Below are 54,691 nucleotides of genomic sequence, written 5' to 3'. Positions count from 1 at the left end.
CGGTGGTCATCTGTCCGCGACGAACAGTCTGGCCAGCCGCGCTCCGGCGGTTGCCGCCGCGGCGTCGTCCTCGATGTGCTCCACGCGCGAGTTCCTGAAGATGATGTAGGTGACACCGGAGGGGGCCCCGCCGCCGCGCGGGTCGGCCCGGATGCCGAGGCGCCGGGCGGTGGCGTAGGAGGCCTCACCGATGAGGTCGCTCGGACCCGTGTCGCCGACCACGGCGTACTGCACCCGGCCCCGGTAGACGACGGCGGCGATGGAGCCGCCGCGTACACCGTCCTTGCGGGGGTTCCAGATACGGCTCGGGGCCGGTACGACGATGTAGGGCAGGGTCTCGGCGTTCAGATGGCGGCCGTCGGACTGCTCGTAGGCGGTCGCGTCGGCGAACTGCGGGTCGGTACGGCGGTTGCAGCGGGCGGTGGACTGGCCGTCGCAGTCGACGTCCAGGTCGGCCTTCCAGTAGACGGCACCCCGGGTGCCGCAGACGGGGACGCTCGCGGGGCTGTCGGTGTCGGTGCGGTACCGGCCCCGGGAGATCTGGTGACACTCCCCCAGCCGGGCCAGCAGATCGGTGGCGGCCACGGCGCCCCCACCACGGGCCATGGACCGTTCCCCGGGTGGGAGCGCGACCGCCGGGACGGGCAGCGCGGCCGGGGCGAGCAGGGTGGCGCCGGCGACGGCCAGCGTCAAGGACGGGACACGCACGATGAGGGACCCTCTCGACGGGGACGGGCGGACATCCAGCACACTGTGGTGCCGGTACACGGCTCCGGCAGTCCGGGCCACTCCGAAGCGGCCGGATGGAGCACGCTTATGACACCCCGTGAGGGACAACTCCACCGACCGGCCCAATCGACGGCGACAACAGGGGCCGGGGATCCAGCCCGAAGCCGGTCCGGAGCCCCGGCCACCCGCGCCGGCGCGGGTTCGGCGACGACAGCGTGTCCGCGCCACAGGCATGAACTTCCCTTCCCTCGCGGGAAGTTCAGCCGTAAGAACTATCAGCATACGTAACGCTCACAGCGGCCACCACCGCGGCCCTCTTGCCACCCCGCGCCCGCCGCGCCATATTGGTCCGGACCTTTACGTGACGCCGACGCCGTCCCCGGGGAGGCAGAGCCGTGCGACGCGTTCCCTGGCCGCTCGGCCCGGTGTGCGGGGCCCTGCTGCTGGTCGCGGCCTGTGGCTGGAACCGGGCCGCCGACGGCGACGAGGGCCGGGCACCGGGCCCTCCGACCGGGGTCACCGCGCGGGCGGGCAGCGCCACGAGCGTGCACGTCATGTGGAACGCGGTACCGGACGGGCCCGGCATCCGTGCCTACGAGGTATATCGCGGCACCACAATGGTGGAGGAAGTGCCGGGTACGCAGCACATGGTGGACGTCACCAGGCTCAGGCCGTCCACCCTGTATGCCTTCACCGTGCGGGCCCGGGACAGCGCGGGCCGGCTCGGCCCGCCGAGCCCGGCGGTGCGGACACGCACACCCGCCAGGGCCGCGGCGGACCGTTCGGCGCCGACCCGGCCGTCGGGACCCGCCGGGCGGATCGTCGGCAGCCGCGCGGTCCAGCTGTCCTGGGGCGCCTCCCGGGACGACCGGGGTGTGGTGTCGTACGACGTGTACCAGAGCGGGACGAAGATCCACAGCGTCGGCGGGGACCAGACCGCGACCGTGGTGACCGGACTGCGCCCCGGCACCGGCTACGTGTTCACGGTGCGGGCCCGCGACGCCGCCGACAACCTCTCCCCCGCGAGCGCCCCGGTCCGCCTCACCACCCCGGGCACCGACGACGGCCGGAACACCGCTCCCACCGGCTTCACCATGACGACCCACCGGGCCGGCGGCGCGTACTACCTCGACCTGTCCTGGGACCCGCCACGCGTGGACGGGGTGATCACCGAGTACCAGATCCGGCTCGACGGCGCCTCGGCCACCTCGCTGGTGTGGGGCGGCACACCCCCGCGCGGACGGGCCGGCTACAGCTTCTACGTCGGCCGGAGCGCGGGCGAGGAGCACCGGGTACGGCTGCGGGCACGGCTGCCGGACGGCACCTGGGGCGGCTGGTCGGCGCAGCGGACGGTGACCACGGGCGGCTGACGGGCGCATCCCCACGGCGTGTCGCCTTGCGCCGGACGGAGGAAACCGTCACCTGGCCGGGTGTCTCCGGGGTGCGGGCGGGCCCGTGGCCGCGTTGGCTGCTGCCGAGGCGCACGGACGCTTCCCGACCCCGGCGGCGCATGGGACGTACCGCCAACCGTGCCGCCGGAGGCCAGCCCATGCACACCTCGCGACTCCTCGTCCGCTCCGGTCTGTTCCTGGCGGCCGCAGCGGCACTCCCGACCGCCCTCGCCGGCCCGTCCGCCGCGGCTTCGGGCATCTCCGTCAGCACCACCGGGTCCACCGTCTCGGTGGTCACCAGCGCCTGCACCCAGATCAACGGCAGCTGGGGCACCGCGGCCCTGCTCGGCAGCCGGCAGGCGAACTTCGCCCAGGGCCGGCAGGTGGCCCTGTCGGGTACGACCATCAGCCAGTCCGCGGCCTGGTCGGGAGTGAGCCCGGGGACGTACACCGTGGTCGTGGTCTGCTCCAGCGGCAGCACGGCGGGCGCCCAGTCGGTGATCGTCTCGGCGCCCTCGGCGCCGACGATCTCGTCGACGTCCACGCCGGCGCCCTCCCGGGGTGTGATGGGCGGCGCGGGCGGCGCCACCCGGGACTACGGCTCCCTGACGCTGGGCCTCGGCGGAGCCCTGGTAGGCGCCGGAATGATCGCCACGGGCTGGTACCTGCGCCGGCGTTCGCGGCCGTACCGGCTCTGAGCGGGGCTCAGTCGGCGTCGGGCAGTTCGGCGAACTCCGCCAGGGCGTGGGTGAGCCACTGGGTCCAGAAGGTCTCCAGGTCGATCCCGGCCCGCAGCACGAGGTGGCGCAGCCGGTCCTCGGGGGCGTCGCGGTCCGGCGGGAAGTCGCGCTCCTCGATCTTCCGGTACGTGGCCAACTGCCGCCGGTGCAGCTCCAGATGGCGGCGCAGATCCGCCTCCAGACCGGCCGTGCCGACCACCGCCGCGGCCCTCAGCCGCAGCAGGAGCACGTCCCGCTGGGGCCTCGGGTCCTGGGCGGTGCCGGTCCAGCGGGCCAGTTCGGCGCGACCCGCGGGCAGGACCTCGTAGTTCTTCTTCTGCCCGCGGGCCGGCTGCTCGGCCGGCAGCGCGCGGATGAACCCCTCGGCCTCCAGCCTCCCCAGCTCGCGGTAGATCTGCTGGTGCGTCGCGGACCAGAAGTAACCGATCGACTTGTCGAACCGGCGGGTCAGCTCCAGTCCCGACGACGGCTTTTCCAGCAGGGCGGTGAGGATCGCGTGCGGGAGTGACATGGGCTCATCCTAGGGACGTGCTCGGGGCGCCCTACAGGGCCGCGGCGAGCTCCGTGCCCTGCTTGACGGCCCGCTTGGCGTCCAGCTCGGCCGCGACGTCCGCGCCACCGATCAGATGGACGCTGCGCCCGGCGGCGGACAGCTCCTCGTACAGGTCGCGACGCGGCTCCTGGCCGGTGCACAGGACGACCGTGTCGACCTCCAGGACCGTGCTCTCGCCGCCGACGGTGATGTGCAGGCCCGCGTCGTCGATCCGGTCGTAGCGCACGCCCGGGACCATGGTCACGCCGCGGTGCTTCAGCTCGGTGCGGTGGATCCAGCCGGTGGTCTTGCCGAGGCCGGCGCCGACCTTGGTGGTCTTGCGCTGCAGCAGGTGGACCTGGCGGGGCGGGGCCGGCCGCTGGGGGGCCGCGAGGCCGCCCGGCGTCCGGTACTCCATGTCGACGCCCCAGTTCCGGAAGTAGGTCCCGGGGTCCTCGCTCGCCTTGTCGCCGCCGTCGGTGAGGTACTCGGCGACGTCGAAGCCGATGCCGCCCGCCCCGAGGATCGCGACGCGGTCGCCGACGGGAGCGCCGTCCCGGAGCACCTCCAGGTAGCCGAGGACACGGGGGTGGTCGACGCCGGGGATGTCCGGGGTGCGCGGGGTGACGCCGGTGGCGACGACGACCTCGTCGTAGCCGGCCACGGTCTCGGCGGTGACCCAGGTGTCGAGGCGTACGTCGACCCCGTGGGCGTCGAGCTGGTGGCGGAAGTAGCGCAGCGTCTCGTCGAACTCCTGCTTGCCGGGGACCTTGCGGGCGACGTTGAGCTGGCCGCCGATCTCGCTCGCGGCGTCGAACAGGGTGACCGCGTGACCGCGTTCGGCGGCGGAGACGGCGCAGGCGAGTCCGGCCGGGCCGGCGCCGACGACGGCGACGCGCTTCTTCAGCCGGGTCGGGGCGAGCACCAGCTCGGTCTCGTGGCAGGCGCGCGGGTTGACCAGGCAGGAGGTGATCTTCCCGCTGAAGGTGTGGTCGAGGCAGGCCTGGTTGCAGCCGATGCAGGTGTTGATGGCCTCCGGTGTGCCCGCGGCGGCCTTGGCGACGAAGTCGGGGTCGGCGAGCAGCGGGCGGGCCATCGACACCATGTCCGCGTAGCCGCCGGCCAGCAACTCCTCGGCGACGTCGGGGGTGTTGATGCGGTTGGTGGTCACCAGGGGCACGGACACCTCGCCCATCAGCTTCTTGGTGACCCAGGTGTAGGCGCCGCGCGGCACGGAGGTGGCGATGGTCGGGATGCGGGCCTCGTGCCAGCCGATGCCGGTGTTGATGATCGTCGCCCCGGCGGCCTCGACCGCCTTGCCGAGGGTGATCACCTCGTCCAGGGAGGAGCCGCCGGGGACCAGGTCCAGCATGGACAGGCGGTAGACGACGATGAAGTCCTCGCCGACGGCCTCGCGCACCCGCTTGACGATCTCGACGGGGAAGCGCATCCGGTTCTCGTAGGAACCGCCCCAGCGGTCGGTGCGCTGATTGGTCCGCCCGGCGATGAACTCGTTGATGAGGTAGCCCTCGGAGCCCATGATCTCCACGCCGTCGTAGCCGGCCTGCCGGGCCAGACGGGCGGCGCGGGCGTAGTCGTCGATGGTCCGCTCGACGTCGGCGTCGGTCAGTTCGCGCGGCACGAACGGGCTGATCGGCGCCTGCAGGGGGCTCGGCGCGACGAGGTCCTGGTGGTAGGCGTACCGGCCGAAGTGCAGGATCTGCAGCGCGATCCGGCCGCCCTCGCGGTGCACGGCCTCGGTGACGACCCTGTGCTGCTCGGCCTCCGCCTCGGTGGTGAGCTGGGCGCCGCCCTCGTACGGCCGGCCCTCCTCGTTGGGTGCGATGCCGCCGGTGACGATGAGGCCGACACCGCCGCGGGCGCGGGCCGCGTAGAACGCCGCCATCCGCTCGAAGCCGCGCTCGGCCTCCTCCAGGCCGACGTGCATGGAGCCCATGAGCACGCGGTTGGGCAGTGTGGTGAAGCCGAGGTCGAGCGGGGTCGTCAAGTGCGGGTAACGGCTCATCGGGCCCTCCGTGCGCGGTGTCGTCGCCTCTTGTTGTAGAGGACGGCCGAGCCTTTATGCAACTAGTTGCACAAGGGGGCCGACGTGACACCAGCCACTCTGTACCTACTAGTATGTACACACCGGGAAGCACATCCCCGCCCCGAAAGGACGCTCCGCCATGCCCTTCGTCCGGATCGACGCACTCGGCACCGACCCCGCCCGGCTCGACGCGCTCGGCCAGGCCGTCCACGACGCTCTGGTGGAGACGCTCGGCGTCCCGCCCGAGGACCGCTTCCAGGTGCTGACCGGCCACGACGGCGTCACCAGCACGCTGCGCTACGACGACCACCTGGGCGTGCGCAAGGACAGCTCGGTGGTGTTCGTCGCGATCACCATGCGCTCGGGACGGCCCCCGGAGCTGAAGCGCGCGCTGTACCGGAGGATCGCCGGGCTGGTGCACGAGCGCACCGGAACCGAGCAGCGCAACGTCGTCGTCACCGTCACCGAGAACACGTGCGCCGACTGGTCCTTCGGCGACGGCGAGGCGCAGTACGCCCCGGCCGGCGCGGAGCCGGACGGGGCGCTGCGGTAGCGGGGAGGAAGGTCAGCGGCTCTGCAGCCGCAGATGCAGATCCCTCTCCTGGTCACCGGAGGCCGTGCAGGTCTCCTCGACGGTGAACATGGCGTCCAGCGTGTGCCGGAACCGGTCCACGGCCCAGTAGCCGCCCTGGACGTCCGCCTGGACGGACGCGCCGAGGTGGACCGGCTCGCAGCCCTGGCCACGGGCGTCCGCGACGTCGTAGGTGCCGAGCCACACCATCGGCCGGACCTCGTGGAGCTGCTGAGGGATCTCGTCCGCGCCCCGGTCGGACGCGAAGCAGGAGCTCAGCGCGTCGAAGACGAGGCGGGCGTCCTCCTTGTCACCGCTGATCTCCACCGTGACGGTTTCCGGATGCGACCGCTCCGTGTGTGCCATTGATCGCTCCTTTCGTGGCCGCGCTGCGGTGGAACGGGGTACCCCGCCGAACCGCGTCCATCCTCAGGAAAGCACCACCGGCCGGTCCGCACACCCCAGGCGGGCTCAGCCGCGGGAGAACCTGTACGTCTTGCTGTCCGTCAGCACACAGAAGCCCGGCGAGACGACGATGACGCGCAGGATGCCGGTGCGGCGGTCGTAGTCGACGCCCTCCGCCTCGAAGGTGCCCGAGCAGAAGCTGCGCAGCGGCAGCTGGCGCAGGGCGGTCACATGGCCGACGACGTCCGAAGAGCCGCTGGGCGGGGCCGACAGGTCGATCTGGAGCAGCGGTTTGGTGAGGCCGAAGAGGCTGCCGTCCGGGTCGTCGGAGGAGCACAGCAGGGTGGTGGGGGCGGAGAAGTCGCAGCCCTGGACGTCGCGGACGGCGTGGTCCAGGTGGACCGTCGAGGCCTGCGGGAGGTTCGCGGAGGGCGAGGTGGCCGGGTTGACGCCGGGCGCCGGGAAGACCAGCAGGCGGTTCATCGTGCCCCACTCGCCCGAGAGCATCCACTGGCCGTCGGGCGAGATCGCGTCCCAGGAGTTGTTCAGGGCCTCGCCGGGGCTCAGCGTGTGGACGTACTCCGACCAGGTGCCGTCGGGCGCTTGGACGCGGTACATCTTCGAGTTGCCGGAGTCCTGCTGATAGGGCTCGATGTAGTAGCCGTTGTACGAGGCGTCCGGGTCGCCGACGTGGTTCCAGCCGCGGCTGGAGACGCTGAACGGGATCGTCCCGATGCCCGTGTACCGGTTGGGGCTGTTCGCCGGGATCTCGACGGAGGTCAGCCCCTGGCTCTCGGTGAGCGGGTCGGCGCGGTCGGAACCGGTCTCGGTCCAGGTGTCGGCCGCGGCGGCGGGTCCGGGTGCGGCGAGCGACACGACGACGGCGGTGGCGAAGGTGACGAGTCCGGCGAGAACTGCGTGACAACGTTGCCGGGCGGACGCGGGCATGGCCGACTCCTCGGACGGGGGCGGGGCGGTGGGCGGGAGACACTCGGACGGCGGACAGTCTGGCGTGGCGCGGTGGTCATGTACAGGCCAATGGAGCAACATGAGCGTGAACTCTCCCGGCCCGCCGCACCGGCGTGCACGATGTCCGGGAGAGCGGTCGCGCCCCCGCGTGGCGGCTTCGTCGAACGTGCACCGCTGGGGTGAGTAATGGTGGAGGTAGCCGGCGAAGGCGTCGGGGAGTCGGGTGTGAGTGCGGTGGAACCAGGGGAGTCGGCACGGGGGACGACGTGCCGTGCCAACGGGCGAAGGCGGTGCATGGCGTGAGTGCAGCCGAGGCTCCGGTGACGGAGGGCGGCGAGCCGGTGCGCGGGCCGATGCGGCCCGGCGGTCTGCTCGACGTCCTGGGCGTGGCCTCGGTGGTGCTGGACACCACCGGGCGGATCGTGCTGTGGAGCCCGCAGGCGGAGGAGCTGTTCGGGTACAGCGCCGGCGAGGCCCTCGGCCAGTACGCCGCCCGGCTCATGGTCCACGAACGGCATCTGGAGCTCGTCGGCAAGCTCTTCGCCGATGTGATGCGCACCGGGCAGAGCTGGGCCGGCGGCTTCCCGATCCGACACAAGGACGGCAGCACCCGTCTGGTGGAGTTCCGCAACATGCGGCTGCTGGACGACCGCGGTGACGTCTACGCGCTCGGACTCGCCGCCGACCAGTCGACCGTACGGCGGCTGGAGCAGGACGTGGCGCTGTCCGAGCGGATGGTGAAGCAGTCACCGATCGGCTACGCCGTCCTGGACACCCAGCTGCGGTTCGTCTCGGTCAACCCGGCCCTGGAGAAGATCAACGGGGTGCCGGCCGACGAGCACGTGGGCCGGACGCTGCCCGAAGTGCTCCCCATGCTGAACTCCGAGCCCGTGGAGACCGACGCCCGGCAGGTGCTGGAGACCGGCGTGCCCGTGATCGACAACACCGTGATCGGCCGTACCCCCGCCGACCCGGACCAGGACCACACCTGGGCGCACTCGCTGTACCGGCTCGAGGACGCGATGGGCAACGTGCTCGGTGTCGCGGTCTCGGTGGTCGACATCACCGAGCAGCACCGGGCCTCGCTGGCGGCGGAGGCGGCCCGGCGCCGGCTCGCGGTCGTCGCCGACGCCTCCGCCCGGATCGGTACGACGCTGGAGCTGGACCGCACCGCCTGTGAGCTGGCCGACGTCGCCGTGCCGGAGCTGGCCGACGTGGCCGCCGTGGACCTGCTGGACGCGGTGGTCGAGGGCCGGCGCAGCACGCTCGGCCCGTCGCAGGCGGCGGTGATCCGGGCCCTGGCGGTGCGCCCGCAGGACGACTCGGACGCCGTACGGGCCGCCGACCCGCCCGGCCGGATCGCCCGGTACGCACCCGACCGCCTGGTCACCGAGTGCGTACGCTCGGGCGAGGCGGTGCTGGTACCGCACGTGAAGGACGACGACCTGCCGCGCATCGCCCGCTCCGCCGAGGCCGCCGAACTGCTGGGCCGGGCGGGACTGCACTCGTATCTCGCGGTGCCCCTGATCGCGCGGGGCGAGGTGCTCGGCGCCCTCGACCTCAAACGCACCCGCAATCCGGCGCCCTTCGACGAGGACGACGTACTGCTCGCCCGGGAGCTGGCCGCCCGCGCGGCCGTGCAGATCGACAACGCGCGCTGGTACCAGAGCGCCCGCAACACCGCCCTGACCCTGCAGCAGAGCCTGCTGCCCGGTCATCCGCCGGTCATGACCGGCCTGGAAGTGGCCTCCCGCTACCAGCCCGCCGGGGCCACCAGCGAGGTCGGCGGCGACTGGTTCGACGTCATCCCGCTGGAGGGCGGCAAGACCGCGCTCGTGGTGGGCGATGTGATGGGCAGCGGGATCAGCGCGGCCGCGACCATGGGCCGGCTGCGCACGGCGACCACCACGCTGGCCGCCCTCGGCCTCGACCCGGCACTGCTGCTGGAACACCTGGACAAGACGACGTCGGCCCTGGACCACTCCATCGCGACCTGCGTGTACGCCGTGCACGATCCGCATCTGCGGCAGTGCCGGATCGCCAACGCCGGCCATCTGCCACCGGCCCGGGTCCGCCCGGGCCGGCCGCCGGAACTCCTGGAACTGCCCACCGGGGTGCCACTGGGTGTCGGCGGCGTCGAGTTCTCCACCGTGACGGTCGACTTCGAGCCGGGTGACGAGCTGGTGTTCTACACCGACGGACTGGTGGAGACCCGCTGCCACTCCCTGGACGAACGCCTGGACTTCCTGCTGTCCCTGCTCGACGACCCCGCCCGCCCGCTGGAGGAGACCTGCGACCTCCTCCTGCGCACCCTGCACCACCCCGACAACCACGACGACGTCGCCCTGCTGATCGCCCGGGCGCAGGAACTGCCCTGACGGGTTACGGCAGTACGCCGATCACCACGTGCGCGGACAGCTCCTCCGACACCGCCAGACGGGTCGTCAGACCCGCGCCGGTCAGGGCCCGGACGGCCGCCGGTGCCTGGCGTTCACTGGTCTCGGTCAGCAGACAGCCCCCCGGCGCGAGCCACTCGGGCGCCCCGGCGGCCACCCGGCGCAGCACGTCCAGGCCGTCCGCACCGCCGTCCAGGGCGACGCGCGGTTCGTGGTCGCGGGCCTCCGGCGGCAGCAGGGACAGTTCGGCGGTGGGGACATAGGGCACGTTGGCGGTGAGGATGCCGACGCGGCCGCGCAGTGCGGCGGGCAGGGCGCCGTAGAGGTCGCCGGTGTGGACCCGGGCGCCGAAGGCGGCGAGGTTGCGGCGGGCACACCGTACGGCGGCGGGGTCGATGTCGGCGGCATGCACCTCGGCATCGTCCAGGGCGGCGGCGAGGGCCGCGCCGAGCGCGCCCGAACCGCAGCACAGGTCCACGACGAGGCTCGCGTTCGGCGCCTGGGCCAGCGCCTGGCCGACCAGGAACTCGGTACGGCGGCGGGGGACGAACACCCCCGGTTCCAGGGTGATGCGCAGCCCGCGGAACTCGGCCCAGCCGAGGACCTGTTCCAGCGGGAGTCCGGCGACGCGCCGGTCCACCATCGAGGACAGTTCGTCCGCGGTGCCGGCGGCGGCGAGGATCAACTCCGCCTCGTCCTCGGCGAAGACGCACCCGGCGGCCCGCAGCGCGGAGACGACGGCGGTGAGAGAACGGGACGATGACGAGGACGAAGATGACGAGGACGAAGATGTCGAACGCGACGAAGGGGGCATGGAGGCGACGGGCCTTTCGGGAGCGCGAGAACGTCAGGGCGCTCCCGCGGTCACCGCTGCCGGTGCACCGCGTCGTCCTGAGGAGAGAGCACCCCGGCTGACACAGCGGTGATGGGTCCCACCTCCTCGCGACCGGGGCCGCGACCGCCGCGACCGGACGGCCACCATACCCCAACGGGCGCGCCCCGGTTCGGGCGGGAAAACGCATGGCGCGGCGGCGGGCGGGGTGGCTACGCTCGCGGCGATGACGACTCACGCCTCTCAGAGATCGGGGGTCCCGTCCGCGCAAGGTGAGCGCTGATGCTCCCTTCCACCGCGTACGGGGATTCCCGGCTTTCGTTGTGGCTGCGCGTACGCAGGTACGCCGTGCCACCGTCCATGATCGAGCTCGCCACCGGCCGCCGTGTCGCCGGGGACTGGGCGGGTGCCTGCGCCGCCGCCCGCATCGACGTCGACCTCGATCTGCGTTCCCTCGCCCGGTCCCACGGCCGGGAGATGGCGGCCCGGTTGCGCGCCGACCTCCGCCATCTCGCGCCCGACCTGCTGCGCTGGCACATGCCGAGGGTCGCACCCGACGGGCTGCTGCGCCCGGGCCTGACCCTCACCCTGGCCCGGTACGCGCGCCCCGGCCGGGCCGGCCCGCTGCACCTCGTGGCCCGTACGCCGCCGTCCTGGGCGGACGCCGGCCAGCGGATCAGCCTCGCGGTGTGGGACCCGTCGCGGGCGGAGACCGGCGGCCATCCGCATCCGCGCCCGAGCCGGCGCTACCGGCTCGACCTGCACCGCCACCTGTGGGACGCCCGCAGGGCAGCGGAGCTGCGCGACCGCGCGGGGGCCGACGGGACCATGCCGCCCGAGGACGCTCCGCTCGGGCTCGTACCACCCGTCCCCGGCTGTGCCGTCGGCCGGTGGGCGGCCGAGGCCGCCCTCCTGCTGGCCGCCGAGGACCGCTCCACCGGCGCCTTCGTGGTACGGCTCGGCGGCCGGCGCCGGCTGGCGCTGGAGCTGGTGGCGGATGCGGGCGGCGACTCGGGAACGGCTGTTCACTCAACTCCGGCCGCCGACAGCTGCGGTGGGGCTGGCTGGGCCTCTCCGCGGGCGGCCCGGAGCGGTGACGGGCCTGGCTGGGGCGGCCTTCCGGGCGCCTTGAGCGGTGGACCGCGCCGGGCCGACCTTTCGGACGCTCCGAGCGGGGTGCCTGGCCGGGGCAATCCCCCAGGCACCTCGAGCGGTCACCTCGACCAGGGCAATCACCCAGGCGCCTCGGGCAGTGACCTCGACCGGGACAATCCCCCAGGCACCTCGAGCAACGGGTCCCGGTGCATGACTCCCCCAGGGGACTTGGGTGGCGGCCCCGGTCCGGCTGCCGAGCGCCGGTGTCACGGAAGCCCGGATGCGGGCGCGCACGGTGCCGCGCACGGGCTGCGGGTCGTCACACAGCCTCCGCCGGGTGGGTTCTCCACGCTGCCCGTGCTGCCCGACGCGGCCACCTGGACACTGCCCGACCTGGAACTGCTCCGCGCCGGCCTGCTCGAACCGGGCCAGCTGCACCCGCTGGTCGCCGCCGCGCTGGCCCCCGGGCTGGAGCCGGCCGAACCGGTGCGTGACGACGATCCGGCCGCGGGAGCGCGGCTCGTGGAGTGCCGGGGAGCCACGCACCGCATCGGCCTGGTCGACGGCGTGCTCGCACCGCTCGATCACGACCCGGCCGAGATCCGGCGCGAGGAGTTGCTGGCCGCGCTGGGCGGCCCGCCGCTGCCCTGTCTGCGGGCCGTCGACGAGGCGCACCGGCGCCCGGACTGTCTGGCCGGGGTCCGGGACCGGCTGGACCACGGTGACACCGCCGGCGCCCTGGCGGTGGTCGAGGGCCTGCTGGGCCCCGGCGCGGTGCTGCGCGACGGTCCGCTGCGCGACGAACTGGCGGTGGCCGCCGAGCGGCGCATCAACTACGGCCTGTACCGGGCCGGTCTGATGGGCTCCGGCCGCACCTCCAGCACACGGCGCTCCCGTACCGACCGAGGACGGCGCCCCACCCGGCGCCAGGACCGCACCGTCACCTTCTTCTGAACTTCCTTCCTCCCCCTTCGACTCACACCCATGGTGATGCCTTCATGCCTTCTCACGTATCCGCAGACAAGCCCGGTACTGCCCAACTTGCTGTCGCCGCCTCGCTGTTGACCCTCCTACGGGACAGCACCACCGAACCCCGCGCCGACACCCAGCTGGAGGCGCTGACGCTGGCCGTGACCGCCGACCTCCCGGTGCTGCTGTGGGGGGAACCCGGCATCGGCAAGACGGCCGCGCTGACCCAGCTCGCCACCGCCCTGGACCTGCCGTTGACCACCGTGATCGCGAGCGTCCACGAGCCGTCCGACTTCTCCGGCCTGCCCGTCGTAGGAGACGATCCCGCGGTTCAGGGCGTCCCCATGGCTCCGCCGGACTGGGCGGTACGGCTCGTGCGGGCCGGCCGGGGACTGCTCTTCCTGGACGAGTTGTCCACCGCACCCCCGGCGGTGCAGGCGGCCCTGCTGCGGCTCGTGCTGGAGCGGCGGATCGGCGCCCTGCGACTGCCGCCGGACGTGCGGATCGTGGCCGCGGCCAACCCGCGCTCCTCGGCGGCCGACGGCTGGGAGCTGAGCCCGCCGCTGGCCAACCGGTTCGTGCATCTGCAGTGGACCCACGACCACGACGTCGTCGTACGGGGCCTGGGCGGAACCTGGCCACGGGCCACCCTGCCGCGCCTGGAGCCCGAGCGGCTGCCCGGGGCCGTGGCCTTCGCGCGGCGCGCGGTCTGCGCGTTCCTCGTCGCGCGGCCGGGGCTCGTGCACCGGCTTCCCAGCGGGGAGAGCCGCCGGGGCGGCGCGTGGCCGTCGCCCCGCAGCTGGGAGGCGGCCCTGCGGCTGATCGCCTTCGCGACCGCCGCCGGATCCTCGCGGGACGTGCTGTCGCTGCTGGTCCGGGGCACCGTGGGGGACGGTCCCGGGCTGGAGCTGCTGGCGAGTCTGGACCGGCTGGACCTGCCCGACCCGGAGACACTGCTCGCCGACCCGGCGGGCGCCGAACTGCCCGAGCGCGGGGATCTGCGGCAGGCCGTGCTGGACGGGGTGGTGGACGCCGTCCGCAAGCGTCCGGAGCGGGCCCGCTGGGACGCGGCCTGGGCGCTGCTGGTGCGGGCGATGGAGACCGGGGCACCGGACGTGGTGGTCGTCCCGGCGACCACACTGGCCTCCCTGCGCCGGGACGACTGGGACGTGCCGGCCGCGGTCGAACGGCTCGCCGGTGCGGTGTCGCTGTCCCGGCGGGCCGACGAGGCCGCCCGCCACGCCGCGCGGACCGCCGGGGCCGGCCGATGACGGCGGACGCGCCCGGCGGACTGGATGTCGGCAAGCTCTTCGCCGCGCGGCTGCACGCGGCCCGCGTCCGGCCGTACCTCGCGACGGCGCTGTTCGCGCTGCGGCCGGTGGAGTCGCGGGAGGTGCCGACGATGGGGGTCGACCGGTACTGGCGGTGCTATGTCTCCGCGGCGTTCGTGGACCGTACACCGGAGGCGGAACTGGCCGCGGTGTGGGTGCACGAGGTGGCGCACCTGCTGCGCGACCATCATGGCCGCAGTGACCGCTTCGCCCGCGAGCACCAGCTGACCGGTCCCGCGGAACGGCTGCGGATGAACATCGCCGCGGACTGCGAGATCAACGACGACGTGTTCGGCGACGGACTGGTACGGCCCGAGGACGCCGTCACACCCCGACGAGTGGGGCTTCCTTCGGGCTGGTTGATGGAGGACTACCTGCGCGGGTTCCGGCTCGGCCCGGGTCTGCAGCGGCTGGCCTGGCTGGACTGCGGCAGCGGCGCCGACGGGCTGGACCGGGCGTGGGACCTGGGGCCGGACGGCGCGCACGGGCTGAGCGAGCAGGAGCGGGACGCGGTCCGGTTCCGGGTGGCGCAGGGCATCAAGGGCAACCCGGGCAGCGCCCCGCGGGGCTGGCGCCGGTGGGCGGAGGAGGCGTTCCATCCGCCGCAGCCGTGGCGCCAGTTGCTGGGCTCGGCGCTGCGCTCGGCGGTCTCCGCACCGGGCGTGGGCGAGGACTACAGTTACGGCCGCCCGGCGCGGCGCTCGGCCGGGCTGCCCGGGGTCGTCCTGCCGAGCCTGCGGCGCAGGCCGCCCCGGGTGTGCGTGGTCGTCGACACCTCGGGGTCGGTCAGCGACGCCGAACTGGGCAGCGCGCTGCTGGAGGTGGCCGCGATCTGCCGGGCCGTCGGCGGTCGTCGGGACCTGGTCTCCGTGTTGTCCTGCGATGCGGCGGCCCGGACCGTGCAGCCGCTGTGCCGGACGGAGGGCATCGAGCTGGTGGGCGGCGGCGGGACGGACCTGCGCACCGGCTTCGCCCGGGCGCTGCGCACACGCCCCGACGTGGTGGTGGCCCTGACCGACGGTCAGACACCGTGGCCCGAGGCGCGACCGTCCTGCCGGACGGTGGTGGGCCTGTTTCCGCGAACCGGCGGGTCCTACGACGAGGACGACCCCGACTACTGTCCGGACGCACCGCCGCAGTGGGCTCGGGTGGTGACGATCGGGTCGGCGGGCGGATGAAGCCGGCGACGGCGTACAGCCGGCAGCCCATGAATGCCGACCGCGCCCCGAAGGGCCGGTGGCGGGCCGAAGGGGAGGTGGCAGGCCGAACGGCTGGCAGCCCATGGAGGCCGACCGCGCGTCCCAAGACCGACCACGAGGCGCAGTGCGACGCCGAGCGAAGGGGCAGCGACAGTGTGACCGCCAGGCAGCCGAGCGGCGGACTGGCCGCAGTGGGAAGGCAGACGCCCTGGCTGACGGCGGGCCAAAGGGCCGGCGGCAAAACAGCCGACAGGCCAAGAAGGCCGACCACGGGCTCCAGGACCGAGCACGGGCCGCGCCGGCGGTGAGCGAAGGCCGGTGGCGGTGTGACGGCCGGGCAGCCGAGCGGAGGCTCCGGCCGAGGTGGGGGCGGGCGGCCTGGAAAGCCGGCAGGGAGCCCCGCCCGTCGCTGGGCGTGCGCTCCCTGTCCTGGCCGGCCCGGGTCAGACGCCGACCGTCTCCTCGACCTCTTCCTCGGCGGCCTCCTCCTCGGCGGCGCGCTCCGTCGCACGCCCGGTGGGTGCCGGGGCCGCTGCCTGCGTCGCGGTGCCGGGGTGGCCGGCCGCGTGCCGGGCCGTGCGGGGCCGCTCGTACAGGGCCGCGATTCCGGTCACCACCAGGCCCGCCAGCAGCCAGACCACGAGGGTCCCCACGTTGCGCGGGAGACCGTCGTCACCGAAGTACAGCAGGCTGCGGACGCCCTCGACGAAGCCGGCACCGTTCCAGAAGGCGTGCAGGGTGCCGAAGAAGCCGTTCTGCAGTTCGGGGCGGAACAACCCGCCGGAGCTGGTGAAGTTGAGCATCACGAACAGCACCATCATGGTGAGTGTGGTCCACCGCTTCAGGAAGGTGTGCAGGCCGACGCCGATGAAGAGGATGCCGCCCGAGTACAGCCAGGCCATGCCCCACACGCCGGCGAGGTCGTGGTGCGCGAGGTGGAACACCGGTCCGGCGAGCAGCGCACCGATGCCGCTGACCACGGCGGAGACACCGAGCGCGAGCAGGGCCCGCGCCCGCATCGACAGGGCCGCGCCCGCGGCACCGAGGGCGGCGACGGAGGCGTAGGAGCCGATGCTGAGGGCGATCAGCAGGAAGAACAGGCCCTGGCCCGTGGGGTCGTCGGCGACCGGCTCGGCCACATCGGTGACCTTCAGCGGCACGCCCTCCTTCGCGGCGACCGGGGTGAAGACCTTCTCCACGGCCGTCGCGCCCATGTCGGAGGCGGCGCTCGCGACCAGCAGCTCGGGCGCCTTGGCGCTCGGCACGTAGGCGCCGGTCACCTCGCGGGACTTCAGCAGGTCGACGGCGCCGGCGCGGGTGGCGACCGTGCGCACGTCGAGCTTGTCCCCGGCGGTGTCCTTGACGGTCTGGGCGAAGACCTTGGCCTGCGGGGCGGTGCCGACGACGGCGACGGGCAGGTGGTGCGGCTCGGGGGTGACGAAGGCCCCCATGTACGCGAGCCCCATGCCTGTGCACATCAGCAGCGGGGTGATCAGGTGCGTCAGCACGTGGCGCAGTGCCGGTGACCTCATCGCGGGCGACCTCCAAAAGGTTGGCTAATACAACTTCCCATTCAAGTTGTACTATACAACTAGAACGCCGGAGGAGGTATTCCCGTGAACGCAGCGGAGTCGGCCGTCGAGACGATCCAGCGCGAGATGACCACCTTCGCCCGCCGGGCCCGCGCCTCGGCGGGCCGTATGCACCCCGAGCTGTCGCTGGTGTCCTACACCCTGCTCGGCCACCTGGAGGAGCAGGCGGGCTGCCGTGCGACCGACCTGGCGGCGCACTACGCGCTGGACAAGTCCACGGTCAGCCGCCAGGTGGCCGCGCTGGAGCGGACCGGGCTGATCGAGCGCCGCCCGGACCCGGAGGACGCCCGGGTCCAGGTGCTGCATCTGACGCGGGCCGGCCGGGAGATCCTCGCCCAGGTCACCCGCAGCCGCCGCGCCGCGTTCCGCGAGCGGCTCGCCGACTGGCCGGAGGAGGACCTGGTGCGCTTCGCGGCCTACCTGGAGCGGTACAACGCGGATCCGGGCGGGACCGGATCCGCCTGACCCCGCTCCCGCCCGGCCGCGCTCACGCCACCGGTACCGCGGCCCGGTCGTCCGCCGGCCGCTGCGGGGCCCGGGCCGCCAGGAACGCCGTACGGCGCCGCAGCCGGAAGCCCAGGGACTCGTACAGCCGGATCGCGCTCGCGTTCTCGGCGCTCGTGTGCAGGAACGGCGTCTCGCCGCGCTCCCGAATGCCGTGCGCGACCGCGAGGATCAGCCGGGTGGCGAGGCCCTCGCCTCGGAAGGCCGGGTCGGTGCAGACCGCGCTGATCTCGGTCCAGCCCGGCGGGTGCAGCCGCTCCCCCGCCATGGCGATCAGCGCGCCGTCACGGCGGATGCCGAGGTACGTGCCGAGTTCGAGGGTGCGCGGCAGGAACGGCCCGGGCCGGGTACGGGCCACTAGGTCGAGCATCTCGGGTACGTCCGCCGGGCCGAGGCGGACCGCCTCCGCGTCCGGGGCGGCGGCGAGCCCGTCGTCCACGAACTGCACGCCGTCCACCCGGAAGGTGATCTCCCAGCCGTCCGGCAGCGCACCGCGGTAGCCCGGCAGCGGGATCTCCGCCCCGGGACCGGCCAGCGCGGCCAGGTCCGCCCAGTCCCGCGCGTCCGGTTCGTCGGGCAGCGCCAGCCACGGGGAGACGTCGGCCGGGTAGCGCAGCACCCGGCCGCGCCGCTCGGCGAAGTGGGCGTGCGGGCCGGTCAGCGAGGCGAGGGCCGGGTTGTCGAGTACGTGCGGGGTGTCGGCGGCGCTCCGGTCGCCGGCACCCGCGCCTGCGGTGACGCTCACGCGGCCACCTCGATCACGATCTTGCCGAGGGTGTGCCCGCCCTCCACGGCGCGCAGCGCCGCACCGGCCTCCTCCAGCGGGAAGGCGCGGGTGACGTGCGGCTTCAGGGCACCGCGTACCACGAGACCGGCCACCGCGTCCAGGACCGCCGCGGTGCGGGCCCGCTCGACCCGGGCACCGCCCAGCGCGGCGACGGCCTCGAACGGCGCGCCCGCGGTGACCAGTTTGCCGCGGCCCTTCAGCAGCTCGGCGGCCTCGGTGAGCACCTGGTCCCCCACCAGGTCGTACACCCCGTCGATCCCCTCGGGCGCGGCGGCCCGCACCCGCTCGGCCAGGTCGGGTCCGGAGGACACGTGCACGGCGCCCAGCGACTCCACGAACTCCTTCTTGCCCCCGCTCGCCACGCCCACGACGCGCAGTCCGAAGGCGCGGGCGATCTGCGCGGCCGCGCTGCCGACCCCGCCGCCCGCGCCCGTCACCAGCAGCGTGGCCCCTCGGGGCAGGTCGAGCTGGCGGACGCCGTCGTAGGCGGTGGCCGCGGCGACCGGGAGCGTCGCGGCGTCGCGGAAGGACAGCGCGGCGGGCTTGTGGGCGGCCACGCCGGCGGTGAGCAGGGCGTACTCGGCGTACCCGCCGCCGGCGGTGTTGCCGAACACCTCGTCGCCGACGGCGAAGCCGGTGACGTGCGCGCCGACTTCCTCCACGACGCCGGCGGCCTCGCTGCCGAGGACCGCGGGAAAGACACGCTCGCGCTCGCCGGGACGGCGGAAGCCCTCGCGCAGCTTCCAGTCGACGGGATTGACTCCTGCCGCACGGACCGCGATCAGGATCTGGCCCGGGCCGGGGCGCGGCCGGTCCACGTCGGCCAACGCCTCGGTCTCCGGTCCGCCGTGCCGCGTGTGGACGTACGCCTTGGGCATGCTCTTCCTCGCTTCTCTCGCGCTGTCGCCGGTGTACCGGTGCCGGCATCGAGCGCAAAGGAGAAGCGTGGCGGGGCTATTCCCCTGGTCGGGAAGAGTTCACACGGGCGCCATGATCAGGGGCGTGACCAGGGACTGAGCACCCCGAACGACAGCGTACGGTTGATGGATGAACGTCACGCGAGGCTTCACGGGCCGCCCGCGCGTCCACAACCCGGGGCTGCCGCCCGGGCAGTACGACGCGGGCGAGGACTGGCCCGTCCTGTCCGCCGAGGTCACCCCCGATCTCGCGCCGGCCGACTGGTCCTTCCGTATCGACGGGCTCGTCGAGCGGTCGTACACCTGGGACTGGGACGCCGCGCACGCGCTGCCGGCCTCGGCGTACGACGGTGACATCCACTGTGTGACGGGCTGGTCGAAGTTCGGCGTGCGGTTCGGCGGGGTTTCCCTGGACGCGTTCTTCAATGTGGTGCGACCCCATGTGTCGGCCACCCATGTGATCGCCCACTCCCATACGGGCTACACCACCAACCTGCCACTCGGTGATCTGACCGGCGGCCGGGCCTGGATCGTCTGGGAGTACGGCGGCGAGCCGCTGCCGTCCGAGCACGGCGGCCCGGCGCGGCTGCTGGTGCCCCACCTCTATTTCTGGAAGAGCGCCAAGTGGATCGCGGGTCTCACGCTCCTCGACCACGACGAGCCCGGGTTCTGGGAGCGCAACGGCTACCACGAGCGCGGCAACCCCTGGGAGGAGCAGCGGTACTCCGGTGACTGAGACACTGACGACGCATCCGAACACCCCGGCCGGGGCCTCCCCCGCCCCCGGCTCGGGCGTTCCCTCGAGGGCGTTCGCCGTTCCCGGCCGCATCGCCGTGAGCGAGCGGGTGGCGACGGTGTGGCAGACGGCCACACTGGCGGAGATCCGGCGCGAGACGCCGCACGCGGCCACCTTCCGGCTGGCGGTGCCGGACTGGGCGGGGCATGTCCCCGGTCAGCATCTGATGCTGCGGCTGACCGCACCGGACGGCTATGTGGCGCAGCGCCACTACTCGATCGCCTCGGCGCCGGACGACTCCGGGCACATCGAGCTGACCCTGGACCATGTGCCGGACGGCGAGGTCTCCGGCTGGTTCCACACCGTCGCCCGCCCCGGGGACACGGTCGAGGTGCGCGGGCCGCTGAGCGGGTTCTTCGCCTGGCCGGGAGACCGGCCCGCGCTGCTGATCGGCGCCGGCTCCGGGATCGTCCCGCTGATGTCGATGGTGCGGCACCACCGGCGGCACGGCCTCACCGTGCCCCTGCGCATGCTGGTGTCCGCGCGCAGCCCCGAGGAACTGATCTACGCCTCGGAGCTGGGCGCGGAGACGACGTCCGTGTTCACCCGCAGCGCTCCGCAGGGGGTGCCCGTGGGCCGTATGGCGGCCGCACATGTGGCCGCGCTCCTGGCCGAGCAGCCTCCCGGTGGGTGGGAGGCCTATGTGTGCGGGTCCAACGGGTTCGCCGAACACGCCTCCCGACTGCTGGTCGCGGCGGGCCAGCCGGTGGACCGGATCCGCATCGAGCGCTTCGGCTGATCGCGGGGCGCGCACCGCGGCCGTCGCGCGATCGTGGGGCGCATGGCGCGCTCCGCGCTCCAGACGGGCTCGAACTCGCGGTTCGCGGTGTGAGCGAGGTGCTCCGTACGGGGTACGAGACGGGTGTGGACACTCGTGTGCGTGAGCGGCGGGGGTGACGGGCCGCGGTAGGCGGCTCGTCGGCTCTCCGGCTCCGACGGTGCGAGGAGGTGGACATGCGTACCCGGGTGCGTGGCTGGCGCTGGCGGCGCAATCCGCTGCGGCGCCACTCGGATCTCGTGGAGGCGTGGACGGTGCTGATCGTCACCGTCCTGCTGTTCGTCGTCGCGCCCCTGGCCGGCGTGGCCGCGGGCCTGCGCGCGCATGACGAGGCCCGGACGCTCGCGGCTGCCCAGCGGGCCGAGCGCCATCAGGTGCGGGCGCTGGTGATCGGCGACCCGCCCGCGCGGGTGTCCGGCACCCAGGGCGACCGCGAACACCCCTATCGCGCCGAGCTCCGCTGGACCGAGCCCGGCAAGGGGGCCCGGACGGCGTGGGCCCGGGTGCCGGCGGGGACCCGCACCGGCGACACGGTCGCCGTGTGGTTCGACGCCCGGGGCCGCAATGTCGCCCCGCCGGCCGACGACGCCGCGGTCTGGCAGCACGCGGTGACCGTCGGAGTGTGCGCGGCGGGCGGCGCGGCGGCCGTCGTCCTCCTCGGACACGCCGTCGAGCGCCGGATCGCGCTGCGCCACCGGCTGGCGGAGTGGGAACGGGAGTGGGCGCGCACGGGACCGAGGTGGACGCAGCCACGGGCATGACGGCGATCCGGCCGCCGGACGGGCGCAAACCTGCTGGTCCCCTTCCGACCGCCCCCGTACGGTGAGCTGACGCTGCTTCCTTCCCAAAGGCGGTTGTGGATGGCCCTCTTCGACCTTCCCCTCGATGAACTGCGCACGCATCGCAGCGAGTCCGCCGAGCCCGAGGACTTCGACGCGTTCTGGGATAAGACACTCGAGGAGGCACGCGAGCATCAGCTGGAGGCCCGCTTCGAGCCGGTGGACACCGGGCTGTCGACGGTCGAGGTGTACGACGTGACGTTCGCCGGGTTCGGCGGGCATCCGGTCAGGGGCTGGCTGCGGCTGCCGGCCGGGGCGAGTGAACCCCTGCCGCTGGTCGTGGAGTTCATCGGCTACGGCGGCGGGCGCGGGCTGCCGCACGAGAACCTGCTGTGGGCGTCGACGGGCCGGGCGCACTTCGTGATGGACACCCGCGGCCAGGGCAGCGCCTGGGGCGCCGGGGGCGGCACGGCGGACCCGGTGGGTGCGGCACCGGCGTACCCGGGGTTCATGACGCGGGGCATCGACGCGCCCGAGAACTACTACTACCGCCGGGTGTACACGGACGCCGTGCGCGCCGTGGAAGCGGCCCGCTCGCATCCGCTGACCGACGCGTCGCGCACCGTGGTGCTCGGCGCGAGCCAGGGCGGCGGTATCTGCCTGGCCGTCGGCGGCCTGGTCCCCGACCTGGTCGCGGTCGCGCCGGACGTGCCGTTCCTGTGCGACTTCCCGCGCGCGACGGTGCTGACGGACCGCCACCCGTACCGGGAGATCGGCTTGTTCCTCAAGACGCACCGCGGCCGCTCGGCACAGGTGCAGCGCACGCTGTCGTACTTCGACGCGGTGCACTTCGCGGCCCGGGGCCGGGCGCCGGCGCTGTTCTCGGCGGCGCTGGAGGACCAGACCTGCCCGCCGTCGACGGTGTTCGCCGCGTTCAACGCCTGGGCGCACGAGGACAAGGCGATCGAGGTCTACGACTTCAACGACCACGAGGGCGGCGGCCCCTTCCACGAGGTGGAGCAGGTGCGCTGGCTGAGGTCGTACGCCTGAGGCCGCGAGCGGCAGCGGAGCCACCGGCTCCGGTCCGACCACTCGGTGCCCGGCCCGTGGAGGCGACCGGACGTCCCCGGGACCGCCTTCGGGGTCGGACCGCCCGCGAAGGAGGCCGGACGGGCGGCCGGGCCGCTCGCCGGCCGCGGCCGGCCGATGTGTCGCTGAGGTACCGGTTGGGTTTCGGCCGAACCGGCAGACCGCTCTTCCCTTGTGGTTTAGACCAATGCTAATTGTGGTCGCGCAACGAGCCCGCACGACTACGTCTTGTCACAACAGGAGGGCGCGGCATGGCCCGCACCACCCCGCACGAACCCGCGCAGAGCGACGACCGGCCCCTGTACGGGCGCATCGCGGCACTGCTGCTCGACGAACTGCGCGACGGCACCATTCCGCCCGGCGAACGGCTGCCGGGCGAACGGCACTTGGCCGCGCACTTCCAGGTCAGCCGGGAGACCGTCCGGCAGGCGCTGGAGGTGCTGCGGCGCAGCGGTCTGGTCACCACCGACCGGCGGGGCAGCCATGCCGCGCTGCCCGCCCGGCCGGTCCAGGCACAGGGGACGCCGGCCTTCCCGCTGGGCGTCCGCTCGCCGGACCCGTCCGCGGTCGACCGGGCCACGGTCACCTGGGAGACTCCGCCACCGGATCACGCGCGGGCGTTGGGCCTGGACCCGCACCGGCCGACACTCGTGCACCGCTACCGGTCGGCCACGCCGGACGGCCGGTCGCTGCGGACGGCGGTGACGTCGTTCTCGGCGGTGGCGCTGGCCGAGGTCACGGAGCTGGCCCGCTACCGGGACCGGGCCGACGGTGCCACGCCCGCGCATCTGCGGCGGGCCTACGACTGGATGCGCAAGGCCGGCCTGTCCCTGCACCACCGCGATTCCATCACCCAGGTGGACGGCGCCTCCTCGGTGCGGGTGACCCGGCGCGTGCACGACCAGTACGCCCGGCCGCTGGAGATCACCGATCTCGTGGTGAACGCCGAACGGGACACCCTTGTCTACGAGTTCACGCTGCCCGCGGCGGGCTGAGCCCGCCGGGCCTCGACCAGCCGGGCCCGTGGGCTGCCGTCGCCGCGCCGCCCGAACTCGGGCAGGGCGTGCAGCTCGACGGTGAATCCGGCGCGCGCCAGCTCCCCGAGCACGTCGCCGAGCCGGAAGGTCCGGTAGTACATGACGAACGGCGGCCGCCAGAGCGCATTGCGCACCCGCATCACCGCGTCGAAGCCGAGCAGCACCCAGAACCCGGGCCGCGTCGGCCGGGGCGGCGCGAGCACCGGGAAGGCGAACCGGCCCCCGGGCCGCAGCACGGAGTGGACCTGGGCGAACAGCCCGGGCAGCTCGCGCGGCAGGAAATGGCCGAACGCCCCGAAGGAGACCACCAGGTCGAAGGCGGCCCGCAGCGGCAGGGCTCGGGCGTCGCCGCGCACCCAGGCGACCTCGGGCCCGCCGCCGGGCCGCACCCGGCGCCGGGCGGCGTCGAGCATGCCCGCGCTGAAGTCGACCCCGGTGACGCGCCGACGGCACAGCCCGGTCAGCACCTCCACCCCGGCACCCGTGCCGCAGCACAGGTCGAGCCCGTCCTCGAACGGCCCGAGCGGGGCCAGCGCCTTCGCGACCGACTCCAGCACCCGGTCGGGGGTCCGGAAGGGGGTGTGGTCGAACTTCGGGGCGAGGAGGTCGTAGCCGTGCTCGACGGACGACAGGGCCTGCACGGCCAGTTCACGCAGACTGGGGCCTTCGGGACCGAACATCTCCTCAGCCTAGGGCCACCCGCTCGGCCAGGACCTCGAGGGTCCGCTCGCACCAGCGCAGGTTCTCCTCCTCGAAGGCGATCCCGGCCATGAGGGTGAGGTAGGGGCCGACGCGGTCGGCCTCGCGGAGGTACGCCTCCTCGGTGCGGCCGTCGAGGAGGCGGGCCTGCACCCGCCGGTAGCGGTCGAGCTTTCCGCGCGCCCAGCCCCTGCGCTCCTCGATCAGCGCGCGGGTGACCCCGGGGTCGCCGCCGTCCATCGCCTGGATCTTGATGAGGAGTTCGTCGCGGATGGCGGTGGGCCGCTTCGGCGGCTCGGCGGCGAACGCGGCCAGCTCCGCCCGGCCGGCGCCGGTGAGCGTGAACATCCGCTTGTTCGGCCGCCGTTCCTGCTGCACCGTCCGGGCCTGGACCAGCCCGTCCTGGGCCAGGCGCTCCAGCTCCCGGTAGAGCTGCTGGGGGGTGGCGGGCCAGAAGTTCGCGAGTGAGACGTCGAAGGCCTTCGACAGCTCGTAGCCCGAGGCCTCGCCCTCCAGCAGGGCGGCCAGGACGGCGTACTTGAGCGACACGTGGACAGGCTAGCAGCCGTTGATTAATCTCATCCGCACCTATTCAATTAATTGACTATGCGAGGTGGTCCGATGCGCGCGTTCCGCGAGGCCGTGGAGGCCGGGGACATGGACGCCGTGGAGGCGCTGCTGGCCGAGGACGTCGTCTTCACCAGCCCGGTCGTCTTCAAGCCGTACCCGGGCAAGGCGATCACCGCGGCGATCCTGCGCGCGGTCTCCCAGGTGTTCCAGGACTTCCGGTACGTCCGTGAGATCGGCGACCCGGCCGGCCCCCACCACGCGCTGGTCTTCACGGCCCGCGTCGGCGACCGCGAGCTGACCGGGTGCGACTTCCTGCACCTGAACGAGGAAGGCCTGATCGACGACTTCATGGTCATGGTCCGCCCGCTGTCCGGCGCCCAGGCCCTCGCCGAGGCCATGGGCGCGCGGTTCGACCAGATCGCCAAGGAGGCGGAGGCACGGTCGGCGTAGGTCCGGCCCGGCGAGGCGGGAGCCCAAAGTCAGCCCTTCAGCCGGCCCAGTGTGGCCTTGGCGTCCTTCTTCGGCCAGTCGTCCACATCGCCGAGCGCGGGCGGGTTCACAGGCGTCATGAGGTGTGCCGTGGCGCCGTGTGTACAGCGATCGTGCACAGTCTCTTGGTTGCACGCGTGAGGGCGACATACAGGTCGCGCTCGCCGCCGGGGCGGGCTGCGGCGATCTCCTCCGGGGCGACGACGACGATCGCGTCGAACTCCAGGCCGCGGGCTTCGGAAGCGGGCACGAGGCGGGCCCACTGCGCCACATCCGCGGACGCCAACTCCTCGACCCGGTCGTCCGCGCAGATCACGGCGAGCAGGTCGTCCGGGTGCGATGCCGCCTGCGCCCGAAGCTCCCCGGCCACGGTGGTGGCGACGGAGCGGGGGCAGGCGGTGAGGTGGCGGGGAGGATCGCCGTGGCGGATCGACCGACTCGGCGTCCGACCGGGCGCGATCCGCGCCAGCAGGCCGTGGGTGGTCGCGAGGATCTCCTGGGTCGTGCGGTAGCTGACGGTCAACGTGTGCAGGGAGAACCGGTTGCCGAGATGCGGACCCAGCGCCTGGGACCAGTCGCTCGCCGCCGTCGCGGGGCCCGCCTGGGCGAAGTCACCCACCAGCGTCATCGACCTGGCCGGACAGCGGCGCATCACCATCCGCCACTGCATCGCGGTCAGTTCCTGGGCCTCATCGACCACTACGTGCCCGAACGACCGCTCCGGCAGCCCGTCCACCAGGGCCGCCGCCTCATCCAGCAGCGGTACGTCGGCATCCGTCCACGGGGCATCAGGCGACCGCAGCAGCCGGGACCGTTCGTCGCCGGCGAGCGAGGGCAGGTGCCTCGCCAACGTGCGAGCATCCGCCAGCAGGGCCCGTACGACCACTTCGGGCGTCAGCCGCGGCCAGAGGGACTCCACCGCACGGTCGACGTGGGCGTCGCCCGAGAGGTCCGCACGGACGGCGTCCGCGTCGAACACCTCAGCCGGATCCGCGGACGGCGCGTCGTCGAAGCCGAGAGCCCGCAGATCGGCCTCGGCCGCGGCATCGAGATCCATGCCCGTGCTCTCGGCGATCTCGGCGTCGATACGTTCGAGGTCCTCGACGGCGCCACGCTCCAGGGCATCCGTGACCGCGCCGATCAGGTGCTCCTTGAACACCTCCCGCGCCCGGTTGTGCGCCAGACCGCTCGCCACCGCGGCCTCCCGCGCCGCCGCGACATCCACGCTCTCCAGCCGGACCGACTGCTGCCCCACCCCGACCACGAAGCCGCCGGCAGGTGCCTGCAGGGAGTGCACCAGGTCCGCGAGCGCCTCGGCCAGCGCGGAACTCCCCTTGAGACGTGCGACATCGAACGACTCCACAGCTGCGGGCTCCACCCCGGCCAGCTCCGCGCATGTCGCCAGGAGCACGTCGTTCTCCCCCAGGGAGGGGAGCACCTGGGAAACGTAGTCGAGGAACCGCGCGTTCGGCCCGAGCACCAGCACACCGCGCGCGGCCGCTCCCGGGAACGCGTACAGCACGTACGCCGCCCGGTGCAGCGCAACCACGGTCTTGCCCGTACCGGGGCCGCCCTGCACCACCGTCACCCCCCGATGCGGGGACCGGACGATCGCGTCCTGCTCCGCCTGCAGTGTCGCCACCGCCGCACGCATCCGCCCCGTGCGCCGTGCCTCCAGCGCTTCCGTCAGCGGACCGTCGCCGACGATGTCGCCGACCGTGGCCGACGATCCGTCCAGCAGCTCGTCGCTCACCGCACGTACCGCACGGCCCTCGACCCGCAGGTGACGCCGGCGCCGCAGCCCCATGGGGTGCACGGTCGTCGCCTCGTAGAAAGGCCGCGCCGCGTCCGCTCGCCAGTCGACGAGCAGGGGCAGGTCCCGGTCACCCACGTGCAGGCCGAGCCGTCCGATGTGCAGGACGGTTCCGTCCGCGCCATCGACCCGGCCGAACGCCAACCCCTCCTCGGCCCCCTCCAGTCGACGAACCTGACGTGCCAGACGCTCCGCGGCGACATCGCGCGCGTACACCTCGCCCGCGCTGTCGGCCGACGACCCCAGCACATCCGCCAGTTGAGCCCGTGCCTCCGCCAACCGCTCATCGAGCAGCCGGTACATAGCGGCCACGTGGGTCTGCTCCACCTCGACCTGTCCTGCGGCATCCTCATTCAACTGCGGCAACAGCAGCCCTTCCGTCGACTCGGCCCCCACTATGCAGCCAGATTTCCACGAAAGTAAGGCTTGACTTACTTGTCCGAGTCAGCCGCCGCGGCTGGTCCGCCGTCACGGTTCAGGTCTGGGTGGCCTTCTGGCACCGTAGAAACCGGCTGGCCGACCAGTGTGGGCCGCGCGCAGAAGGGGCCGGGCGGCGGGGACTGCGGGTTCGGGCAGGGGCAGGCCGCCGGCTGCGGCGGGATCGCCGGCCGGTCGGCTGCGGGCGGCGGCGTGGGCATGTCCGGAACATGGTCGACGGTTGCCGGTGAAGTCCCTTGACGTCCGGGGTCGTTAGGGTCTGGGGACATCTGGGCGGGGTATCCGCAGCCACGGGGAACTGCGCGGGGGAACAGACGCGGGCGCCGTCATGTTGACCCGAGCGGACGCACGGGTATAGTGCGATCAGCGCATGTGCGTGTCCCGTCGTACGGACACCGGTGCCGTTCTCTCTCCATCAGCCCCTCGGCCGAGGTTTCCGGCCGGCCCGGGCTTCTTCTCCGCAACACCTCGTGACCAGGGCGTCCGCGCCGTATCCGAGGTGCCGTTCCCGCCGCCCGGAGGCAGCTGTCCACGCCTCCCGCTCGCGGCCTCTCCCCCTTCCTCCTCTCTTCTTCCGTCCGTAGGGGCGACCCGCTCTCTTCCGTCCGTGAAAGGACTCACCCATGACCACCACACTCGAACACGCTCCCGTGGTCGAGCAGACCCCGGCCCCCCGGCTCGTCACCGGTGTCCTCGACATCGACGCGCACGGGAAGGGGCAGCTGCGGGCCGCGCGCCTGCTGCCCTCCCCCGCCGACCCCCAGGTCCCGCCGGCCCTGATCCGGCGCCACGGGCTGCGCAAGGGCGACCTCGTCGAGGGCGTCCGGGGTGACCGGCGCACGCTGACCGAGGTCACGCGCGTCGACGGACGCGACCCGGCGGACCTGCGCGGCCGACGGCACTTCCGCGACCTGACCCCGCTCCATCCGCACGACCGCATCCGCCTCGAACACCCCGCGTCCGGGCTTGCCGGACGGGTCACGGATCTCTTCGCCCCGGTCGGCAAGGGCCAGCGCGGACTCATCGTGGCCCCGCCGAAGAGCGGCAAGACGGTGCTGCTCCAGCAGATCGCCGCCGCCGTGGCCGGCAACCACCCCGAGTGCCGGCTGATCGTGCTGCTGCTGGACGAGCGCCCCGAGGAGGTCACCGAGATGCGCCGCTCGGTGCGCGGCGAGGTGTACGCCTCCACCTTCGACCGGGCCCCCAAGGAGCACATCGCCCTCGCCGAACTCGTCGTCGAGCGGGCCAAGCGCCTGGTGGAGGCCGGCGAGGACGTCGTCGTCCTGCTGGACTCGCTGACCCGGCTGTGCCGGGCCCACAACAACGCCTCCGCAGCCGGCGGCCGTACGCTGAGCGGCGGTGTCGACGCGGGCGCGCTGCTCGGCCCGAAGCGGTTCTTCGGCGCCGCACGCCAGGCCGAGGAGGGCGGCTCGCTGACCATCCTCGCCACCGTCCTGGTGGACACCGGGTCCCGCGCCGACGGCTACTACTTCGAGGAGCTGAAGAGCACCGGCAACATGGAGCTGCGGCTGGACCGCGAAGCCGCCACCCGCCGCCTCTTCCCCGCCGTGGACCTCGACGCCACCGGCACCCGCCGCGAGGAACTCCTGCTCAGCCCCGCCGAGTTGACGGCCGCGCACGGTCTGCGCCGCGTCCTGCGCTCCCGCGAGAACGGCCCGTCCGGCCTGGAGACCCTCCTGGAACGGCTGCGCTCCACCCCCGACAACGCCGCGTTCCTGCGGCAGGTCCGGCCCACCCTGCCCCCCGGCTGACCCCGCCCGCGGGCGGCCGCGGTGCGGCATCCGGGTTGCTCCGATGGGCCGAACGGCCCCGACAGCGCGAGCGATGGCGACCCCATTCGTACGTTGATCATATGTTCACAGCCCTTTCTCACCGGGCGGCCGTGTCGGGGTGTTCCCTGTGCGTGGCGTGCCTGCTGGCACTCGCGCCGGCCGCCGCCGCTGCCGGGCCCCGTGCCGGCGAGCCCGCACCGCCCGGCCCCCGGGCGGCGATGCCCGGGCCGTCCCTGCTCTACCGCTCCGGCCCCCAGGTCCGGCCGCACCGGGGCGCGCCCGAGGTGCCGGAGGTGTCGGCGCTCTCCTGGGTGGTGGCCGACGCGGACAGCGGGGAGGTGCTGGCCGCGAACGACGCGCACCGCAAGCTGCCGCCCGCGAGCACCCTGAAGACGCTGTTCGCCCTGACCGTGCTGCCGACGCTGCCCGCCGGGATGCAGCACACCGTGCGGGACGAGGAGCTGGCGGACATCGGCCCGGGCAGCAGTCTGGTCGGCGTCGAGGAGGGGCACTCCTACCAGGTGGCCGACCTGTGGCGCGGGGTTTTCCTCAGCTCCGGAAACGACGCCGTGCACGTGCTCGCCTCGCTGGACGGCGGCTGGGCGGCCACGGCCGCGCGGATGCAGGACAAGGCACGCGCGCTCGGCGCCCTGGACACCCATGTCGTGTCCCCCGACGGCTACGACGCCCCCGGCCAGGTGTCCTCCGCCTACGACCTGGCGGTCTTCGGCCGCACCGGGCTGCGCAACCCCGACTTCGCCCGCTACTGCTCCACCGCCGAGGCACAGTTCCCCGGTGAGGGGGCGTCGTACGGCATCGAGAACACCAACCGGCTGCTGACCGGTGAGGACGGGGTGGCGCCGTACCCGGGGCTGATCGGCATCAAGAACGGCTACACCACCAATGCGGGCAACACCCTCGTGGCCGCGGCCCGCCGGGACGGGCGCAGGCTGGTGGTGACCGTGATGAATCCTCAGGAGGGCGGCGGGTTGGCCGTGTACGAGGAGGCACGCCAACTGCTCGACTGGGGCTTCGCGGCGGCCGGGCGGGTGGATCCGGTCGGCTCGCTGGACGGGCTGCGCGCCAAGTCGTCCCCGGCGTCCGCCGCCGTACCGGTGGCCGCGGCCGCCTCACGGGCGCAGGACGACCCGGACTGGTCCGGCACCGCCGTCGTCGTGGGACTCTCGGGGCTCGGGGCGGGAGCCGTGGCGCTGGCGTTGCGGGCCAAGGGCAGCCGGGCCGGGCGCGGCTGACCCGTCGGCAGGCCGAACAGCAGACCCAGGGTGATCCACGTGTAGGTGTTGCTGCCGAGGAAGCCGCCGATGCCACGGGCGCCGTCGACCCACAGCCACACCACGCTCGTGCACAGCACCGCGTACAGGGCGCCCGCGATCCGCCGGTGTCCGGCGCGGACCAGTACGGCGAAGGACGGCAGCAGCCACACCAGGTGGTGCACCCAGGTGATGGGGCTGACCAGGCAGGCCGCCGCCGCGGTCAGCGCGAAGGCCGCCGTCCAGTCGCCGGCCGTCACCGCCCTGCGGGCCCGCCACGCCCAGACGCACAGGGTCAGCAGGACAGCCGTCGCCCACAGCGGGCGGCCCGGCTCACCGAGGCGGGCCAGCACGCCCTGGAGCGACTGGTTGGACACATAGTCGAGGCGGCCCACCCGGCCGGTGTCCCCCAGCGCCTCGGTCCAGTAGAACCGGGACGCCCCGGGGTCCGCCCAGGCGGCCAGCCCGGTCGCCGCGGCGGCGACGGCCGTGGCGAGGCCCGCCGCCCGGCGCCGTCCGGCGAGCAGGAGCAGGCCGATGAACAGGGCGGGCGTGAGCTTCACAGCGGCGGCGAGCCCGATCCCGGCACCCGCCCAGCGCCCCCGGCCGGTCGCCAGCAGCAGGCAGTCGCCGAGGACGAGGGCGAGCAGCACCAGATTGACCTGGCCGAAGCTGAAGGTGTCCCGCAGCGGCTCGAACAGGGCCAGCAGGCACAGGCCGAGCGACCACCGGTACCAGCCGTGCCGCCGCCAGTCCGGCCCGGCCAGGAGCCGCAGGACCACCGCCAGCGCGGCCAGGTTGACCAGCAGGGACGCCACGATCGCCGAAGTGCGGTCCAGCAGGGCCAGCGGCAGCATGGCGAGGGCCGCGAACGGCGGATAGGTGAACCCGTACGAGGTGCCCGGCACCCGGTAGTCGTAGATCCGGCCGCCGTGGTGCACCCAGGTGTGCACGGTGCCGTAGTAGACGCGCAGGTCGAAGAAGCCGCGCAGCAGCGGCACGGTGGCGGTGAAGACCGTGACGGCCGTGACGAGGGCGAGGACGAGCAGCACCCGTCCCCGATGCGTACGGGGTCGCGGCGGGCCGCTCACGCCGTGCGTCCCGGTGCCGGGGCCTGGGCCGCCTGGTGGGCCTGCCACAGGACGACCACGCCGAGCACCCCGCCGGAGACGGCGAGCACGAACTGGCCGAGGTCGGCCGGCCCGCCGCTCGGCAGGACCGCGAGGGCGAGGACGCCGGCCAGGGCCGCGACCCGGTGGCGTACCGAGGTGTCGGGCGCGCCGGCGGCGATGAGGAACAGGCCCCACAGCACGTACCAGGGGCGGATCGCCGGGCCGAACACGGCGACCGTGAGCAGGCTGAGTCCGAGGGCGTACTCCGGTCTCAGGCGCAGCCGGAGCCATATCAGCGCCACGGCGACGGCGGTGGCGGCGAGCCCGAGCAGGTGCCAGGCCGGGACGGCCAGCGGGGCCAGACCGCTGCCGAGGTGTTCCAGCAGGGCGCCGGTGGCGCGGCCGGCCAGGCTGGTCAGGGCCCAGTTCTGCGGGGAGACCGGGGTGTCCAGGGCGCCGATCCAGCCGTAGCCGGTGCCGGCGACGGCGGTGGCGGCGACCGTGGTCAGGGCGGAGGCGCCCGCCGTGGTCAGAGCGGCCGGCAGCGGGCGGCGGCCGGAGCGGACCTGGAGGACGACGACGGCGAGCAGACCGAGGGCCGCAGGGGCCTTGACCAGCGCGGCGAGGGTGACGAGGACGGCGCCGAGGGCGGGCCGGCGCCCCCGTGCGGCGACCAGTCCGAGACCGAGCAGGCCGAGCATGAGGGCGTCGTTGTGGGCACCGGCCACCAGGTGCAGCAGAACCAGCGGGTTGAGGGCGCCGAGCCACAGGGCGGCGGCCGGATCGGCACCGCTGTGCCGGGCCAGCCGGGGCAGCGCCGCCGCCATCAGGGCCACGCCGAGCAGGGCGAGCAGGCGCATGCCCAGCAGGCCGGCCGGGAGCTGGCCGCGGGTCAGGCCCGCCAGGGCGGAGGCCACGGCCAGGAAGGCGGGCCCGTAGGGGGCGCCGGTGTGCTGCCACATCGGGGCGACCTCGTCGGCGAGCGGGCCGCCGAGCACGTCGGGTCCGTGGGCGTAGACGTCCATGTGGGCGTCGGCCATGGCGCCCTGCGCGAGGTAGCTGTAGACGTCCCGGCTGAACAGCGGCGGGGCGAGCAGCAGCGGGGCCGCCCACGCGGCGAGCACCAGCAGCAGGGCGCGGGGGGTGGGCGGCCGGGGGCCGCGCACCAGGCGGCCGAGGAGCACCCAGGCCGCGATGAGCAGCACGACACCGAAGTACACCCCGACGAGACCGAGCGCGGCCCGCGCCGAGGCGGGTGCCAGGAGGTCCTGGACGGGCAGGGCACCGGCTGTCTCACCGCCCAGCGCGAGGAAGGCGGTGCCGGCCAGCCCGAGCAGCCGGCAGCGGCGGAGATCGACGGGGAGTGCCATGGCCAACACTGGCCCAGCGTGTCAACGCCGGGTGGCCGGAAGGCGACGGTGGCCCTGCCGGGCGGAAGCCGGGGTGTGGCCGGTGCGTGGTGGGTCCGGGTGCCGTCCACGCCAGGAGCGGCGTGTGCGCTCCGCCGCGCCCGAGGCGTGCGCGAGCATGACCGCATGCCGATGTGGATCCGTGTGTACGACGACGACCTGGATCTGTGGCGGTATCTGGAGGGCGACGACGACGGGCGAGTGACACGGCAGGTGGATCTGCGGGCTGAGGACGGCACCGCGGTGACCGCTGCTTCCCTGGAGGAGGTGCTGCGGTTCCACGAGCGGTCGGACTTCGCCACGATGGGCCGTTACCAGCAGCGGTACGGTCTCCTCGCCGAGGGCAGGCTCGCGTCCTTCGGGGGAGCGCGGCGCGGTGACGAGATCCCGGCGGAGGAGTTCGAGCGGGTGTGGCTGGACGCCCGGCGCGCCCTCGGCTCGACCGCTCCTCGCACCGACGGGTGCTGAGCGGAGCGCGGCGCCGAGGGCTCGGGCCGTTCCGGGCCCGCCACGGCGAGCCGGGCGCCTCGGCCTGACGGCACCCTCCCTCAGAACACCGACAGCCCGGTCAGCGTGGTGAACCGGTCGAGGGCCGCCACTCCTGCCACCGAGTTGCCGCGTTCGTCCAGCCCGGGGCTCCACACGCACAGCGTGCACCGGCCGGGGACGACGGCGATGATCCCGCCGCCGACCCCGCTCTTGCCGGGCAGCCCCACGCGGTAGGCGAAGTCCCCGGCCGCGTCGTACGTACCGCAGGTCAGCATCACCGCGTTGACCTGCTTGGCCTGGCTGCGGGTGAGCAGGCGGCTGCCGTCGGCGCGTATGCCGTGCCGGGCGAGGAAGCCGGTGGCGAGGGCCAGGTCGGCGCAGGAGGCGGTGAGGGAACACTGCCGGAAGTACTGGTCGAGCAGGGTCGGCACATCGTTGTCGATGTTGCCGTAGGACGCCATGAAATGGGCGAGGGCGGCGTTGCGGTCGCCGTGGTCGGTCTCGGAGGCGGCGACCTCCTGGTCGAAGTCCAGGCAGGCGTTGCCGCTCTCGGCGCGCAGAAAGGCCAGCAGTTCGCCGGCCGCGTCTCCGGTGCGGGTCTGGAGGCGGTCGGTGACGACGAGGGCGCCCGCGTTGATGAAAGGATTCCGCGGGATGCCGTTCTCGTACTCCAGCTGGACCAGGGAGTTGAAGGGGTTGCCGGAGGGCTCGCGGCCCACGTGTTCCCAGAGTTCGTCGCCCTCGCGGGCCAGGTCGAGGGCGAGCGTGAAGACCTTGGTGATGGACTGCGTGGAGAACGGCTCGCGCCACTCCCCCACCCCGTACACCGTGCCGTCCAGCTCGGCGACGGCCATGCCGAACCGGCGGGGGTCGAGCGCGGCGAGGGCCGGGATGTAGTCGGCGGCCCGGCCGCGGCCGGGCGTGCGCTCCATCTCCTCGGCGATGCGCTCCAGGATCGGCAGGAAGGTGAGGGACGACGTCGTTGTCATGATCACCATTGTGCCTCCCGCTCGGTCCCGGAGCGCAATCGGCCCTGCGTCGCCGCAGGTCAGGCGGCCGGTGCCCCGCTGCCGGCGACGACCTCGGGGCGCAGCAGCTCGGCGAGCCGCTCGGCCGGGAGCAGGCCCTTCTCCAGCACCAGTTCGGCCACACCCCGGCCCGTGACGAGGGCCTCCTTGGCGATGTCCGTCGCGGCCGTGTAGCCGATGTGCGGGTTGAGCGCGGTGACCAGGCCGATGGAGTTCTCGACGGTCGCGCGCAGCCGCTCGGTGTTGGCGGTGATGCCGTTCACGCACCGCTCGGCCAGTGTCAGACAGGCGCTGCGCAGGTGCGTGATCGACTCCGACAGGGAGTGCAGGATGACCGGCTCGAAGGCGTTGAGCTGGAGCTGCCCGGCTTCGGCGGCCATGGTGATGGCGACGTCGTTGCCGATCACCTCGAAGGCGACCTGGTTGACCACCTCGGGGATCACCGGGTTGACCTTGCCCGGCATGATGGACGAACCGGCCTGGACCGGAGGCAGGTTGATCTCGCCGAGGCCCGCGCGCGGACCGGAGGACAGCAGCCGCAGGTCGTTGCAGCTCTTGGAGAGCTTGACCGCGATCCGCTTGAGCACCCCGGACATCTGGACGAAGGCACCGCAGTCCTGGGTGGCCTCGACCAGGTTGGCGGCGGTGACCAGCGGCAGCCCGGTGATCGCGGACAGGTGCCGGCGGGCGGCCTCGGCGTAACCGGCGGGCGCGTTGAGGCCCGTGCCGATCGCCGTGGCGCCCAGGTTGATCTCATGGACCAGCTCGACGGCCTCGGCGAGACGGCTGCGGTCCTCCTCGATCATGACGGCATACGCGGAGAACTCCTGACCGAGCGTCATCGGCACGGCGTCCTGCAACTGTGTACGGCCCATCTTGAGCACGTCACGGAACTCGACCGCCTTGCGGGCGAACGCGTCCTGGAGTACGGCCATCGCCTTGAGCAGTCCGCGCACCGCGAAGACCGTCGCAATCTTGACGGCGGTCGGGTAGACGTCATTGGTCGACTGCCCCAGGTTGACGTGCTCGTTGGGGTGCAGGTCCGCGTACTGGCCCTTCTGGTGCCCGAGCAGTTCCAGCGCCCGGTTCGCCACGACCTCGTTGGCGTTCATGTTCGTGGACGTGCCGGCGCCGCCCTGGATGACGTCGACGACGAACTGGTCGTGCAGCTTGCCGGCCCGGATCTCCTGGCAGGCGGCGACGATCGCGCGCGCCTTCTGCGGCGCCAGCAGGCCGAGCTCCTCGTTGGCGAGGGCGGCGGCCTCCTTGACGGCGGCCAGGGCGTCGATCAGATGCGGGTAGGCGGAGATCGGGGTGCCGGTGATGGGGAAGTTCTCCGTCGCGCGCAGGGTGTGCACACCCCAGTACGCGTCGGCGGGTATGTCACGGTCGCCGAGGAGGTCGTGCTCGCTGCGGGTGGCGGCGGTCATGGGAGATGGGTCCTCTTTCTGAGGTACGGGAGTATCAAAAGGGGCGCGGGGCGGTGTCCATATGCGGCTACCGCCGCGTGGGCGCGACCGGCCACGAACGGCCCGCGGGCCGCAGACGACCCGCGGCCCCCGGTATTCGGCGAATTACGCGCACGCAGTGAACGGAACCGGGTCCAGCGCACGCACAGCACGCACACAGCCCACCGGCTCCCCACCCCCCAACAGCGGCTCCCCCGCGAACTCGGTCAGCAGCTCGGGGTCGACGCCCGCGCGAGCGAGCGCGGCCGCAGCCACCGGAATCCGCGCCCGGTTCGCCCCGTCGGCGATCTTCACAGCGATGGCCCGGCCATCAGGCAGTGCAGCAACCTGAACGCCTTCAAAGCCGTCCTTGGTGAGCAACCCCGGCACGGCCCGCATCAACGCGGCCACGTCCCGCCCCGCTCCCGAGGCCATCTCCGCGTGCGCGCGCATCGCGTCGGCGACCCGCGCCTCGGGGGTGCCGGGAGCGGCCGAGGTGATGCGGGACAGGGCGCGGGCGAGTCCGTGCAGGGAGATGGAGAACAGCGGCGCCCCGCAGCCGTCCACGGTGACCCGGGCGACCCGCTGGCCGGTCAGGTCCTCGACGATCTCCTCGATCGCCTGCTGCAGCGGGTGCTCCGGGTCGAGGTAGTCCTCCAGGGACCAGCCGTTGAGCCGGGCGGTCCACAGCATCGCCGCGTGCTTGCCGGAGCAGTTCTGGGCGAGCCGGGAGGGCGTGCGGCCCTCGCGCACCCAGGCGTCCCGGACGGCCGGGTCGAACGGCATGTCGGGGACGTTGCGCAGGTCGTCCTCGGTCAGCCCGGCGAGTTCGAGGATGCGCCGGGTGCCGGCGAGGTGGCGTTCCTCGCCGGAGTGGCTGGCCGCGGCCAGGGACAGCAGTTCGCCGTCCAGCGGCAGACCGGCCCGCAGCATGGCCACGGCCTGGAGGGGTTTGACGGCCGAGCGCGGGTAGAAGGCGGCCTCGATGTCGCCGAGCTGGAACTGCACCCGGCCGTCGGCGCCGAGGACGACCACGGAGCCGTAGTGGATACCCTCGACGACCCCGCCGCGGACGAGGTGGGCGACGGGCGCGTGGAGGGGTTCGCGGACGACGGGTGCGTCGGCGGGGGAACTGCTGTACATCACTGCCTGTATCGAGGGGTCGGGGCGGTCCGGGTCGCGGGTCACGCGTCGGCGCCGGTGGATGTGCGCGCTATCCGGCCGCGGATGGCGAACCAGCCCGTGACCAGCGCTGCGACGATCAGCGGCAGACAGAGCACGGTGGTGCGTCCGGCGCCGCCGTCGGCGTACATGAGGACCAGGACGGAGGCGAGGAACGCCAGCGTCACGAGTTCGGTCCAGGGGGAACCCGGCAGCCGGTACGTCGGCCGGGTCAGCTCGCCCTTCCGGGTCTTCCGCCAGAAGAGCACGTGACAGATCATGATCATGCCCCAGGTCGCGAGGATGCCGATCGCCGCGAAGTTGAGGACGATCTCGAACGCGTCGGCGGGGACGACGTAGTTGAGGCCCACACCGAGGACACACATACCGCTGGTGAGCAGGATTCCGCCGTACGGGACCTGGCTGCGGCTCATCCTCGCGGTGAACTTCGGGGCGGAGCCGCTCATGGCCATGGAGCGCAGGATGCGGCCGGTGGAGTACAGGCCGGAGTTCAGCGAGGACATGGCCGCGGTCAGCACGACCAGGTTCATCACGCCGCCGGCCGCCGGGACACCGATGTGCGACAGGACGGTCACGAACGGGCTCTCGCCGGCGCTGTACTCGTTCCAGGGCAGCAGCATCGAGAGCAGGACGACGGAGCCGACGTAGAACAGGCCCACGCGCCACATGATCGAGTTGATCGCCTTCGGCATGATCTTCTCGGGGTTCTCGGTCTCACCGGCGGCGACGCCGACCAGCTCGACGGAGGCGTAGGCGAAGACGACGCCCTGGATGATCAGCAGCATGGGCAGCAGGCCGCCCGGGAAGACGCCGCCGTTGTCGGTGATCAGGGCCGGGCCGGGGTGACGGCCGTCGACCGGGTGCTGGGTGACCAGCAGGAAGATGCCGATGCACATGAAGACGACGAGCGCCGACACCTTGACGATGGCGAACCAGAACTCCAGTTCGCCGAAGATCTTGACCGAGATCAGATTGACGGTCAACACGACGGCCAGGGCGATCAATGCGATCAACCATTGGGGGATGTCCGAGAACATGCCCCAGTAGTGCGTGTACGTGGCAACCGCCGTGATGTCGGCGATGCCGGTGGTCGCCCAGTTCAGGAAGTACATCCAGCCTGCGGTGTAGGCGCCCTTCTCACCCAGGAACTCACGGGCGTACGACACGAAGGCGCCGGAGGACGGGCGGTACAGGACGAGTTCGCCGAGGGCCCGGACGACCAGGAAGGCGAAGACTCCGCAGACGGCGTACGCGATGAACAGGGAGGGACCGGCGTCGGCGAGCCGGCCGCCCGCGCCGAGGAAGAGGCCGGTGCCGATGGCGCCGCCGATGGCGATCATGTTGACGTGCCGGTGCTTGAGGCCCTTGCTGTAGCCGGCGTCTCCGGCGTCGACATGGCCGGACGAGGGGCGCGTCTCGTCTTTGAGGTGCTGCTCGCTCACGCCTCGGGTCCGCCTTCCGTGGGGAGGTCCGTGCGCGCGGGGCGCACGATGTCGGTGAGGGTCGTCTCGACGCGGTCGAGGTGGTGGCTCATGGCCTCCACCGCGTCGAGTTCGGAACCGTCGATCAGCGCCTCGACGATCGCCCGGTGCTCACGGTTGGACTGCTCGCGACGGCCGCCCAGTTCGTTGAGGAAGGCCGACTGACGCGCCAGTGCGTCGCGGATCTCCTCGATGACCCGGCGGAACACCGGGTTCTGGGCGGCCTCGGCCACGGCGAGGTGGAAGAGCGTGTCCATCGCGACCCACGCGGTGGTGTCCGTCTCCCGCTCCATGCGGTCGAGCAGGTGGGCCAGGTGGTCCAGGTTCTCCGGGGTGCGGCGCAGGGCCGCGTACCCGGCGACCGGGATCTCGATGTGCCGGCGCACCTCCAGCAGGTCGCTGGCCGCGTAGTCGCCGAATGTGGGGTCCTCGACGGCGTTCGCGACGACGAAGGTGCCCTTCCCGGTCCGGGAGACCGTCAGGCCCATCGTCTGCAGCGCGCGCAGCGCCTCGCGGAGCACGGGCCGGGACACCTCGAGGGTGCGGCACAGCTCGGCCTCGGAGGGGAGCTTGTCGCCCATGGCGTACTCGCCGCGCTCGATGGCGCCGCGGAGGTGGGAGAGGACCGCTTCCATGGCGCTGATACGCCGGGGCCCACGTCCACCTGTCTGGCTGTCTGACAGGTTCACGGGAGCGATCCTGCGGGTTGCGCGCCGGGGCTGTCAAGGTGGGGCGTAACGAAACATTCACGGGGTGCGGCGCCTGAATGCAGGCATCCGCACCCCGTGGGTGATCAGCAGGATTCGGTCAGGCGTTGAGCGTGCCCGTGGCGAGCAGGCCGAGCAGGCCCACGCCGATCACGATGCGGTAGATCACGAAGGCGTTGAAGGAGTGCTTGGCGACGAACTTCAGCAGCCAGGCGATCGAGGCGTAGGCGACGACGAAGGAGACGATGGTGCCGACCGCCAGCGGGGCGGCGCCCACGCCCGCGCCGAGGGCGTCCTTCAGCTCGTAGATGCCGGCGCCGGTCAGGGCCGGGATACCGAGGAAGAACGACAGACGGGTGGCGGCGACGCGGTCGAGGTCCAGGATGAGCGCGGTGGACATGGTGGCGCCGGAGCGGGAGAAGCCGGGGAAGAGCAGGGCGAGGATCTGGGAGCAGCCGACCCACATCGCGTCCTTGAAGGAGGTGTCGTCCTCCCCGCGCTTGTGCCGGCCCATCTGGTCGGCGGCCCACATCACCGCGGAGCCGACGATCAGGGAGCCCGCGACCACCCAGAGCGAGGCGAGCGGACCGTCGATCAGCGGCTTGGCGGCCAGGCCGACCACCACGATCGGGATGGTCGCGGCGATCACCCACCAGGCGAACTTGTAGTCGTGGTGGTAGCGCTCCTCGCGGTGGGTCAGACCGCGGAACCAGGCGGAGACGATCCGCTTGATGTCCTTGAAGAAGTACACGAGCACGGCGGCGATGGCGCCGACCTGGATGACGGCGGAGAACCCGACGACGGACTTGTCGTCGACCGGGATGTTCATGAGTCCCTCGGCGATCTTCAGGTGACCCGTGGAGGACACCGGGAGGAACTCGGTCACCCCCTCGACTACTCCGAGGACGACGGCCTGACCGACGGAGATGGCGCTCATGGGATCCAGTTCTGAGGAGAGTTGGTCGACAGTGCTGTAGACAGTACTTGCTGCGTCCGGCGGTCTGGCAAGCGCCTAGGCCCACAGGGCGCCGGCTAGCGAGACACCCGCGAAGGCCGCGGCGAGCCCGGCCACCACGCTCGCGACGACGTTGACGGCAGCGTAGAGGCCGGAGCCGGCCTCGGTAAGCCGCAGGGTCTCGTAGGAGAAGGTCGAGTACGTCGTCAGCGCGCCGCACAGACCCGTGCCGATGAGAAGCTGCAGATGGGGCCCGGCCGCCCCGGCGGAGACGGCGCCCGTGAGCAGCCCGAGGACCAGCGAGCCGGTGACGTTCACCACGAAGGTGCCCCAGGGGAAGACCGAGTCGTGGCGGGCCTGCACGGAGCGGTCGGTGAGATAGCGCAGCGGTGCGCCCACCATGGCCCCCGCGATGACCAGCAGCCAGTTCACAACGACTTCTTACCCTTCGGATCCGTGTCCCCCTGGCCGGCGGAGCGCCCCACGTACCGGACGACCTCGCACTCCTCCAGGGTCACGAGACCTTCCCCGACGAGTTCGTCGAGCTGCGGCAGGAACCCTCGTACGCGCTCCTCGCCGTCCACGACCACGACCGCCACCGGCAGGTCCTCGCTCAGGGACAGCAGGCGGGAGGTGTGGACGCGGGAGGAGGCGCCGAAGCCCTCGATGCCCCGGAAGACGCTCGCGCCGGCGAGTCCGGCCGCATGCGCGCGGTGCACGATCTCGGAGTAGAGGGGCTTGTGGTGCCAGGTGTCGTCCTCGCCGATGTAGACGGTCAGCCTGAGGGCGCGGCCGGTGAGTGATGTCATCGCTGCCTCCTGATCAGCACCCGGCGGGCGGCGGCCGAGGCGAGCCACACCGCGGCGAGGGCCGCGCACGGCGTCGCGGCGAGATAGGCGAGCCCGGGCCCCGGGCGGCCGGCGTCGACCAGCTTGCGGATGTCGACGGCGTAGGTGGAGAAGGTGGTGAAGCCCCCGAGCACGCCGGTGCCGAAGAAGGGGCGTACGAGGCGGTGGGCGGCCCACACGTCGGTGATGAGCACCATGAGGACACCGATCACCGCGCAGCCGATGACGTTGGTCCAGAAGGTCGCCCAGGGGAAGCCGCCCGGCGGTGTGGGCCAGGCGAGGGTGAGCCCGTAACGGGCGCACGCGCCGAGGGCGCCGCCGATCGCGACCACCGCGACCACGGGTATCTGGTGCTGCCATGCGGGCCGCCGCCGTGGCGTGGGGCGGGCACGGAGGCTCTCGGCTTCCGGGGCTGTCATGCTGGTGCGTCTCCTGTTCGGCCTGCCCCGACGGGTGATCACGGCCGGGCACCAGCCTACCGCCGGGTCAGGGCGTCGCGGGCCGCGCGCAGACCGCGACGCCGGGTTCCCACAGGCTGCCGAGGACCAGGTGGTCCCCGGTCACGCAGACGCTGGTGACCATGCGGAAGCCGGAGCGGCGGCGGGAGAGGTGGTGCAGGGTCCGCCCGGTGTCGTCGAGGGCCATGACCCCGATCGTTCCGCTCGGGCGGTAGGGCGCGTGGACGGCGGCCCGGGCGGCGGCGCCGCGCACGGCGGACGGGGTGCGGTGCAGGAGGTCCAGCGGCGGGACCCGTCCACTGGCGAGCGCGACCCAGAGCGGGCCGTCGGGGCCCTCGCGCCAGAGGTTGTCCGGCATGCCGGGCAGCGTGGCGAAGAGGTCGGTGCGGCCGGCCCGCGGGCCGGTGAGGTGATAGCGGGTGAGCCGGCAGGCACCGGTCTCGGCGATCACCAGGAAGGCGCCGTCGCCGCCGGCCGCCAGGCCGTTGGCGAACTGCAGCCCCTCCAGGACGACTTCCGGCTCACCGCCCTCCGGGGGAAGGCGCAGCAGGCGTCCGGTGCCGGTGTGTTCGACGATGTCACCGATCCACTGGTCCACGGGGTAGCGGCGGCTGGAGACGGTGAAGTACACGGTGCCGTCCGGCAGGGCGACGACGTTGCTGCAGAAACGGAGCCGCTCCCCCGCCACCGAGTCCGCGAGCACGCGCACGGTGCCGGCGGCGCCTTCGGCGGGATCGACGCGCAGCAGGCCGCGTTCCGCGTCGCACACCAACAGGCCGCCGTCCGGGAGGGGTTCGAGTCCGAGCGGGCGGCCGCCGGTCTCGGCCAGCACCTCCACGCGGGCCGTGCGCGGGTCACCGAGGTGGTGGACGCGCAGGATCCGCCCGTCCTCCGCTCCGGTCAGCACGCGTCCGTGCCCGTCGGCCACCACGTCCTCGGGGCCGCGGACGCCCAGGGAGACGTAGTGGAGCGGGACGAGTGCCGTCGGTCGGTCCATGCGCGGTGCCCTTTCGCCGTCGGTCGCCCCTGCTGCCCGGCCACTCTCTCCTGCCCGGCCTCCGCTCACCACCCCTTCTCGAACATCCGGGCCACCTCGGCGATGCGGATCTCGTCGCGCCAGTAGTAGGTGCGGCAGCGGACGCGGCGGGTGCGCAGCACGCCGAGGCGGGTGAGGAAGTCCAGGTGGGCGAGGGCGGTCCGGCGGGGTACGCCCAGCTTGACGGCCACGGCCCGCGCCGTGACGCCCCTGTCGACGGGGTCACGGCGGCAGTGCGCCGGGAAGTGGGCCGCCGGGTCCTTGAGCCACTCCAGGATGGTCTGCCGCATCCGGCCCGAGGGAGTTCCCATCATTGCGTCCGCCTCCGTCCCCGGCCTCCTCATACGCAGTCTTCCCACTGTCGCCCGGGCGACTCCGTCACGTCCCTGGGCCGTTGGTCCTTGTCCGGTACCGAACGGCCGTACGACCTGGGAGTGCCGGCCGGGGCCCGGCAACACGTACTCCCGCAGGTTGTTCCCGGCCGCGTCCGTCATCGGCCGTCACCCCGCAACTCACCACGATCCGGCAGCCGTGGGACCGGATCAGCAACGAGGTGGTGCGGGTGCTGCTCGCGCGGATCGCCGGTGAGGACACGGCGGCGGTGATCCTGCCCACGGAGCTGGTGCGGCGCGAGTCGGCTTGACCGCAGCGCAGCCCGGGTGCCGGGAAGGGCCGTCACGCGTCCGCGGCGCCGGCACGGCCGGTCGCGCCGTTCCCCGCGCCCCTGCGGGGCGCCACCAATCCCGTCTCATAGGCGAGGACCACCGCCTGGGCCCGGTCGCGCAGGCCCAGCTTGGCGAAGATGCGGGCCACGTGGGACTTGACCGTGGCCTCGCTCAGGGTCAGCTCGGCGGCCAGTTCCGTGTTGGACAGGCCGCGCCCCATCAGGGTCAGGACCTCCCGCTCGCGGGGGGTGAGCGCGGCCAGGTCGGCGGGCACGGGCTCGGCCGTCCGCTCGGCCTCGGCCGCGTACCGCTCCACCAGACGCCGGGTGATCTGCGGGGCGAGCAGGGCGTCACCGGTGCTGACGAGCCGTACCGCCGCCGCCAGGTGCTCCGGGGTGACGTCCTTGAGCAGGAAGCCGCTGGCGCCGATGGCGAGGGCCTCGTACACATACCGGTCCAGGTCGAACGTGGTCAGCATGAGGACCCTGCAGTCCGGTGTCTGCCGCAGGATGCGGCGGGTGGCCTCCAGACCGTCCATGGCCGGCATGCGGATGTCCATGAGGACGACGTCCGGGCGCAGTTCACCCGCCGCGGACACCGCCTCGGCGCCGTCGGCGGCCTCGCCGACCACCTCGATGCCCCGGGCGGTGAGGATCAGCCGGAAGCCGGTCCGGATCAGCGTCTGGTCGTCGGCGATCAGGACCCGGGGCGCCCGCTCGGGCACGGTTCCCGTCATGGGCGGTCCAGGGGGATGCGCGCGCGGACGCGGTAGCCGCCGCCGAGTCTGCGGCGGGCGTCGAGGTCACCGCCGTAGACCGCGACCCGCTCGCGCAGTCCGAGCAGGCCGCGCCCGGTGCCGGCGGACGCCGGTCTCGGGGTGGCCGGGGCGGTGCCGGTCAGCACGCTGGGGCCGGTGTTGAGCACCTCGACGCGCAGGGCGTGGTCGGCATAGCGCACGGTCACCTCCGCCTTGCCGCCGTCGCCGTGCCGGAGCGCGTTGGTCAGAGCCTCCTGGATGATCCGGTAGGCGGTCACGCCGATGCCCTGGGGCAGCGGGCGCGGCTCGCCGGAGACGTGGACCTCGACCGGGAGCCCGGCGAACGATATGCGGTCCACGAGGGGGCCGAGCCGGTCGAGGCCGGGCTGCGGGGCGAGAGGCGTGCTCACCGCGCCCGCGTCCGCACCCACTGCCGGTCCCGGGTCGGTGTCCGTGCCGTCCTGTGCCGGCGCCAGCAGTCCCAGCAGGTGTCTGAGGTCGGTCATCGCGCCCCGCCCTGCGTCCTCGACAGCCCTGAGAGCCGACGCCGCCTCGTCCGGCATCGTCCCCAGCACCTCGCGCGCGGCGCTCGCCTGCACGACCATGAGGCTCACGTTGTGGCTGACGATGTCGTGCAACTCGCGGGCGATCCGGTCGCGTTCGGCCGCGATCGCGGCCTCGGCCGCGCTCTCCCGCTCGCGCTCCAGCAGCCAGCCCCGCTCCCCGACCGCCGTCTGCCAGCGGCGCCGGGTGCGCACCAGCGCGACACCCGTCCCGAGAACGGCCGCGCACGCCACCGCGAGCGCCGCCGTCAGCACTTGGTACTCCCCCATGTCGTGCATGGTCGCAGACGGCACTGACATCCGCATCGACCTGGGGGTTCATCGTCCTGCATCCGGAGAACGAGTCCTGCTCCCCAATGCCGTCCGGGGAGGGATGCCGACGCCGGAGTCCCCCGTCTAGCGTCCTGTCCATGGTCACCGAGGTGAGAACGGGAGACACCGTCGTACGGCTCGACGGTGTGCGCAAGGAGTACGGCGAGACGGTCGCGCTCGACGGGGTGTCGCTGGACATCCGGGCCGGGGAGGCGGTCGCGGTGATGGGCCCCTCGGGATGCGGCAAGTCCACGCTGCTCAACATGATCGCCGGCCTGGACCGGCCGACGGCCGGCGGTGTCGTCGTACACGGCGAGAGTGTCGGGGAGTTGAGCGAGAAGGGGCTCGCGCTGTACCGGCGGCGCCGGATCGGCATGATCTTCCAGTTCTTCAACCTCATCGACGACCTGTCGGCCCTGGACAACGTGGCGCTGGCCGCCCAGTTGACCGGCACACCGGCCCGGCAGGCCCGGCGGCGGGCCCTGGAGCTGTTCGAGGAACTGGGCATCGCGGAGCGCCGCAACGCCTACCCGTCGGTGCTCAGCGGGGGTGAGCGCCAGCGGGTGGCGGTGGCACGGGCGTTGATGAACCGGCCCGCGCTGCTGCTGGCCGACGAGCCGACCGGGGCACTGGACAGCCGGGCCGGGGAGCAGGTGATGGACCTGCTGCTGGATCTGAACCAGATCGGCCAGACGCTGGTCATCGTGACGCACGACCGGCGTCTGGCGCAGCGCTGCGCGAGCCGCCTGGTGGAACTGGCCGACGGCCGGGTGACCGGTGAACACGCCCTGGAGCCGTCGGTATGAGCGCCGTGTGGAAGGCCGCGCGCGCGGCCGTGCGCCGGCGGAGACTGCAGACGGTGGTGATCTGGCTGGTCACGCTGGTGTCGACGGGGTCGATGGTGGTGGCGCTGGGGCTGGTGGACGCGGCGTCGGCGCCGTTCGACCGGGTCTTCGGGGCGCAGCGCGGGCCGCATGTCACGGCCGCGTTCGACCGGAGCAAGGTGTCGGACGCCCAACTGACGCGCGCGGCGCGGCAGCCGGGGGTGGAGGCGGTCGCGGGGCCGTTTCCGCAGGCGACACTGCAGATGCCGAGGGGAGCCGGTGACTTCGGCATGGGGGGTGAGGTCACCGTGGTCGGCCGCCCCGGCCCCGGGGGGCCGGTGGACCGGGTGGACCTGTGGGCGGGCCGGTGGCCCACCCGGCCGGGCGAGATGGTCCTGAACCGGCAGTCCGACTGGAGCGCCGACGACCTGGGCAAGAAGTGGCACCCGCGGTCGGGCCCGACGCTCACCGTCGTCGGGTTCGCCTTCGACCTCAGCCATACGGCGGACGTGTGGGTCGCCCCCGGCCAGATCGCCGCACTGCACCCGAACGCCTCACAGATGCTGTACCGGTTCCGGGACGCGTCGTCCCCGAGCGCGCTGCGCGCCGGGCTGGGCGGCGTGACCAGGGGCCTGCCCACGAACGCGCTCAGCGGTTCGCAGTCATACCTGGTACTCAAGCACCGGATGGGCAGCAACGCGCGCGGGTACGCCCCGTATCTGATGGCGTTCGGTGTCCTGGGCATCCTGGTGGCCGTACTGATCGTGGCCAATGTGGTGGCCGGGGCGGTGGTCTCCGGGTTCCGGCACATCGGCGTCCTCAAGGCCCTCGGATTCACTCCGGGACAGGTACTGGGTGTCTACCTCACGATGATCTCCGTACCGGCGGTGCTGGGCTGCGCGCTGGGCACGCTGGCCGGCGATCTGCTCGCCGCGCCGTTCCTGCGGTTCGTGTTCACGGGGCCGATGTCGGGGGTGCTGCACGACCAGCCTGGCATCGCGCCCTGGGTGAACCTGCTCGGGCTGCTCGGCATGCCGCTCGTCTGCGCGCTGGCCGCGCTGGGCCCTTCGGTGCGGGCCCAACGGCTGTCGGCCGCGCGGGCGATCAGCGCGGGCAGCGCGCCGCGCGAGGGGCGGACGCTCGGCATCCAACGGCGGCTGGCCGGCCTGCGGTTGCCGCGATCGGTCAGCCTCGGGATCGGGCTGCCGTTCGCCCGGCCCGCGCGCAGCGCGCTCACCCTGGCCGCCGTGGTGCTGGGCGTGACGACGGTGACGTTCGCGACCGGCCTGGCCGCGACGCTGGCCGGCTTCGGGAACGCCGGACACCGCGCCTACGACGTCACCGTCTACGTGAACACCGACCGGCACGGCAAGGAGGTGCACCCCGCGCACAGCGACCGGCAGCTCCAGTCGATGCTGGCGGGGTTGCCCGGTGTGGCCGGGGTCACGGCGCGGGCGGACGACGACGCACTCCTCGTCGGCACCACGCAGGTGGTGATGTTCGAGGGCCGGCGCGGCCCCGACCCGCATCTGGACAGCGTGCTGACGCGGGGGCGCTGGACGCGACGCACCGGAGAGGTGCTGGCCTCCTCGGCCTTCCTGCACAGGAACGAGATGGGCATCGGCGACCGTCTGCGGCTGCGGAACGGTACCCGTGAGGAGGAGGTGACGGTCGTCGGCGAGACCATGGACAACGACGACCGGCTGGTCATCGGCTCCTGGCCGACGATGACCGCGCTGGTCCCCGACGAGAGGGCCATCGCCTACCACGTCAGGCTGCGCGAGGGCACGGACCGGACGGCGTACGCCCGCGCCGTCCGGGCCGCGGGCCCGGAACTGTCCGTCCAGCCGACCGAGGCGAACAGCGTCACCGGCGCCATCGTCGGCTCCGCGACCGCCCTCACCCTGTTGCTGGCCCTGGTCGCCTCCCTCGGGGTCTTCAACACGGCCGTGCTCAACACCCACGACCGGCGCCGCGACCTCGGCATGCTGAAGTCGATCGGCATGGCCCCGGGCCAGGTCACGGTGATGACGGTGACGTCGATGGCGGTGCTCGGCGCGCTGGGGTCGGTGCTGGGCGTCCCGCTGGGCATCGCGGCCTACGAGGTGGTGATCCCGCGGATGGCGGCGGGGATCGACATCACTCTGCCGTCGTACATGACGGATGTCTGGCATGCGCGGATCCTGGCGCTGCCGGCCCTCGCGGGCATCCTGATCGCCGTCATGGGCGCCCTCGTCCCCGCCCGGCGCGCGGCCCGCCTCACCGTCGCCGAGGTGCTGCACAGCGAGTGAGGAGGGGGCGATCCGCAAGCGGTCAGGATCGAAGAAGCCGCGGCGGGCTCCCGGGCCCTAGCGTGAGGTGCACCGGCGGAAAGCCCCGCCGGGCCGCTCAGCTCACAAGGAGAGTCCCATGACCGCCGGCCTGCAGACGATCATCTACCCCGTCAAGGACCGGGGCCGTGCCAAGGCCCTGTTCACCGTCCTGCTGGGAGTGGAGCCGTACGTGGACGAGCCCTACTACGTCGGTTTCAAGGCCGAGGGGCAGGACATCGGCCTCGACCCGAACGGGCATGCCCAGGGCCTGACCGGGCCGGTGCCGTTCTGGCACGTCACCGATCTCCGGGACCGGCTCGCGGCGCTGCTGGAGGCGGGCGCCGAAGTGGTGCAGGACGTGCGGGACGTCGGCAACGGCAGGCTCATCGCCTCGGTGAAGGACGCGGACGGCAACCTGGTCGGCCTCCTCCAGGACCCGGCCGCCTGAGCGGCGGAGCCGACTCCTTGCACCCGCACTAGTTGCATACTCAATGATTGGCCGGATGGGTGCTACGGTGCGGGTATGGCAGTCAAGACGGCCGACGCCCGGCTCGAGGAACGGTGGCGGGACATCCTCGCCGTGCACGCGCGCACGATGTGCGAGATCGACCGGGCCCTGCACCCGCACGGGCTGGGCGCCAGCGACTTCGAGGTGCTGGACATCCTGGCCTCCGAGTCGCCCGCGGAGGGTGACCAGTGCCGGGTGCAGAACCTGGTCGGACGGGTTCATCTCAGCCAGAGCGCACTGTCCCGGCTGATCGGCCGGCTGGAGAAGGACGGGCTGGTGGAGCGCTCGGTGTGCGCGGAGGACCGGCGCGGGGTGTGGGTGGCGCTCACCCGCAAGGGCCGCGCGCTGCACGCCGAGGTGCTGCCGCTGCAGCGGGCTGTGCTGGAGCGCATGCTGAGCGAGCAGCAGGGTTAGGCCCCCTAGAGCAGCAGCTCGGACCCGTCGGGCAGCACCTCGACACCCTCCTCGGCGACACGCGCGCGTGCCGGTGACGCCGGGTCGAGGAGCGGGTTCGTGTGGTGAAGGCGGCTGTAGATCCGGCGGGCGCCGGGATGGCGGGCCAGGGCGGCGAGAGAGCCGTCCGGTCCCGTGACGGGCAGGTGTCCGACGGTGGCCGGCCCGGCGCCGGGCCGCACCGCCGTGCCCGTCTCGTCGGACGCGAAGAAGGTGCCGTCCAGCAGGACGCAGTCGGCCTGGGCGCACAGCTCCTCCAGTGCCGGGCTCCAGGCGCCCGCACCCGGTGCGTACACCAGCACTCCCCCGCTGGCCAGGTCCTCGACGCGGTACGCCGTCATCCACGGGCCGGCGGGTCGCGGCGTCTGCGCCGGTACGTACGCCGGGGTCCTCGCGCCCACCGGATGGGCCGTGACCACCAGACCGCCGGCCAGCACGAATCCCCCCTCCGCCAGGCTGTCCGGCCACTCCCAGCGGGCGTAGCGGTCCAGGGCGGCGCGGGCGGGGGCCAGGACGGCGTGCACCGGCGGGGCGGCGTAGACCTTCAGGCCCGTCGCTCCGCGCAGTTCGCCCAGGCCGGTGACATGGTCGGCCTCGGCGTCGGTGAGCAGGACACCGCGCAGCGGGGTGTCCCGGGGGCCGGGTCCGGGCCGGAGCGCCGGTGTGGCGGTGAGCTGGGTGCGCAGGTCCGGCGAGGCGTTCAGCAGCCACCAGTCGCGGCCGTTGCCGGTGACGGCGGCGCATTCCCGGGTACGGGAAGGCAGCCGGCCGTCCCGGGCGGCCGTGCACAGCGTGCAGGAGCAGTTCCACCGCGGGAAGCCGCCGTCGGCGGCGGTGCCCAGCAGGACGACCCTCACGACATCGGCTCCTTCGCGCGCCGCGCTTGTGTCTCTCGCCGGGGATCTTCCCCTTCCGGAGACGTGTGACCACCCCGGGGAGGGGGGCAGTTCCGGCCGTCCTTGGCGGGGTTGCTCGGGATCGGGGCCCTGCATCACCTGGCCAGCAGCGTGCGTACCCCCTGTGAGGTGAGGGTCAGGGCGTGGGTGGAGTTGCCGTCGATGGCCAGGGAGAGGTCCTCGTCGGGCCACTGGGAGGCCAGGGCGCCCAGCGGTATGAGGCGGTAGCGGGATACGAACGGCAGCAGCCCGGTCATCTCGCCCTCCGTGGTGAACACGGGGACGACCGGGTCGCCTCCGGGCTGTTCGAGGACGGGCAGGGCCACGCTCGTGGCATCGGCGCCCTCCCCGTCGATCGCGTCGTCCGGTACGGGGACGAGCACGTCACTGTGGGCGAGGACGTCCAGCGCGGCCTGGTCCTCGGCGTTCACGGCCAGCGCGTCCAGCGCCTGCTGGGCCGGCGTAGGCAGGTCGTCGTGTGCGGGTGTCTCCATGGCAGATCCCCAGGTAGCGGCGGTCGTACGGGCCACCCGGGGCGGTTGCGGACCCGGGCGTGCTCCCGCCTCGCGTACCCGGTGGGCGGCGGGGCATGCGTGAGGATCGGCGGAGGTCCGACGGGGGCGTGGACACGTGTGGCCGGACACGGTGAAGCCCGGCCGGTGACCGTGATCACCGCCCGAGCGGACCCGGGCGGCGGGGCATCGGCCGGGCGACGCCGCGGTGCCCGCCGTGGAGGCGGACCTTCAGGGCCGGTCATGACCTCCCGGCCGCGCCGCCGGTAACCGTGTACGGCCTCGCGCCAGCGCTTCCCGGGCGGGTCAGCCGAAGGTGAGGGTCAGTTGGAAGTGGCCGGGGTCGAGGAGGGTGACGACGTGTTCGACGAAGGAGCCGTCGGCCGCCCGGCCGGTCCGCCGTGCCTGCAGGAACCAGTCCCCCGGCGTGCGCCGCAGCAGCTCCGCCTCCTGGACGTCGACCGGCCGCCCGCAGACCCGCTGCTCCCCGTGGTCGGCGCGCAGCCCGGCCCGCAGCAGCAGCTCGGTGAGCGACTCCTGGCCGAGGCCGCGGGCGGGCAGCTCCCGGATCAGGGGCACCGGTGGCAGGAAGCTGCGCTCGTACGACACCACGGTGCCGTCCGCGACCAGCTCACGCGTGCGCGCCACGCACACGAACACGTCCTTCGCCAAGCCGAGTTCGGCGGCGAGGGCGACGTCGCGCGTCTCGCGTACGGCGAGGGTCCGCACCGCGGTGTCCACGCCCCGCACGGCCAGCGCGCGGGCCCAGCCGAGCCGGCCGTCCAGCGGGGGGCCGCCGAAGAGGACGTAGGAGCCCTTGCCGGTGCGGGTGGTGATCAGGCCCTCCCCGGACAGTTCGGCGAGGGCCGCGCGGATGGTCGTACGGCTGACGCCGAACCGCTGGGCGAGGGCGTGTTCGGCGGGGAGCCGCTCGCCGGCCGGGCGGCCGCCGTCGCGGATCTCCCGGGCGAGGATCCGGCTGATCCGCTGGTGCTTGAGCGGGACACCGGTCACGGCCCGCCCTCCGCGAGCAGGTCGTCGACGGTGGTGACGCGGACGAGCGGCCGGTACATCTCCATGATCTGCAGGGCCTTCACGTGGGCGTCGTCGTCCACACCGGCGCAGGCGTCCGCGACCACCAGCACCTCGGTGCCGGCGTCGGCGGCGGCCAGGGCGGTGGACAGGACACAGCATTCGGTGCTGACACCGGCCAGCACCAGGCGGTCGTCCGGACCGACGCGGGCGGCGAGCAGCGGGGTCCATTTGCCGAAGGTGGTGGTGTCCAGCACATGGCCGGCCAGGGCGGCGAACTCGTCGGACAACTGCCAGAGTTCGGCGTCCGGGGGCTGGAGGGCGAAGGGCCACTGGTCGTAGTAGGCGCGCCAGGCCCCGGTCGGTTCGCCGGGGGCCAGGAAGCGGGTGAAGGTGACGCGGCCGGCGAAGGCCGGCAGCAGACTGCGGACGCCCGCCACCGCGTCGGCGTACCGGGGAGTGGCCCAGGGGCTCGCCGGGTCGGCGAACACGTTCTGCAGGTCGATGACGGCGAGATGCCCGGCGGTCATGCGTTCACCACCCCCTCGCCGGTGACCGGGCTCGGCGCCTGCGCCTCCTGGGCGCGCACCCGGCCCCGGCCGAGCAGCAGGGTGCCGGCGAAGGCGAGGGCCAGCGCGACCAGGACACCGAGGTTGGCGTACGCCCAGGCCCCGGTCTTGCCGCCCAGGCCGACCGGCGAGAGCAGGTAGCCCTGCCAGGTGAGCCAGCTCGCCGCGGTGTTGGTGACCAGGCCCCAGCCGACGGCCGTGGCGGCGAGGGTGAGCAGCAGGGGCGGCACGGGGATGTCGCCGTAGCGGCCGTGCGGGCGGTAGAGGTCGCCGTCGTCGTAGTCGCGGCGGCGCAGGGCGAGGTCGGCGAGCATGATGCCGCACCAGGCGGCGATGGGCACGCCTAGCGTGGTGAGGAAGCCCATGAACTGGCCGAGGAAGTCGCCCGCGAAGAAGACGATGTAGACCGAGCCGGCGATCATCAGGACGCCGTCGAAGAACGCGGCCAGGTAGCGGGGCACGCGCAGCCCGGCGGAGAGCAGGGCCAGGCCGGAGGAGTAGATGTCGAGGACGGCGCCGCCGACCAGGCCGAGCACGGCGACCACGGCGAAGGGGACCAGGAACCAGATGGGCAGGATCGTCGTCAGCGCGCCGATCGGGTCGGCCGCGACGGCCTTGCTCAGGCTCGGGGAGGAACCGGCCAGCAGCAGGCCGAAGACCAGCAGGAGCAGCGGGGCCGCGGAGGCTCCGAAGGCGGTCCAGCCGATCACTCCCCGACTGGACGAACTCCGGGGGAGGTAGCGGGAGTAGTCGGCGGCGGCGTTGACCCAGCCGAGGCCGAAGCCGGTCATCATGAACACCAGCGCGCCGACGAACTCCTGCGCCGAACCGGCCGGGACGGCGCTGACCGTGCCCCAGTGGATGTGGTCGGCGACCAGGGCGACGTAGACGAGGGTGAGGACGCCCGTGACCACGGTGATGACCGTCTGCAACCGCATGATCAGGTCGAAGCCCATGACCCCGCCGACGACGGTCAGCGCGGCCACCACGATGAGGGCGACCACCTTGGTCCCGGTGCCGCCGCCCCAGCCGAGACGGCTGAAGACGGTCGCGGTGGCCAGCGTGGCGAGCGCGGTGAGGACGGTCTCCCAGCCGACGGTGAGCACCCAGGAGATCACGGACGGCAGGCGGTTGCCGCGCACGCCGTACGCCGCCCGGCTGAGGACCATCGTCGGCGCCGAGCCGCGCTTCCCGGCGACCGCGATGAAACCGCACAGCAGGAACGAGACGACGATGCCCAGCACACCGGCGACGAGGGCCTGCCAGAAGGAGATGCCGAAGCCCAACGCGAAGGCGCCGTAACTCAGTCCGAGGACGGACACGTTGGCCCCGAACCAGGGCCAGAACAGCGTGCGCGGGGTGCCCTTGCGGTCCGCGTCCCCGATCACGTCGAGCCCGTGCGTCTCCACCTGGATGGGGCGGCCGGGGGATCTGCCGTCGGTGCTCGTGACCGGCTCCTGCGGGTGCGTCATCGCCGCGCCACCTGCCCTACCTGTCCAGACGTGTCTGATCACGGCACGCTAGCGCACGCTGGGCGGGGGTGCCATCGGTGCCGAAGGGCCCTCGGGCGGCGCCGGGTGACGCCGGCGCCGGCTCAGCGGTCGAACTCCTCCTGGATCGGTGTCCTGGGTTCCTCCCGCAGATGCTGGGAGAGACCGGGTTTGCCTCCTTCCCGGGCCTGTTCCGCGCGCTGTGCGGCGGTGGGGCCGAGGTCCGAGTCCGGGTCCACCCGTACCGACCTCGCCACATCGTCACGGCCCGTGTACCGCTCGGCCGGGATGCCGCGCAGGGCCTTGACGACCTCGTCCGAGGCACCCGCCTCCCGCGCGGCCGTGACCAGGCGCTCCTTGTCGGCCGGGTACGCCACGTCCTTCAGCGCGGCCAGCACCTCGGGGACGCTGGTGTGTGCCGTGCTCATGACTCCTCCTCATGTCTCGTGTGCGTCGCCCTGCTCGGTGTTCTCGTCCGCGTTCTCGTCGGCGGTGTCCGCTCCCTCCGCCTGGGAGGGAGACGTGCGCGGCGGCTGTTGCGCCTGCGCGTCGCCGGTCTCCCGCTCGCCCTCCGCCTGGGAAGGCGTGGACTCGCTCATCGGGACCTCCCTCACGTGTCCCTGCCTGTTCCGAGGCCCCCGGGTACCCGTGCGGCGCGTGTCCCATGACCGGCGAGAATCCATGAATCCGCGGCCCGGGGCTGGGTACCTGAGCGGTCCCGGCGCAGCATGCGGCGCCGGCGTACCAAGCCCCTTCTCACCGCCTGGAGGAGCCATGGCGGGTGTCAGCCCGACGGATCTGCAGAAAGCCCTGTCCGGCGCGGAGTACCCGGCCGACCGGGAGCAGCTCAGGAAGGTCGCCGAGGACAATCACGCGTCCAAGGAGATCACCGACCGGATCTCGCACCTCGGGAAGAAGGAGTTCCAGAACCCCGCCGAGGTGAGCAAGGCCGTCTTCCGGAACGAGTGACCGATCACGGCGTGGGGGGGGGGGGGGGGGCGCCCCCCCGCCCCCCCCCCGGGGGGGGGGGCGGGACCGAAGAGTCCACGGGCCCGCGGGGGGAGCGGCCGGGGGCGCCCCCGCGCCC

Annotated in this window: 55 protein-coding genes and 2 pseudogenes; 23 read left to right on the top strand and 34 right to left on the bottom strand. The window is 73.2% G+C overall.

The annotated features are described in order from the left end of the window. Nucleotides 1-6: 6 nt before the first annotated feature. Nucleotides 7-708: a glycoside hydrolase family 75 protein gene (locus ACWC94_RS08490; protein ID WP_450795626.1), complete on the bottom strand. Its 702-nt coding sequence runs from the start codon at nt 706-708 to the stop codon at nt 7-9. A gap of 416 nt (nt 709-1,124) precedes the next feature. On the opposite strand from ACWC94_RS08490, the gene ACWC94_RS08485 reads away from it, so the two are divergent. Together ACWC94_RS08485 and ACWC94_RS08480 are read left to right on the top strand one after the other, a co-directional pair. Next, complete coding sequence (locus ACWC94_RS08485; protein WP_450795625.1) at nt 1,125-2,099, top strand: fibronectin type III domain-containing protein; 975 nt, start codon at nt 1,125-1,127, stop codon at nt 2,097-2,099. 179 nt (nt 2,100-2,278) lie between these two features. Further along, nucleotides 2,279-2,818 carry a hypothetical protein gene (locus ACWC94_RS08480; RefSeq protein ID WP_450795624.1) on the top strand — a complete coding sequence of 180 codons (540 nt, stop codon included), beginning with the start codon at nt 2,279-2,281 and terminating at the stop codon, nt 2,816-2,818. A 7-nt stretch (nt 2,819-2,825) separates the two neighbouring features. Here ACWC94_RS08480 and ACWC94_RS08475 read toward each other — a convergent pair whose 3' ends face one another. Beyond that, nucleotides 2,826-3,371 (bottom strand): PadR family transcriptional regulator, encoded by a 546-nt coding sequence (locus ACWC94_RS08475; RefSeq protein ID WP_450795623.1) that lies wholly within the window; start codon nt 3,369-3,371, stop codon nt 2,826-2,828. Nucleotides 3,372-3,402: 31 nt separating this feature from the next. Beyond that, the gene (locus ACWC94_RS08470; protein ID WP_450795622.1) at nt 3,403-5,418 is read right to left on the bottom strand and encodes an oxidoreductase; all 2,016 of its coding nucleotides are present in this window, start codon (nt 5,416-5,418) and stop codon (nt 3,403-3,405) included. A gap of 160 nt (nt 5,419-5,578) precedes the next feature. Here ACWC94_RS08470 and ACWC94_RS08465 point away from each other — a divergent pair, with 160 nt between their 5' ends. Further along, a complete protein-coding gene (locus ACWC94_RS08465; RefSeq protein WP_450795621.1) occupies nt 5,579-5,992 on the top strand; it encodes a tautomerase family protein in 414 nt (137 codons plus the stop codon). Nucleotides 5,993-6,004: 12 nt separating this feature from the next. Here the strand turns inward: ACWC94_RS08465 and ACWC94_RS08460 are convergent, their stop codons facing one another. Together ACWC94_RS08460 and ACWC94_RS08455 are read right to left on the bottom strand one after the other, a co-directional pair. Next, nucleotides 6,005-6,376 carry a hypothetical protein gene (locus tag ACWC94_RS08460; protein ID WP_450795620.1) on the bottom strand — a complete coding sequence of 124 codons (372 nt, stop codon included), beginning with the start codon at nt 6,374-6,376 and terminating at the stop codon, nt 6,005-6,007. Between the two features lie 105 nt (nt 6,377-6,481). Further along, nucleotides 6,482-7,363 carry a hypothetical protein gene (locus ACWC94_RS08455; RefSeq protein WP_450795619.1) on the bottom strand — a complete coding sequence of 294 codons (882 nt, stop codon included), beginning with the start codon at nt 7,361-7,363 and terminating at the stop codon, nt 6,482-6,484. Nucleotides 7,364-7,737: 374 nt separating this feature from the next. On the opposite strand from ACWC94_RS08455, the gene ACWC94_RS08450 reads away from it, so the two are divergent. Beyond that, a complete protein-coding gene (locus ACWC94_RS08450; protein WP_450795665.1) occupies nt 7,738-9,762 on the top strand; it encodes a SpoIIE family protein phosphatase in 2,025 nt (674 codons plus the stop codon). A 4-nt stretch (nt 9,763-9,766) separates the two neighbouring features. Here ACWC94_RS08450 and ACWC94_RS08445 read toward each other — a convergent pair whose 3' ends face one another. Continuing rightward, nucleotides 9,767-10,594, bottom strand: coding sequence for a putative protein N(5)-glutamine methyltransferase (locus ACWC94_RS08445; protein ID WP_450795618.1), 828 nt, complete (start codon nt 10,592-10,594; stop codon nt 9,767-9,769). Nucleotides 10,595-10,894: 300 nt separating this feature from the next. Between ACWC94_RS08445 and ACWC94_RS08440 the strand changes: the two genes are divergently transcribed. The 3 genes from ACWC94_RS08440 to ACWC94_RS08430 are packed head-to-tail and all read left to right on the top strand — an operon-like array spanning nt 10,895 to nt 15,185. Then, nucleotides 10,895-12,661 (top strand): hypothetical protein, encoded by a 1,767-nt coding sequence (locus ACWC94_RS08440; RefSeq protein ID WP_450795617.1) that lies wholly within the window; start codon nt 10,895-10,897, stop codon nt 12,659-12,661. 44 nt (nt 12,662-12,705) lie between these two features. Then, the gene (locus ACWC94_RS08435; protein ID WP_450795616.1) at nt 12,706-13,947 is read left to right on the top strand and encodes an AAA family ATPase; all 1,242 of its coding nucleotides are present in this window, start codon (nt 12,706-12,708) and stop codon (nt 13,945-13,947) included. Then, nucleotides 13,944-15,185, top strand: coding sequence for a vWA domain-containing protein (locus tag ACWC94_RS08430; RefSeq protein WP_450795615.1), 1,242 nt, complete (start codon nt 13,944-13,946; stop codon nt 15,183-15,185). The genes ACWC94_RS08435 and ACWC94_RS08430 overlap by 4 nt, the downstream gene beginning before the upstream one ends. 464 nt (nt 15,186-15,649) lie before the next feature. On the opposite strand, the gene ACWC94_RS08425 is transcribed toward ACWC94_RS08430, so the two are convergent. Next, nucleotides 15,650-16,738 (bottom strand): hypothetical protein, encoded by a 1,089-nt coding sequence (locus ACWC94_RS08425; RefSeq protein WP_450795614.1) that lies wholly within the window; start codon nt 16,736-16,738, stop codon nt 15,650-15,652. Nucleotides 16,739-16,864: 126 nt separating this feature from the next. Here ACWC94_RS08425 and ACWC94_RS08420 point away from each other — a divergent pair, with 126 nt between their 5' ends. Beyond that, nucleotides 16,865-17,263 (top strand): MarR family winged helix-turn-helix transcriptional regulator, encoded by a 399-nt coding sequence (locus ACWC94_RS08420; RefSeq protein WP_450795664.1) that lies wholly within the window; start codon nt 16,865-16,867, stop codon nt 17,261-17,263. Nucleotides 17,264-17,285: 22 nt separating this feature from the next. Here the strand turns inward: ACWC94_RS08420 and ACWC94_RS08415 are convergent, their stop codons facing one another. Further along, nucleotides 17,286-18,047: a GNAT family N-acetyltransferase gene (locus ACWC94_RS08415; protein WP_450795613.1), complete on the bottom strand. Its 762-nt coding sequence runs from the start codon at nt 18,045-18,047 to the stop codon at nt 17,286-17,288. Beyond that, nucleotides 18,044-18,967, bottom strand: coding sequence for an NADP-dependent oxidoreductase (locus tag ACWC94_RS08410; RefSeq protein WP_450795612.1), 924 nt, complete (start codon nt 18,965-18,967; stop codon nt 18,044-18,046). The genes ACWC94_RS08415 and ACWC94_RS08410 overlap by 4 nt, the downstream gene beginning before the upstream one ends. A 169-nt stretch (nt 18,968-19,136) precedes the next feature. On the opposite strand from ACWC94_RS08410, the gene ACWC94_RS08405 reads away from it, so the two are divergent. From ACWC94_RS08405 to ACWC94_RS08385, 5 genes are all read left to right on the top strand, one after another. Next, a complete protein-coding gene (locus ACWC94_RS08405; RefSeq protein WP_450795611.1) occupies nt 19,137-19,742 on the top strand; it encodes a sulfite oxidase-like oxidoreductase in 606 nt (201 codons plus the stop codon). Between the two features lie 4 nt (nt 19,743-19,746). After that, entirely contained in the window at nt 19,747-20,541 is a 795-nt protein-coding gene (locus tag ACWC94_RS08400; protein WP_450795663.1) for a ferredoxin reductase, read from the top strand. Nucleotides 20,542-20,756: 215 nt separating this feature from the next. Then, on the top strand, nt 20,757-21,341 hold the full coding sequence (locus ACWC94_RS08395; protein WP_450795610.1) for an Rv1733c family protein: 585 nt from the start codon (nt 20,757-20,759) through the stop codon (nt 21,339-21,341). 99 nt (nt 21,342-21,440) lie between these two features. Further along, on the top strand, nt 21,441-22,409 hold the full coding sequence (locus ACWC94_RS08390) for an acetylxylan esterase (protein WP_450795609.1): 969 nt from the start codon (nt 21,441-21,443) through the stop codon (nt 22,407-22,409). A gap of 290 nt (nt 22,410-22,699) precedes the next feature. Next, nucleotides 22,700-23,443 carry a GntR family transcriptional regulator gene (locus tag ACWC94_RS08385; RefSeq protein WP_450795608.1) on the top strand — a complete coding sequence of 248 codons (744 nt, stop codon included), beginning with the start codon at nt 22,700-22,702 and terminating at the stop codon, nt 23,441-23,443. Here ACWC94_RS08385 and ACWC94_RS08380 read toward each other — a convergent pair. After that, nucleotides 23,413-24,165, bottom strand: coding sequence for a class I SAM-dependent methyltransferase (locus tag ACWC94_RS08380; protein ID WP_450795607.1), 753 nt, complete (start codon nt 24,163-24,165; stop codon nt 23,413-23,415). The genes ACWC94_RS08385 and ACWC94_RS08380 overlap by 31 nt on opposite strands. A 4-nt stretch (nt 24,166-24,169) precedes the next feature. Beyond that, on the bottom strand, nt 24,170-24,733 hold the full coding sequence (locus tag ACWC94_RS08375; protein WP_450795606.1) for a PadR family transcriptional regulator: 564 nt from the start codon (nt 24,731-24,733) through the stop codon (nt 24,170-24,172). A 72-nt stretch (nt 24,734-24,805) separates the two neighbouring features. Between ACWC94_RS08375 and ACWC94_RS08370 the strand changes: the two genes are divergently transcribed. Next, the gene (locus tag ACWC94_RS08370; RefSeq protein ID WP_450795605.1) at nt 24,806-25,204 is read left to right on the top strand and encodes a nuclear transport factor 2 family protein; all 399 of its coding nucleotides are present in this window, start codon (nt 24,806-24,808) and stop codon (nt 25,202-25,204) included. A gap of 115 nt (nt 25,205-25,319) precedes the next feature. Here ACWC94_RS08370 and ACWC94_RS08365 read toward each other — a convergent pair whose 3' ends face one another. Continuing rightward, nucleotides 25,320-27,359: a HelD family protein gene (locus tag ACWC94_RS08365; RefSeq protein ID WP_450795662.1), complete on the bottom strand. Its 2,040-nt coding sequence runs from the start codon at nt 27,357-27,359 to the stop codon at nt 25,320-25,322. Nucleotides 27,360-28,117: 758 nt separating this feature from the next. Here ACWC94_RS08365 and rho point away from each other — a divergent pair. Together rho and ACWC94_RS08355 are read left to right on the top strand one after the other, a co-directional pair. Beyond that, nucleotides 28,118-29,266: a transcription termination factor Rho gene (rho, locus tag ACWC94_RS08360; protein WP_450795604.1), complete on the top strand. Its 1,149-nt coding sequence runs from the start codon at nt 28,118-28,120 to the stop codon at nt 29,264-29,266. 101 nt (nt 29,267-29,367) lie between these two features. Next, a pseudogene (locus tag ACWC94_RS08355) lies at nt 29,368-30,201 on the top strand (D-alanyl-D-alanine carboxypeptidase family protein); the annotation flags it as partial. A 59-nt stretch (nt 30,202-30,260) separates the two neighbouring features. Here ACWC94_RS08355 and ACWC94_RS08350 read toward each other — a convergent pair. Then, entirely contained in the window at nt 30,261-31,649 is a 1,389-nt protein-coding gene (locus ACWC94_RS08350; protein WP_450795603.1) for a glycosyltransferase 87 family protein, read from the bottom strand. Then, nucleotides 31,646-33,040 carry a polyprenol phosphomannose-dependent alpha 1,6 mannosyltransferase MptB gene (gene mptB / locus ACWC94_RS08345; protein WP_450795602.1) on the bottom strand — a complete coding sequence of 465 codons (1,395 nt, stop codon included), beginning with the start codon at nt 33,038-33,040 and terminating at the stop codon, nt 31,646-31,648. The genes ACWC94_RS08350 and mptB overlap by 4 nt, the downstream gene beginning before the upstream one ends. 165 nt (nt 33,041-33,205) lie before the next feature. Between mptB and ACWC94_RS08340 the strand changes: the two genes are divergently transcribed. Next, the gene (locus ACWC94_RS08340) at nt 33,206-33,547 is read left to right on the top strand and encodes a hypothetical protein (protein WP_450795601.1); all 342 of its coding nucleotides are present in this window, start codon (nt 33,206-33,208) and stop codon (nt 33,545-33,547) included. Between the two features lie 80 nt (nt 33,548-33,627). Here the strand turns inward: ACWC94_RS08340 and ACWC94_RS08335 are convergent, their stop codons facing one another. The 11 genes from ACWC94_RS08335 to ACWC94_RS08285 form a co-directional block, all read right to left on the bottom strand. After that, the gene (locus ACWC94_RS08335; RefSeq protein ID WP_450795600.1) at nt 33,628-34,566 is read right to left on the bottom strand and encodes a glutaminase; all 939 of its coding nucleotides are present in this window, start codon (nt 34,564-34,566) and stop codon (nt 33,628-33,630) included. Between the two features lie 50 nt (nt 34,567-34,616). Continuing rightward, the gene (gene aspA / locus ACWC94_RS08330) at nt 34,617-36,026 is read right to left on the bottom strand and encodes an aspartate ammonia-lyase (RefSeq protein WP_450795599.1); all 1,410 of its coding nucleotides are present in this window, start codon (nt 36,024-36,026) and stop codon (nt 34,617-34,619) included. A 144-nt stretch (nt 36,027-36,170) separates the two neighbouring features. Next, nucleotides 36,171-37,187: an asparaginase gene (locus ACWC94_RS08325; protein WP_450795598.1), complete on the bottom strand. Its 1,017-nt coding sequence runs from the start codon at nt 37,185-37,187 to the stop codon at nt 36,171-36,173. Nucleotides 37,188-37,228: 41 nt separating this feature from the next. Beyond that, nucleotides 37,229-38,668: an amino acid permease gene (locus tag ACWC94_RS08320; protein WP_450795597.1), complete on the bottom strand. Its 1,440-nt coding sequence runs from the start codon at nt 38,666-38,668 to the stop codon at nt 37,229-37,231. Further along, nucleotides 38,665-39,342: a FadR/GntR family transcriptional regulator gene (locus tag ACWC94_RS08315; RefSeq protein ID WP_450795596.1), complete on the bottom strand. Its 678-nt coding sequence runs from the start codon at nt 39,340-39,342 to the stop codon at nt 38,665-38,667. Before ACWC94_RS08315 ends, ACWC94_RS08320 begins: the two co-directional genes overlap by 4 nt. A 172-nt stretch (nt 39,343-39,514) precedes the next feature. Then, nucleotides 39,515-40,351, bottom strand: coding sequence for an undecaprenyl-diphosphate phosphatase (locus ACWC94_RS08310; protein ID WP_450795595.1), 837 nt, complete (start codon nt 40,349-40,351; stop codon nt 39,515-39,517). A gap of 75 nt (nt 40,352-40,426) precedes the next feature. Continuing rightward, entirely contained in the window at nt 40,427-40,801 is a 375-nt protein-coding gene (gene crcB / locus ACWC94_RS08305) for a fluoride efflux transporter CrcB (RefSeq protein WP_450795594.1), read from the bottom strand. Next, entirely contained in the window at nt 40,798-41,178 is a 381-nt protein-coding gene (locus tag ACWC94_RS08300) for a DUF190 domain-containing protein (RefSeq protein WP_450795593.1), read from the bottom strand. The genes crcB (ACWC94_RS08305) and ACWC94_RS08300 overlap by 4 nt, the downstream gene beginning before the upstream one ends. Next, nucleotides 41,175-41,636: a fluoride efflux transporter CrcB gene (gene crcB / locus ACWC94_RS08295; RefSeq protein WP_450795592.1), complete on the bottom strand. Its 462-nt coding sequence runs from the start codon at nt 41,634-41,636 to the stop codon at nt 41,175-41,177. Before crcB (ACWC94_RS08295) ends, ACWC94_RS08300 begins: the two co-directional genes overlap by 4 nt. Nucleotides 41,637-41,703: 67 nt before the next feature. Next, nucleotides 41,704-42,672: an SMP-30/gluconolactonase/LRE family protein gene (locus ACWC94_RS08290; RefSeq protein WP_450795591.1), complete on the bottom strand. Its 969-nt coding sequence runs from the start codon at nt 42,670-42,672 to the stop codon at nt 41,704-41,706. Between the two features lie 65 nt (nt 42,673-42,737). Then, the gene (locus ACWC94_RS08285) at nt 42,738-43,025 is read right to left on the bottom strand and encodes an ArsR family transcriptional regulator (protein WP_450795590.1); all 288 of its coding nucleotides are present in this window, start codon (nt 43,023-43,025) and stop codon (nt 42,738-42,740) included. 191 nt (nt 43,026-43,216) lie between these two features. On the opposite strand from ACWC94_RS08285, the pseudogene ACWC94_RS08280 reads away from it, so the two are divergent. Further along, nucleotides 43,217-43,354, top strand: a pseudogene (locus ACWC94_RS08280) (substrate-binding domain-containing protein); the annotation flags it as partial. 32 nt (nt 43,355-43,386) lie between these two features. Here the strand turns inward: ACWC94_RS08280 and ACWC94_RS08275 are convergent. Beyond that, a complete protein-coding gene (locus tag ACWC94_RS08275) occupies nt 43,387-44,112 on the bottom strand; it encodes a response regulator (RefSeq protein ID WP_450795589.1) in 726 nt (241 codons plus the stop codon). Then, nucleotides 44,109-44,966, bottom strand: coding sequence for a sensor histidine kinase (locus ACWC94_RS08270; RefSeq protein ID WP_450795588.1), 858 nt, complete (start codon nt 44,964-44,966; stop codon nt 44,109-44,111). Before ACWC94_RS08270 ends, ACWC94_RS08275 begins: the two co-directional genes overlap by 4 nt. A 140-nt stretch (nt 44,967-45,106) precedes the next feature. On the opposite strand from ACWC94_RS08270, the gene ACWC94_RS08265 reads away from it, so the two are divergent. The 4 genes from ACWC94_RS08265 to ACWC94_RS08250 all read left to right on the top strand — a co-directional run bounded on the left by ACWC94_RS08265 (nt 45,107) and on the right by ACWC94_RS08250 (nt 49,066). Beyond that, nucleotides 45,107-45,814: an ABC transporter ATP-binding protein gene (locus ACWC94_RS08265; protein WP_450795587.1), complete on the top strand. Its 708-nt coding sequence runs from the start codon at nt 45,107-45,109 to the stop codon at nt 45,812-45,814. Continuing rightward, nucleotides 45,811-48,123: an FtsX-like permease family protein gene (locus ACWC94_RS08260; protein WP_450795586.1), complete on the top strand. Its 2,313-nt coding sequence runs from the start codon at nt 45,811-45,813 to the stop codon at nt 48,121-48,123. Before ACWC94_RS08265 ends, ACWC94_RS08260 begins: the two co-directional genes overlap by 4 nt. A gap of 118 nt (nt 48,124-48,241) precedes the next feature. Beyond that, nucleotides 48,242-48,592, top strand: a complete 351-nt coding sequence (locus ACWC94_RS08255) for a VOC family protein (protein ID WP_450795584.1) — start codon at nt 48,242-48,244, stop codon at nt 48,590-48,592. 75 nt (nt 48,593-48,667) lie between these two features. Further along, nucleotides 48,668-49,066, top strand: a complete 399-nt coding sequence (locus ACWC94_RS08250; RefSeq protein ID WP_450795583.1) for a MarR family winged helix-turn-helix transcriptional regulator — start codon at nt 48,668-48,670, stop codon at nt 49,064-49,066. Between the two features lie 5 nt (nt 49,067-49,071). On the opposite strand, the gene pqqB is transcribed toward ACWC94_RS08250, so the two are convergent. The 7 genes from pqqB to ACWC94_RS08215 form a co-directional block, all read right to left on the bottom strand. Then, a complete protein-coding gene (gene pqqB / locus ACWC94_RS08245; protein WP_450795582.1) occupies nt 49,072-49,962 on the bottom strand; it encodes a pyrroloquinoline quinone biosynthesis protein PqqB in 891 nt (296 codons plus the stop codon). Between the two features lie 134 nt (nt 49,963-50,096). Then, nucleotides 50,097-50,495 (bottom strand): SseB family protein, encoded by a 399-nt coding sequence (locus ACWC94_RS08240; protein WP_450795581.1) that lies wholly within the window; start codon nt 50,493-50,495, stop codon nt 50,097-50,099. A 324-nt stretch (nt 50,496-50,819) separates the two neighbouring features. Next, complete coding sequence (locus ACWC94_RS08235) at nt 50,820-51,527, bottom strand: GntR family transcriptional regulator (RefSeq protein WP_450795580.1); 708 nt, start codon at nt 51,525-51,527, stop codon at nt 50,820-50,822. Continuing rightward, nucleotides 51,524-52,075 (bottom strand): cysteine hydrolase family protein, encoded by a 552-nt coding sequence (locus ACWC94_RS08230; RefSeq protein WP_450795579.1) that lies wholly within the window; start codon nt 52,073-52,075, stop codon nt 51,524-51,526. Before ACWC94_RS08230 ends, ACWC94_RS08235 begins: the two co-directional genes overlap by 4 nt. Next, complete coding sequence (locus ACWC94_RS08225; protein WP_450795578.1) at nt 52,072-53,586, bottom strand: purine-cytosine permease family protein; 1,515 nt, start codon at nt 53,584-53,586, stop codon at nt 52,072-52,074. Before ACWC94_RS08225 ends, ACWC94_RS08230 begins: the two co-directional genes overlap by 4 nt. A gap of 122 nt (nt 53,587-53,708) precedes the next feature. Beyond that, nucleotides 53,709-54,032: a DUF2795 domain-containing protein gene (locus tag ACWC94_RS08220; protein WP_450795577.1), complete on the bottom strand. Its 324-nt coding sequence runs from the start codon at nt 54,030-54,032 to the stop codon at nt 53,709-53,711. A gap of 9 nt (nt 54,033-54,041) precedes the next feature. Next, nucleotides 54,042-54,203: a hypothetical protein gene (locus ACWC94_RS08215; RefSeq protein WP_450795576.1), complete on the bottom strand. Its 162-nt coding sequence runs from the start codon at nt 54,201-54,203 to the stop codon at nt 54,042-54,044. A gap of 175 nt (nt 54,204-54,378) precedes the next feature. Here ACWC94_RS08215 and ACWC94_RS08210 point away from each other — a divergent pair, with 175 nt between their 5' ends. Next, complete coding sequence (locus tag ACWC94_RS08210) at nt 54,379-54,573, top strand: DUF2795 domain-containing protein (RefSeq protein ID WP_450795575.1); 195 nt, start codon at nt 54,379-54,381, stop codon at nt 54,571-54,573. Nucleotides 54,574-54,691: the final 118 nt, after the last annotated feature.

The sequence above is a fragment of the Streptomyces sp. NPDC001135 genome, from assembly GCF_053598395.1.
This window is presented reverse-complemented; position numbering and strand designations above follow the sequence as displayed.

Coding starts and splice junctions, on each gene's coding strand:
- ACWC94_RS08285 (WP_450795590.1), bottom strand. CDS start 43,025: ATGATGGGAACTCCCTCGGGCCGGATGCGGCAGACCATCCTGGAGTGG.
- ACWC94_RS08435 (WP_450795616.1), top strand. CDS start 12,706: ATGCCTTCTCACGTATCCGCAGACAAGCCCGGTACTGCCCAACTTGCT.
- ACWC94_RS08480 (WP_450795624.1), top strand. CDS start 2,279: ATGCACACCTCGCGACTCCTCGTCCGCTCCGGTCTGTTCCTGGCGGCC.
- ACWC94_RS08210 (WP_450795575.1), top strand. CDS start 54,379: ATGGCGGGTGTCAGCCCGACGGATCTGCAGAAAGCCCTGTCCGGCGCG.
- ACWC94_RS08410 (WP_450795612.1), bottom strand. CDS start 18,967: ATGCCCAAGGCGTACGTCCACACGCGGCACGGCGGACCGGAGACCGAG.
- ACWC94_RS08380 (WP_450795607.1), bottom strand. CDS start 24,165: ATGTTCGGTCCCGAAGGCCCCAGTCTGCGTGAACTGGCCGTGCAGGCC.
- ACWC94_RS08220 (WP_450795577.1), bottom strand. CDS start 54,032: ATGAGCACGGCACACACCAGCGTCCCCGAGGTGCTGGCCGCGCTGAAG.
- ACWC94_RS08425 (WP_450795614.1), bottom strand. CDS start 16,738: ATGAGGTCACCGGCACTGCGCCACGTGCTGACGCACCTGATCACCCCG.
- ACWC94_RS08475 (WP_450795623.1), bottom strand. CDS start 3,371: ATGTCACTCCCGCACGCGATCCTCACCGCCCTGCTGGAAAAGCCGTCG.
- ACWC94_RS08460 (WP_450795620.1), bottom strand. CDS start 6,376: ATGGCACACACGGAGCGGTCGCATCCGGAAACCGTCACGGTGGAGATC.
- ACWC94_RS08390 (WP_450795609.1), top strand. CDS start 21,441: ATGGCCCTCTTCGACCTTCCCCTCGATGAACTGCGCACGCATCGCAGC.
- ACWC94_RS08290 (WP_450795591.1), bottom strand. CDS start 42,672: ATGGACCGACCGACGGCACTCGTCCCGCTCCACTACGTCTCCCTGGGC.
- ACWC94_RS08265 (WP_450795587.1), top strand. CDS start 45,107: ATGGTCACCGAGGTGAGAACGGGAGACACCGTCGTACGGCTCGACGGT.
- ACWC94_RS08470 (WP_450795622.1), bottom strand. CDS start 5,418: ATGAGCCGTTACCCGCACTTGACGACCCCGCTCGACCTCGGCTTCACC.
- ACWC94_RS08455 (WP_450795619.1), bottom strand. CDS start 7,363: ATGCCCGCGTCCGCCCGGCAACGTTGTCACGCAGTTCTCGCCGGACTC.
- ACWC94_RS08260 (WP_450795586.1), top strand. CDS start 45,811: ATGAGCGCCGTGTGGAAGGCCGCGCGCGCGGCCGTGCGCCGGCGGAGA.
- ACWC94_RS08340 (WP_450795601.1), top strand. CDS start 33,206: ATGCCGATGTGGATCCGTGTGTACGACGACGACCTGGATCTGTGGCGG.
- ACWC94_RS08250 (WP_450795583.1), top strand. CDS start 48,668: ATGGCAGTCAAGACGGCCGACGCCCGGCTCGAGGAACGGTGGCGGGAC.
- ACWC94_RS08440 (WP_450795617.1), top strand. CDS start 10,895: ATGCTCCCTTCCACCGCGTACGGGGATTCCCGGCTTTCGTTGTGGCTG.
- ACWC94_RS08450 (WP_450795665.1), top strand. CDS start 7,738: ATGCGGCCCGGCGGTCTGCTCGACGTCCTGGGCGTGGCCTCGGTGGTG.
- rho (WP_450795604.1), top strand. CDS start 28,118: ATGACCACCACACTCGAACACGCTCCCGTGGTCGAGCAGACCCCGGCC.
- ACWC94_RS08465 (WP_450795621.1), top strand. CDS start 5,579: ATGCCCTTCGTCCGGATCGACGCACTCGGCACCGACCCCGCCCGGCTC.
- ACWC94_RS08385 (WP_450795608.1), top strand. CDS start 22,700: ATGGCCCGCACCACCCCGCACGAACCCGCGCAGAGCGACGACCGGCCC.
- ACWC94_RS08300 (WP_450795593.1), bottom strand. CDS start 41,178: ATGACATCACTCACCGGCCGCGCCCTCAGGCTGACCGTCTACATCGGC.
- ACWC94_RS08420 (WP_450795664.1), top strand. CDS start 16,865: ATGACCACCTTCGCCCGCCGGGCCCGCGCCTCGGCGGGCCGTATGCAC.
- ACWC94_RS08365 (WP_450795662.1), bottom strand. CDS start 27,359: ATGTACCGGCTGCTCGATGAGCGGTTGGCGGAGGCACGGGCTCAACTG.
- ACWC94_RS08230 (WP_450795579.1), bottom strand. CDS start 52,075: ATGACCGCCGGGCATCTCGCCGTCATCGACCTGCAGAACGTGTTCGCC.
- ACWC94_RS08215 (WP_450795576.1), bottom strand. CDS start 54,203: ATGAGCGAGTCCACGCCTTCCCAGGCGGAGGGCGAGCGGGAGACCGGC.
- ACWC94_RS08315 (WP_450795596.1), bottom strand. CDS start 39,342: ATGGAAGCGGTCCTCTCCCACCTCCGCGGCGCCATCGAGCGCGGCGAG.
- ACWC94_RS08395 (WP_450795610.1), top strand. CDS start 20,757: ATGCGTACCCGGGTGCGTGGCTGGCGCTGGCGGCGCAATCCGCTGCGG.
- ACWC94_RS08270 (WP_450795588.1), bottom strand. CDS start 44,966: ATGGGGGAGTACCAAGTGCTGACGGCGGCGCTCGCGGTGGCGTGCGCG.
- ACWC94_RS08225 (WP_450795578.1), bottom strand. CDS start 53,586: ATGACGCACCCGCAGGAGCCGGTCACGAGCACCGACGGCAGATCCCCC.
- ACWC94_RS08255 (WP_450795584.1), top strand. CDS start 48,242: ATGACCGCCGGCCTGCAGACGATCATCTACCCCGTCAAGGACCGGGGC.
- ACWC94_RS08370 (WP_450795605.1), top strand. CDS start 24,806: ATGCGCGCGTTCCGCGAGGCCGTGGAGGCCGGGGACATGGACGCCGTG.
- ACWC94_RS08445 (WP_450795618.1), bottom strand. CDS start 10,594: ATGCCCCCTTCGTCGCGTTCGACATCTTCGTCCTCGTCATCTTCGTCC.
- crcB (WP_450795592.1), bottom strand. CDS start 41,636: ATGACAGCCCCGGAAGCCGAGAGCCTCCGTGCCCGCCCCACGCCACGG.
- ACWC94_RS08405 (WP_450795611.1), top strand. CDS start 19,137: ATGAACGTCACGCGAGGCTTCACGGGCCGCCCGCGCGTCCACAACCCG.
- aspA (WP_450795599.1), bottom strand. CDS start 36,026: ATGACCGCCGCCACCCGCAGCGAGCACGACCTCCTCGGCGACCGTGAC.
- ACWC94_RS08325 (WP_450795598.1), bottom strand. CDS start 37,187: ATGTACAGCAGTTCCCCCGCCGACGCACCCGTCGTCCGCGAACCCCTC.
- ACWC94_RS08240 (WP_450795581.1), bottom strand. CDS start 50,495: ATGGAGACACCCGCACACGACGACCTGCCTACGCCGGCCCAGCAGGCG.
- ACWC94_RS08430 (WP_450795615.1), top strand. CDS start 13,944: ATGACGGCGGACGCGCCCGGCGGACTGGATGTCGGCAAGCTCTTCGCC.
- ACWC94_RS08335 (WP_450795600.1), bottom strand. CDS start 34,566: ATGGTGATCATGACAACGACGTCGTCCCTCACCTTCCTGCCGATCCTG.
- mptB (WP_450795602.1), bottom strand. CDS start 33,040: ATGGCACTCCCCGTCGATCTCCGCCGCTGCCGGCTGCTCGGGCTGGCC.
- ACWC94_RS08310 (WP_450795595.1), bottom strand. CDS start 40,351: ATGAGCGCCATCTCCGTCGGTCAGGCCGTCGTCCTCGGAGTAGTCGAG.
- ACWC94_RS08275 (WP_450795589.1), bottom strand. CDS start 44,112: ATGACGGGAACCGTGCCCGAGCGGGCGCCCCGGGTCCTGATCGCCGAC.